Genomic DNA, 55,323 nt, shown 5'->3' with positions numbered 1-55,323 from the left:
ACTTATAAACGTCCGCATCAGCAGTATTTAGCCAGAACTGGTAAAAGGCATAAGGGCTTGTACGTTTCGGGTCCAGCCAAATAGTGCCGCTCTCAGTTTTACCAAACTTGGTGCCATCCGCCTTGGTCACCAGAGGCAATGTCAGACCGAATACCTTACCGCGATGCTGGCGGCGGGTCAGGTCGACACCACCGGTAATATTGCCCCACTGGTCGGAACCACCAATCTGCAAGGTGCAATCGTGCAGCTTATACAGCTCGGAAAAGTCCATCGATTGGAGCAACATGTAGGAAAACTCAGTAAAGGAAATACCTTCACCTTCACGCTGGATACGCTGCTTAACGGACTCTTTGTTAACCATATTGTTAACAGAGAAATGCTTGCCGACATCGCGCAGGAAATCGAGCACATTGAGGTCGCGAGTCCAGTCAAGGTTATTGGCGACAATGGCACTATTTTCCCCACAATCGAAATTGATAAATTGGGAAACCTGGCTTTTCAGCTTGTCTACCCAACCCGCAACAATATCGGGGGTATTCAAACTGCGCTCCTGAGCCTTAAAAGAAGGGTCACCAATCAGCCCCGTGGCACCGCCAACCAGTGCAATTGGTTTATGCCCTGCCGCCTGAAACCTCTTCAAGGTCAGCAACGGTACTAGACTGCCTATATGAAGGGAGTCTGCAGTGGGATCAAAACCGCAATACAGGGTTCGACTCTCCGACAAATGCTGCGTCAGTTCGCCGTCACCAGTCGCTTGATTAATTAATCCGCGACGGTCCAAGTCTTCAAGCAGTGTCATGTCGACCCCAGCCATGCTTTCCCCTCATATATAGGCTTGAAATTAGCGCCACCAAGCGGCGGCAAAATGCGCTGCAACATTACCGAAGTTTGCGGCAAATACAAGCTGCAGCAGCCCAGTACCCGCACTAAAAACAAAATTCATGAGGAACCAAACCGTGCAAAGACGTGTCAATTATCTCGTGAACCAAGGCGGCTTTTTTGCTATAAAGCCCCTCCAATGCCTGTTTTTTAGACACTCAGTTTTTCAAGCGCAAATAACAACGACCGCCAGTACCATCCGCTAACGCCATGCAAAACCATCGTAAATCGAGTACAGGCCTCCGTATTGGCGGCTTACCCAAGCATTTTCCCCGCGTTCATGCGCTGACCGCTGGCATCGCAGCCTTTGTCCTTATGCTGGCCGTTCTGATTCCTTCACCGGAGATTTCCTCCAAACGTACATCGCTACCCGTCAAACTTTCAGAGGTCACAAGCGGCGACAGCACTGAAGCCAAACCTGCACTCACTTATACGCCGGCGGAGACCCCACTGCTTAACGTCAGTGTTGAGGCAGTCAAGTCGTTGAGTCTTGAAGTACGTAACGGGGATACTCTGTCAGACCTATTTCAACGTGCAAAAATCAGCGCCAAAGAGATGTACCAGCTTCTGGGTAGCGGCAAAGAGGCAAAACAGCTGGCACGTCTAACTCCGGGTGAAGAGCTGACCTTTCAAACAAATAATGATGGCCAGCTGCAGTCCCTTAAATTGCAGCGGGACCGACTCAATCAAATTGAGTTTACCCGCACAAATGCAGATAAGTTTGAACACGCACTGATAACTCGTGAGCCCGACAGCCACCCGGCTTACCGACAGGCCCAGATCGATAGCTCCCTATTCCTGGCCGGTAGCGATGCTGGGCTGAGTGACAGCCTGATAATGGAGATGGCGGATGTATTCAGCTCCGATATCGACTTTGCCCTAGATATTCGCAAGGGCGACAACTTTAGTGTGATGTTCGAAGAGTTGTTCCTGGATGGGGAGAAAATTGGCAACGGTCCTATCTTGGCGGTCAGTTTTACCAACCAGGGAAGAACTTTTAGCGCTGTACGCTATGTGGATAACAGTGGTGATGCCAATTACTACACGCCTGAAGGCAAAAGTATGCGCAAGGCATTTATCCGCACACCGCTGGACATAGTCCGCATCAGCTCTCACTTCAACCCGAGCCGCCTGCACCCTGTATTCAAGTCACGCCGACCTCATAATGGCACCGACTATGCCGCTCCAAGAGGCACCCCCGTTTACTCTACTGGCGATGGTCGGGTTATCGCGTCCGGCTATAGCAAACCCAACGGCAACTACGTATTTATCCAGCACGGCGAACGGTATGTAACCCGCTATCTCCACCTGACCAAGCGCAAAGTCAAAAAGGGCCAGCGCGTTAAGCAGCGCCAGGTTATTGGCACTGTGGGGTCTACCGGTTATGCCACTGGCCCGCACTTGCACTACGAATTCCTGGTGGATGGCAGACACCGCAACCCCGCCACCATTGTGCGCAAATTGCCCAAGGCAAAGTCGGTACCGACTTCTGAGATGATCCGTTTTAAAAACCAGACCCAGCCACTTCTGGCGAAACTAGAAAACTTCCAGGGGCCGGCTCTGGCTCAACTGGATGAAGAAAGCCCCTAACAAGCGCCAACGAATATGCCCGATCTGTTTATCGGCCTGATGTCCGGCACCAGCGTTGACTCCATTGACGCGGTGCTGGTCGATTTTGGCGATGAAGAAAAAATTAACACCCGCATCCTGGCTGCGCTAGCCCACCCGATTCACAGCGGCCTCCGCGAAGCTATTCTCAGCCTCTGCGCCCCTGGCCCTTCAGAGTTGGATCGCGCCGGACAGTTAGACCGGCAACTGGGACAGGTTTTTGCCGAGGCCACCAATACCCTGCTAGCCCGAGCCGGTGTTGAGGGTCAGTCTGTTACCGCCATTGGCAGTCACGGCCAAACCGTACGCCACCGCCCCCCAGGCACAGTGACTTCTCCTTTTACTTTGCAACTCGGTGACCCCAACACCATCTCAGCACTGACGGGCATCTGCACCGTTGCGGATTTCCGTCGCCGGGATATCGCTCTCGGTGGTCAAGGAGCGCCTTTAATGCCGGCGTTTCACCAGGCCGCCTTCAAAACTGATGGAAGCCGTGCTGTGGTCAATATTGGGGGGATGGCCAATATCACTGAGCTGACGGCAGATGACCAGGTTTACGGCTATGACACAGGTCCAGGTAATGCATTGCTCGACTACTGGGTGAACCTACACAAAAACCAGCCCTACGATAGAAATGGAGACTGGGCCGCGAGCGGTCGTGCCAATGCTGAACTTCTCAACCGCCTGCTTTCAGATCCCTATTTCTCCGCCGAGCCACCCAAGAGTACTGGCCGTGAAACTTTTAACCCCAGCTGGCTCGAACAGGCCTGCGCCGGTTTGGAAGTGGCGCCGGTAGATGTGCAGGCGACCCTGTCTGAAGTGACCGCAGCCAGTATCGCCGATGCCGTGCATAATTTTGCCGAAGGCGGCGAGTTGCTCACTTGCGGGGGCGGGGCAAAAAATAAGGACTTGGTTACACGATTACAGCGCCGCTTGCCCACCTGGTCTATTACTGACACGGGCAGTTACGGTATTGACGCAGACTGGCTCGAAGCCGTTGGATTTGCTTGGCTGGCCCGCCAGACATTGAGAGGGCTGCCCGGTAATTGCCCGGGAGTGACTGGCGCGCAGAAAGAGGCGGTGCTAGGGGCTATTTACCCGCCCTGATCAATAGGGCGGGTTAGGATTTCTCAAATAGAGAAAGAGGAACCGCAGCCACAGGTAGCGGACGCATTGGGATTTTGTACTACGAAGCGTGACCCCGAAAGGCCTTCTTCGTAATCAACATTGGCGCCAACCAGGTAGGGGTAGCTCATCGCATCCACCAAGACCTGAATGCCATCCTTTTCTATGATGGCATCATCTTCGGCAACCAATTCATCAAAGGTAAAACCGTATTGGAAACCGGAACAGCCGCCTCCGGTCACGAAAACCCTGAGTTTCAACTCCGGGTTGCCCTCCTCTTCCAACAGGCTTTTTACCTTGGCCACAGCCTTGTCTGTGACCACGAGTGGCGCGGGAGAAAAGGATACAGCTTCTGACATAAGTCTCTCTCAACTCATCGGGACATTCACCGCTCGTATAAAAGTTATAACGAGTGCAGCCCCGGGGGCGTCATCTTGCTTAAACCCAGCAATTCAGTCAAGTATTAACCGGCAGGTGGGCCGGTACAACAAAGTACCAGCGCCAGCCAATACTACCCGGACTTAAGAGGGTTCAATGACAGTTTCATCTTCGGAATAGCCGAGCATATGGGGCTCACCCGCGCTACTCAGGTCGGCACTGGATACCAGGGCACCGTTTACCTGGGCACCTTTCAGCATCTCGATCAGCTTATAGTGTACATTGCCTTCTACCATGGCCTTGGAAGCCAGTTCCAGGTGGCGCGCAGCAAACACATCCCCTTTCACATTGCCATTGATCACTACCTGAGGCACACGAATTTCACCCTCAATGATGCCGCCATCCACAATTTGCAGGCGCGCATCACTATCACTGTGAGCGGTAACATTGCCACGCACCTTACCTTCGATGACCAGGTTGCCACGGAAGTGGATATCACCGCTGATCTCAGTCTGACGAGCGATCAAAGTCGTGTGGTTACTACCGGTATTGGCCATAGTTATCTGTTTCTCTTTTTTTCTTAACATAATCCCCAAAACCTCGTGCCTTTGGCACCTATGCTAACTTTCCTGTACTAACCAACCGTAGCGCTGCTCAATATTAAAGCCCTTGCGCCCAGAAGATTTAAGTGACAACTCCACACCTTCGGGCACAAATCCCTCCGGCAAGCGCAGCTCTCCCTCGATATTCTGAAAATATTTAAAACGCAGCTGAATCGACTCACTATCCACCTGCTCCGACAGTTCCTTCAGAGGGTAACTCTTCGGTTCCCCATCCTGACGGCCCACTACGGTAAATGTGGCCGTGCCTTTTACAACATCCCGACGCGCTGCGGACTGTTTGATCTGTAACTTGTACTGGTAACTTTTTGGATCGCCGGTCTGCGAGAGGATAAAGCGTCCAATGGACACCCCCTCACCCCCATCTTCAGGGGCCATGACGCCGCGATAGAAAGAAATTTCCTGCTTTAGCTCTGCGATCTGGCTCTCTTTTTGCACCAGTTCCGCACGTACCGACTCACTCGCCTGCTCACCGATAGTCAGCGACTGCTCTGCAGTGGCAACCCTCATTCGCAGGGATTCATTCTCACTCTGGAGCGCGGTGACACTATCGAGTACTTGAGTATGCTCCAGTGTCTTGCGATCGAGGCTCTGGCGCAGCTGATACTGTCCGGCAAAATAGGACCCGGCCGAGGTCACTAATACCAAAAAAACGACCCCCACTACGGCAATGACACCAGAGAAGGGTTTATGAGGCACCACTTTCATGCGGTACTGCTTGCTGCCTTTAACTTTGAGCACCATGAAATCTGCTAAGTCTTATCCGGGATTTATCGATTGTCGGGAAACACCCGATTCTAAGGCAGCAGTGCCGGGCTATCCAGGCCCAACGTCTCAGTTAAGCCAAACATAATATTCATATTCTGGATTGCCTGGGCGGACGCGCCTTTGGCCAGGTTATCAATGGCCGATAATACCAGTACCGTATCCCGCTCCTGGGGTTGCAATACCGAGATGCGGCACATATTGGTCCCTCTTACCGTACGAGTCTGAGGGTGGCTGCCCGCCGGCATCACATCTACAAAAGGCTCATTTTTATAGCGGTTTTCAAAGATCTGTTGAAGCTCATCCGCATCAACTTTCCCCGCTGACCGGGCAAATAAAGTAGCGTGGATACCGCGAATCATGGGAAGTAAATGCGGTACAAAAGTCACCTGCGCGGGAGAGGATTCAGTGGCCTGCACTCGACGAAGCCCCTGTTCAATCTCGGGTAAATGACGGTGCCCGGCGGCAGAATATGCGCGGAAGTTGTCGCTATTCTCAGCCATAATCAAGTCGGTCTTACCCTGTCGCCCCGCACCACTGATACCACTGGCCGCACTGGCGATCAGCTCACCAGGTTCTACCAGGCCCTTTTCCAAAAGCGGTATCCATCCCAATTGAATCGCGGTGGGATAACAGCCCGGGCAGGCTATCAACTGCGCATTGGCAATCTGTTCCCGATTAACTTCTGGCAAACCATAAACAGCACTTTGAGCTAATTCCGGAGCGGCGTGGGCCTGACCGTACCACTGCTCCCAGGTAGGTATATCTTTCAAACGGAAATCGGCGGACAAATCGATCACTCGAACTCCGCGCTCAATAAGTGCCGGTACCTGGGCCTGGGCAACGCCATGAGGTGTAGCGAAGAATACAACGTCACAATCCGCCAGCTGTTCGAGATCGGGGCTACAGAAAGACAGCTGCGAGTGCCCTCTCAGGCTAGGGAAAAGCTCGGCAACCGGGGTACCATTCAACGAACGGGAGGTGATTGCGGTAACTTCCGCTTGTGGATGTGTTGAGAGAAGCCGAAGTAATTCCACCCCTGTATAGCCGGTGCCCCCGACAATCGCTACTTTTATCACCTTGCTAAAATCTCCGGTATATCCGCCAACTGAGACGATAATCGTAAAACCAGACAGGCACTCTACCACAAGCCCCAGCATTTTAAGGATGTGCGGTGTCACAGCCCCCAAGGAACTCGCTAAAAAAGTCATTTTCGCGTTATTTAGTTAGGCCTGGCAGCCTCGAAAATATACGCTTACAGCTTTCCTCCAAAGACGCGCTGGCGCCTTTGCTGGGGATGGCCCTGATCACCGGCATCCTGGCTGGAGGGGTAACTGTACTTTTTCGGCTGGCGATGGAGTGGCCGACCACGCTGTTTTTATCAATCCCACAAAATTACGAATCCCTTCCCCCTTTCTGGCGCTTCGCATTGCCAGTCATCGGCTCTCTGGTAGTGGGATGTATCTATTTATTTCTAAATCCCAGACGCCGCCAGGTGGGAGTGGTCCATGTCCTGGACCGGCTCTACAATCACCAGGGGCAAATGCCAATGCAAAATGCCCTGCTACAGTTTTTTGCCGGCGCAATAATTTTAATTAGCGGCCACTCGGTGGGGCGGGAAGGCCCAGCTGTACACTTGGGAGCCGCCAGTGGCAGCTGGTTAGCTAGGGCGCTGAAGCTCCCCAATAATTCCGGTCGCAACCTACTGGGGTGTGGTGTAGCCGCAGCAATTGCGGCCTCCTTTAATACCCCGCTGGCGGGCGTGGTATTCGCGATGGAAGTCGTGATGCTGGAATATACTGTGGCAGGTTTTTTACCGATAATTCTCGCGGCTGTTGCCGGTAGCGCCATCACCCAGCTGACTTTCGGTAGCCAACCGGACTTTAATGTACCCGCGATTCAACTCAATTCCCTTGCCGAGCTGCCACTACTTTTTGTGTGCGCACTGGTTATTGGGGTTCTCGCCGGATTATTTATCCGCTCCCAGCGTATTTTAATTCCCCAGCAGCGTTACTCCCCACTTCTTCGATTTCTCTTGGTTGGCCTTGTTACTGGCACCTTGGGTATCTGGGTACCGGAAATCCTGGGCGGTGGATATGACACTTTGCAGATGGCAATGCTGGGAGAGTTGGGGGTAGCGACACTCATTGCTATTGTCGCCGCGAAATTAGTTGCAACCGCTTTGGGGGCAGGGCTCGGAATTCCCGGTGGGGTAATAGGCCCCAGCCTGATTATCGGTGCCTGTATCGGTGGTATTGCCGGTGGCCTGGCTAACTTGTGGCTGGGTGAGCACACCGCGAGCCCTGGCTTTTATGCCATGGTGGGTATGGCGGCAATGATGGCTGCGATGCTCAATGCGCCTCTAGCTGCGCTACTCGCTATCTTGGAACTTACCTATAACCCACATATTTTATTCCCTGGAATGATGATGATCGTGGTGGCCACACTAGTAAGCCGCCAACTCTTTTCCACTATCGGTCTCTATCACGAAACGCTGCGAGCCCTGAATAAAGCGGGAATGCCAAGTTGGCGACAGCAAATGCTGAGCAGTGTCGGAGTTGCCAGCGAAATGAATCAGAGCTTTGTTGTGACCCCTAGGGAAATTACCCGCGCTGCAGCAACAGAATTAATTAATCAACATCCCGAGTGGATTCTTATCGATTTACCCAAGGAGCCGGCACCGCAACTACTGCGTGCAGCAGACTTGGCAACTTTTCTTCGCGGTGGTGCGAAAGAGGCAGCCGAGAGCGAAAAACAGGCTTCCTCCGCATCAGATAAATTACTAGACCCGGGAGAAATGATCGATTTATTGAGACTACCCGGAGAACGCAAACAGCTGGCGTCCCTAAGCTGGCGAGCGACAATGCTGGAGGCCTCGCAAAAGCTGGAGAGAAGTGGCGCGGATGGCCTATATGTCTGCCGTCATAAAAGCGGTTCGCTGGACAATCGCACGGCGGGCATTATTCTGCCGCTACAAATTAACAACTTTTACCGGAAGTAATTTTTCTTCCCGTTTCTTTTAAGGGGACTTTCAATGCTGTGGATCAAGGCTTTTCACATTATTGCGATGGTGTGCTGGTTTGCCGCACTTTTTTATCTGCCACGACTGTTTGTCTACCATGTCGATGCCACTGATGCCGTTAGCCGCGACCGTTTCTGTATTATGGAACGCCGTCTTTATCGCGGTATTGCCATTCCTTCCATGCTGGCTACCGTTGCCCTGGGCATCTGGCTCTACAGCTTGAACCCGGCCTACTACACCTCCGCCGGCTGGATGCACGCAAAACTGACTTTTGTTGTTCTCCTCCTAGGCTATCACCATATCTGTGGCGCCTATGTTCGCAAGTTTGCCCGGGGAACCGTTACCCGCAGCCGCCGCTACTTCCTAATATTTAATGAGTTCCCAGCAGTTGCACTTGTCGCCATCGTCATTTTGGTTGTCGTAAAGCCATTTTAATTTGGCGCGTATTCATTCCTTGTCAAAGGCGCTCAGCAACTAGAATTAGGCGCACAGCTAATGGCCGTCATGTAGAGCACTTATGGATACACCTCAGCCCGTTATTCTGACCGTTACTCACCACGACCCCAGCGGCAGCGCCGGAATTGCCGCAGATACTGAGACAGCGGTCAGTCTCGGCTGCCATGCGGCCTCGGCAGTTACCGCCATCAGCGTGTGTAATACCGGTGAATTGCTGGGTGTCGCCCCAGTCGACGACAGCCTGCTAATTGAACAAACCCGGGCCGTTTTGGAAGACATGCCGATCGCCGCGATCAAGGTCGGCTACCTGGGCTCCGTGGAGAATGTGCGCGCGCTTCACAGCGTACTCCACGACTACCCGGATATTCCCGTCGTTATCGACCCCGATGCCACACTGGCCGACAAAGAGAGCGTGCTCGCCCCACCTTTGTGGGAGGCTATGGTGTCGCTGTTGTTGCCCAAGGCGACCATGGTGTGCCCCAACCGCAGGGAAGCTCGCGCCATGGCAGTTGAAGCCGATGTCCTCGACGCCATGGCCCAGGAAATCCTCGAATCCGGATGTCGCTACCTGTTGCTAACTGGCGTGCCCCACGAGCAACAACTACAGAATCGGCTCTACGATGAGCGCGGCCTGATGCGGGAGTTCAAGTGGGAGCGCTTGCAGCCAGCGGCCTATGGCGTCTGCGGCACCCTCGCTACTGCCATTGCCTGCCATATCGCCCACGGGCTGACCATTATCGAAGCGGTTACCCGCAGTCAGCAGTACGCCTGGAGTGCGATCAAAGACAGCCGGCGCCTGGGCATGGGAAGACCGATCCCCAACCGGCTGTTCTGGTGCGAACGCTAAACCTGGAGCTGCTGACACAAATTTCGCCCCTGCCCCGATCAGCCTCACCGTTCCCGTGGCGGTGAGATCTTCTGTCTACACAGTCTGTGACCGGTCGTCGCCAATCTACACATTGTCCTCAGGCGCCACCCCCGCGATAATGCTCCCCAGGCCCTTTATGCAGAACCTGAATTAAGTTTATGAGTAAATCCGAGCAGCTTTTCGCAGAAGCACAGCAGTATATTCCCGGCGGCGTTAACTCTCCGGTACGGGCTTTTCGCGCAGTCGGCGGTACCCCGGTGTTTATCCGCCGTGCCGAGGGCGCCTACCTCTACGATGCAGACGAGAAACGCTACATCGACTACGTACAGTCCTGGGGCCCCATGGTGCTGGGCCACGCACACCCGGAAGTCATTGAAGCCGTGGTGGAACAGGCCCAATCGGGACTGAGCTTCGGTGCACCAACCGAACTGGAAACCGAACTGGCCGAAGAACTCTGCCGCCTGTGGCCGAACATGGACCTGGTGCGCTTCGTCAATTCCGGTACCGAAGCCACCATGAGCGCGATTCGCCTGGCCCGTGGATTTACCGGGCGCGACAAGATTGTGAAGTTCGAGGGCTGCTACCACGGCCACTCCGACTCCCTGCTGGTTAAGGCCGGCTCCGGGGCCCTGACCATGGGTGTACCCTCTTCTCCCGGCGTTCCCGTCGCCCTGGCAGATCACACCATCACCTTGAGCTACAACGATGCTGATAGTGTGCGCAGCTGCTTCGAAGAGCTGGGCGATCAAATCGCCTGTATCATCGTCGAGCCTGTTGCCGGCAATATGAACTGCATTCCGCCGGTACCCGGCTTCCTGGAAACCCTGCGCGAAGTTTGCGACCAACACGGTGCCCTATTGGTTCTCGATGAGGTGATGACCGGCTTCCGGGTGAGCTTGACCGGGGCCCAGGGCTTCTACGGTATCGAAGCGGATATCACCACCCTCGGCAAAGTCATCGGCGGCGGTATGCCCGTTGGCGCCTTTGGCGGTAAACGCGAGATCATGGAACAAATCGCACCCTTGGGTCCGGTTTACCAGGCGGGCACCCTGTCCGGTAACCCTGTAGCTATGGTCGCGGGCTTGGAAACCCTGCGTTTGGTGGAAGAACCCGCCTTCTACGAGCCTTTAATTGCCAAAACTGACCGTTTGGTGGAGGGCATCCTGGCGGCTGGTAAAGCCGCAGGTATCCCAATCACCGCCAATAAGGCCGGCACCATGTTCGGATTCTTCTTCACCGAAGAACCTAAAGTAACTAACTATCAACAGGTAATGGCCTGCGATAACGAGCGCTTTAACCGTTTCTTCCACGGCATGCTGGAAGAAGGTGTCTACCTGGCACCGGCCTCCTATGAGGCAGGGTTTATGTCCGCAGCTCATACCGATGAGGATATTGAGGCCACAATCACTGCCGCTGAACGCGTCTTCGCCCGCCTCGGCTAATTGCCCGCCTCTCTCCAGCACCCGCAGCCTGCGGGTGCTGCTTCTATACACGTTTTACTTTACCCCCTCCAATAAAGCCCCAGTCGCTTCACCGCAAAGTTATTGCGCTGAAAAAAGCTAACAGCTAAAAATGTATACAAAATATAAAAGGTATACATTTTGAAAAGCTCAACGTTTTCAGATACCAGCTTGTCCGCCATCAGCGCAGGCTTTGTCGCCGTGCTGGTGGGAGTAGCCAGTTCCGCCGCCATAGTCTTTGAAGCCGCGCGTGCAGCTGGCGCAAGTGAAGCAATGATCACCTCCTGGATTGGCGCCCTGGGCCTGGGAATGGGCATTACCTGTATTGCCTTCTCTTGGTATTACCGCGCCCCGGTAATCACTGCCTGGTCGACTCCAGGTGCTGCACTTTTGGCCACCAGTTTAAGTGGCATCCCCATTGCAGAGGCGATTGGTGCTTTTGCGTTTAGCGCCCTGTTAACTCTTCTCGTGGGCTTGTCCGGAGCCTTTGAGCGGGTAGCGCGAATGGTGCCGGCACCGATTGCCAGCGCTATGCTCGCAGGCATACTGCTGCAATTTGGTCTCTCAGTATTTACTTCTCTGCAGGCACAACCGCTATTGGTCGGCATCATGTTACTGACCTATCTAGTCGGGCGCCGTTGGGCGCCTCGCTATGCCATTATTTTGGTACTAGCGGCTGGAGTGGTGACTTGCTGGAAGTTGCAACTCATTGCATCGGCCCAGATCGGCTGGCAAGCGGCACACCCTGTTTGGGTAACGCCAGAATTCCGCCTCTCCACTTTAATTGGCATTGGCCTTCCTCTTTTTATCGTCACTATGACCTCTCAGAACCTGCCCGGAGCGGCAACCCTGGCCGCCAGTGGCTACAGTAGAGTGCCTATATCTCCTGTTATTAGTGGCACCGGCCTCACCTCTTTATTGCTGACACCGTTTGGTGGCTTTGCATTTAATCTGGCGGCTATTACCGCTGCTATTTGCACCGGCCCGGAAGCCCATCCCAACCCCGACAAACGCTATACCGCCGGCATTGCCGCCGGTATTTTTTATCTGCTGGTGGGCCTCTGCGGCGCTAGCGTTGTGGCATTATTCAGTGCCTTTCCCCAGGCACTGATTGCTGGCCTCGCCGGCTTGGCACTGATTGGCGTCATTGGTAGCAGCCTGGCTGGAGCAACAGCCGAGGCCGACAGTCGCGAAGCCGGAATTATCACTTTTCTGATCAGTGCTTCCGGTATCAGCCTCTTTGGCATTAGCTCTGCCTTTTGGGGGCTGCTGGGAGGGCTGGTGTGTTACTGGTTTTTCAAGCGCAGGAATTAATAAACATCGATGGGCCTCTACGAAAAAATTAAGTCGGACTTGCAGCATGGGCGCTTCGCCGCCGGCCAGGTGCTAAAGCAAGCCGAACTGGCAAAGCTTTACGCCGTAAGCCGTATTCCGGTTAGGGACGCTCTACAAAGATTGAAAAATGAGGGCTGGTTAACCGGACACGGAAAACGCGGCGTCGCAGTGCCGCAGTTTGACCCTATTGAAGTGGAAGACCTCTACCTGATGCGCATGCGCTTGGAACCGCTACTGCAATCCCTGGCACTGGAAAGCCTTAATGGAGAGATTCTGGGGCGGGCCAGAGATATTCTGGAATCCATGCAAGCCAAACCTGAACTCTCCGCCGAACAGATCGGAAAAATGAATTGGGAGTTCCATGCCTGTATTTACCGGGCAGCTGCAAGACCCACGCTATTTAGTACCGTCGAGCAACTGCACCGGCAATGTGAGCGCTATATCGGTTACCAATCCCACGGTCTGAATTACCAGGACACCAGTCAGGACGAGCACTTTGCAATACTCAATGCACTCCAAGAGGGAAACGGGGACCAAGCCGCCGCACTGCTGGCAAAACATATAGAAGCCGCCGGCAAACTATTGGTAAGGCACTTACATCAGCCCCATTTTTAAACCGCTTTCCCTCAGCAATCGAAAATCACCCACTGCGGCAATTTGATATGATGGCTGCCAATTGCGGCTGCGGGGTTTCTGCGGCCCTATGGATAGCCGGAGTAATTTCCCGATGAGCCAAAGTTTCGGCCGTGGTGCCTACCCCAACACTCGCCTGCGTCGCCTGCGTGCAAAGGATTTTTCCCGTCGACTGGTGCGGGAAACCCAGTTGAGCAGTGACGACTTGATCCTGCCACTGTTTGTTATTGAGGGGCGTAACGAAACCCAAAAAGTAGCCTCAATGCCGGGTGTTGAACGCCTGAGCGTGGACTTGTTGGCCAAGAAAGCGAAGACAGTTCGAGAGTTGGGAATCCCCGCCATAGCCCTGTTTCCAGTAGTCGACCCGTCGGCAAAGTCCGATTGCGCCAGTGCCGCCCACGACGCCGATGGCTTGGCACAAAGGGCTGTTCGCGAGCTGAAAAATGCGGTACCGGAATTGGGAGTTATCACCGATGTAGCCCTGGACCCCTTTACCAGCCACGGCCAGGACGGGCTGATGGACCACAGCGGTTATATCGTCAACGACGAAACCGTTGAGGTATTGGTACAGCAGGCCCTGTCACACGCTGCAGCCGGTGCCGATATGGTGGCCCCCTCGGATATGATGGATGGCCGTATCGGAGCCATTCGCGATGCTCTCGAAGGCGCGGGCCACAGCAATACCCTGATTATGTCCTACGCCGCTAAATATGCCTCCGCTTACTACGGCCCTTTCCGCGATGCAGTGGGCTCTGCCGGGAACTTGAAAGGTGGCAATAAAGCGAGCTACCAAATGGACCCCGCCAATACCGATGAGGCATTGCACGAGTGCGCCCTGGATCTGGAAGAGGGCGCGGATATGGTGATGGTGAAACCCGGTATGCCCTACCTGGATATAGTGCGTCGGGTAAAAGAAGAATTGCGGGTTCCCACTTTCGCCTATCAGGTAAGTGGGGAGTATGCGATGCACTGCGCCGCCTTTGAAAATGGCTGGCTGAAGCGAGAGGCGGTTATTCTGGAGTCCTTACTGGCCTTTAAGCGCGCCGGTGCCGACGGCATCCTCACCTATTTCGCCGAAGAAGCCGCACAGTTGCTGCAAGACTGATAGCCGGCGATAAAGCGCGCGATTCAATCGCGCGCTACCTTCCCTAGGGCCACTGATCTTCCAGGTCAGGCCCCACCGGCTGGGCTTCCTCTACCGGTACGCTGTGAGCCCTCCCGCCAAAAGTATTATCTCTTGGCAGCTCCAGGGGCTCCTCTTCATAATCGGAGCCATACTCGGGATCTACACCAAACTCTTCCGCATCGTCACCTCGAAGTTGCTCCTGCAATTGTTGGCGGCGCTGATCGCGCATCTGCTGCTCACTGGTATCCACCCCCCAACCGGGACTCATCTCCTCTCTGGGAGCCGCTTCGTCGCGACCATTGCCAAATAGATTGCGGAACCAGCGCCAGCGATTCTGCCCCCGACATTCCGGCGCCGGTTGCAGCTGGCTTTCGTAGGAGAAAGGAATCTCATAACCACCGCGACAGTAATCCGGGTCCATAAACTGCCCCCGGGAGTTCACTGACTTAAGCTCCACTCCTCGGGGCATCTCTGCAGGTCCGTGTTGATGGGGCAGCTTGCGCATAATCTCTGTCCAGATCGGCAGTGCGCCGGTGGAGCCAGTTAAGCGTGTGCGCTCATTGTCGTCGCGCCCGAGCCAGACTACGGCGGTTACTTCCGGGGAGAAGCCCGCAAACCAACTATCGCGGTTATTGTTGGTGGTTCCGGTTTTCCCGGCAAAGGCGATGCTACTTGGCAAGCGCTTGGCGGAGCGGCGTCCGGTACCCTCACGCATGGCCTGCTCCAGCCCCCAGCGCAACAGGTAAGCTGGAACGGGGTCGACACCGCGATTAGCCTTGCGGCGGAAGTGTTGTACGCGGCCGCCCTGGGCATCGGAAACCGCCAGCAGTGTGCGCGGCTGTACTGTCTCACCATTGTTCGCAATGGTCTGGTACATACCGGCAACTTCGAACGGGGTCATCTCCACAGCACCAAGCAACATCGCCGGCACTCGGGGGAGCCTGGATTCAACACCCAGGCGGCGAATCGTCTGGCGCACATTCTGCAGGCCGAGATCCAATCCCAAATGGGCCGTCGCCAGGTTATAGGACTTGGCCAGAGCGATATAAAGCGGTATCTGTCCATGAGCACGCTTATCGAAGTTCTGCGGCATCCATACATCGCCATCCGCCTCTTCAATTCTCACCGGGGCATCATCGATCAGGGTGGCCAGGTTGTACTCTTCCGGTCGCTCTAGGGCAGTGAGAAACACAGCCGGCTTAATCAGGGAGCCCACCTGGCGGCGGGCTTCCAGCGCCCGGTTGAAGCCTGGGTAGTCCGGGTTCCGATCTCCCACCATGGCCAGCACATTGCCGTTGCGATTATCCAACAATACTGTCGCGGCCTGGAGTGAATTGGCTTTGATCCCTCGGTCTTTCTCCAGCTGGCTAACGCCCTGACTGATGGACTCCTCCGCCAACTTCTGCACCGAAGGGGCCAAGGTGGTGTAAACCCGTAAACCCGAAGTGCGCAATTCCTCATAGGAGTAGTAGGGACGCAATTCAATCAACAGCCGCTCAGTAAAGGCCGGGTAAGGATTCTGTGCACCGACACCACCCTTGACCACCCCCAGAGGCTTGGCGGAATACTTCTGGAACTCCTCCTGGGTAATCAGCCCCTGCTCCAGCATCAATTCCAGCACGGTATTGCGCCTTTGCAGTGCTCTCTCAGGGTTGCGCCAAGGATTGTAGTAAGACGCACCTTTCGCCAGCCCCACCAACAGCGCTACCTGATGGGGTTCCAAGGTGTCCAGGGGCTGCTGGAAATAGAATTCAGAGGCCAACCCAAAGCCATAAATACCTCTGGCACCCTGCTGACCCAACCATACTTCGTTGATGTATTCCTGCAGGATATAGCGCTTGTCGTAGTGCACCTCCATCAGGATGGCCATCAGGGCCTCGTTGAATTTACGCCTCAGGCTGGGCTTATGGTCAAAAAAGATATTTTTGACCAACTGCTGAGTAATTGTGGAGCCACCCTGTACCAATCGTCCGGCTTTTGCGTTGGCCACCATGGCCCGGGCAATACCGCGAGGGGAAACACCAAAGTGATTGAGGAAGTCCTGGTCCTCAACAGCAATCAGGGTATTGGCTACCAAGGGAGGAATATCATCGAAACGCACTGGATTGCGGTCATCGCCTCCCCCTAGTAGAGAACCGATATTAGCTGCGTCCAGGCGGAATTCTGCCAAGCTTCGGCCATTGTCATCACGCAGGCCGCTAATTTGATCATTGCGCAGACGGAAGGAGACCACTGCAGCAGGCTGGCGGCCATTGGCATGGATAAAGTCCCGGCGCCAGACCTTGTAATTCATTCCGTCCTGAACCCAGGAGCCGGGCTCACTCAGAGTGCCCTGCTTGCGGTAATTCAAGGCAGTAAATTCGGACTCCAACTCATCCGGATGCATTGCCATACCCTCGCGCAGCACCAGCGGGCGAGCGTAGACTCGGGCGGGGAGTTGGTATTGACGGCTATCCAGTCGCTCGCGCAGTTGCACATCCAGGTAAGCCATATACGCTGCCAGCGCCAGGGAGCCCACCAGGGCTAAAAGCACTAGCAGCTTGAGCCAGCGATATCGTCGTTTGGGCTTTGACGCTCTGACGCGCCGGCGTTTCGTTGATGCCATATGAGGATTCAGTCCCGCTGCCAACTCAGTACATCAAGCGACTCATGAGACCTAACCAGCCCCAATCGAAGAGTCGAAGGCAGGGTACCAGCAGGTGGCAGCTCCGCTGGTATCTTGCTGCCAGTGCCTTCAGCACTGGCGGGCCCACTCAATTAGCGGGCTAAAATCCAGGCTTGGCAGTATCTATTACCTGGCCGTTTACGTGAAGGTGCTATTTACATCTGTGCGAGGATTGACCGCAGCAACCGCCTATAAGTTCACCAAGATGTAACAAGCGCCTATGTAAGGGTTTGCTGTCGCCAGCCCTCCCCAATGCCTTGCACTTGGCAAAATCACGTCCATAATGCGGCGGAAATGTAGACAATAAGCCCGAATAGGAATGATATGCAGCAATACGATCTCTACGGCATAGGTGCCGCCCTACTCGATACAGAAATCGAAGTGTCGGACCAGGATTTGAGCAGCCTTGGCGTGGAAAAGGGAATCATGACCCTGGTAGATGACGCCCGTCAGCAACAGCTGGTAGACGACCTTCAAAACCATATGGTCACTGCCAAATTGGCCTGCGGCGGCTCCGGTGCCAATACGGTCATTGCTGCCAGCTATTTCGGTCTCCGCACCTTCTATTCGTGCAAAGTTGCCGCTGACGAGAATGGTGATTTCTACAGAAACAACCTTAACAGCGCCGGGGTCGACTACCCCGAAACACTGAAGCAAGCTGATGAGGGCACTACCGGCAAATGCCTGGTGCTTATCACCCCGGATGCCGAACGCAGTATGAACACCTATCTGGGAATGAGTGAACAGCTCTCAGTCGCTGAGCTGGATAGCGATGCACTGTCCGCCTCCAAGTGGGCCTATATCGAAGGCTACCTAGTTTCCTCTGAAACGGGCCGTGCCGCAGCGATCAAGCTTCGCGAAGAAGCCGAAGCCCACGGAGTTAAAACCGCTCTCAGCCTGTCTGACCCGGCTATGGTTCAGTTCTTCGGCGAAGGGCTGCGGGAAATGATTGGCGGCGGTGTGGATATGCTGTTCTGCAACCGGGATGAGGCTCTGGGCTTTACCGGTACCGACTCTGTGGAGGGCGCCGTTGAAGCGCTGCGCGATTACTGCCGCAGTTTCGCGATTACCCTGGGCGCCGATGGCGCATTGCTATGGGACGGCAACGACGTTCACCGCATAGAGAGCCCCGAAGTCCGCGCCATCGATACCAACGGCGCAGGCGATATGTTTGCCGGTGCTTTCCTCTACGGTATCAACCGCGAAATGAGTTTTACCGAAGCCGGCGAACTCGCTTGCCGCGCTGCCGCCCAGGTAGTGAGCCAATACGGCCCGCGACTAGAGGCCGAGCAGCACTCCGAATTACTCGCACCGGTTGTTTAATAGCAATTGCCTAATAGCAGTTATCTATAGACACATGATTTCCAGGGGGCCCTAAGGCTTGGGCCCTCTGGAATGGTGGAGCATCCCCGGGTAGCTATCCAGCTCCGGCAGCCCCGTCGCTGCGGAAATACCGAACCCCTGGGCATAGTCCACTCCCATCTGGCTCAACTTTTCCATTAACTCCGGGCTCTCTACATACTCGGCGATAGTGCTGATACCCATTCTCTTCGCCAAGTGATCAATAGTGCTCACCATTGCGCTATCAATTTCATCCTCAAGCATATTCCGCACAAAGCTTCCGTCGATTTTAAGAAAATCTACCGGCAGCTGACGCAGATAAGCCAGGGAGGAAACACCGCGACCAAAGTCATCCAGGGCAAAGCTGCAACCGGCGGCTCTCAGCTTGTGGATAAATATCAGGGCTCGTTCAAGATTATTGATGGCGCTGGTTTCTGTAATTTCAAATTGAACCCGCGAGGGCGTTACACCGGCATCGGACAGAGACTGCAACACAAAATCAGCAAAGGTCTCATCCCCCAGGCTGATGCCGGAAATATTGACCGCATAATTAATTCCGCCCATCCCCAGGCGCTGCTCCTGGGCCATATAGTCAAAGACCCGGCGAATTACCCAACGGTCCACTTCCTCGATCAAGCCGTAGCGCTCTGCGGCTGGCAAAAACAGCCCCGGTGAAATCACTCCACCATCACGGCCGCGCATCCGCACCAGGATTTCATAGTGGTGGACATTGCGGTCCCCCTTTAGTGAAACCACTGGCTGCCGGTACAACATCAGGCGGTCTTCCCGCAAAGCCGCGTGAATTTCCGCAACCCAGGTGGTCTCGCGACGCTTCTCTAATACCTTGCGGGAGTCGCCAAATAGCTTAACGCGATTTCTGCCCTGCTCCCGGGCACTGCAACAGGCATCATTGGCCGACGCCAGTAACTGACTGGCACTGGGGGTAAAGTGATCGACACCAACAACACCAATCGACACCGCGACCCGGTTGTCATTCCCCTCCCAGAAAAAACTGAAGTTCTGTACAGAGTCGCGCAGCCGAGCCACCACACGACCACCCTCTTCCAGGGTGCAGTCGCGCAGTAGTATCGCAAACTCATCACTGCCCACTCGGGCAAATAGATCATCGCTGGAGAGGCAGCGCTTGATTAACTCCACCAACTGAACCAACAACTGGTCCCCGGCAACAAAGCCCAGGGTGTCGTTAATAACTTTGAATTGATAAACATCCAGGTAGAGCAATACATGGTGCTGGCGTTTATCGATACAGAGGCTGAGTTGGCTTTGCAGCTCACTCTCAAAGAATTGTCGGTTGGGCAGTCGGGTTAAGGCGTCGTGGCTGCTCTGCCACATAAGGCGGGTGGAAACCCGGCGCGCGGCAGAGGTATCCCGCAGCACCAAAACATAATTTTTTAGCACCCCCATATCCCAAAGAGCCATTACCTGCACGGTCACTTCAAGCGGGACATGCTCTTCCCCTGGGCGCTCAATACAGGCATTAAACTCTCTGGTTCTAGGTACTTCACCCAGGTCACTGGATGCCGGCAGTATCGGCTCTATCGCATCGCCCCGGTTATTGCACAGGCGCAAACCTTCGCTGAGTGGCTGGCCGGGCAGCAGTCCAACCAGGTCCCCAGTCATTTCGTTGACCAGGGGGTTGGTGTAAACCACCGTGCCGGCAGCATCGGTGACAATGACACCATCGGCAACTTCACCGAGAGCCGCCTCCGCCGCCTGTAAACTGATCTGCTCACAGGGGCGCAGCCCCTCTTCCAACTGGGCGAGGGGGCCGAGGTAACTTGCCGCCTCTGGATTAAACAGCGTCACGGGAAAACTCACTCAAAACACAACAGAGCAAAGCGCAAACCTTTCCCAGTAGCGGGGAGGTGCCTTGCGACAGGCCATAACCGAAAAAGGTTACCGACATCATCGCCCACGATCGCCGATTTTATTCAATTATCCAGCCTCCCAGCCGAGTTTTTTCTACAAATGTATAAATTGCACATTCACAGATTGCTGCGCAAGAAATTTTTTAATTTCTCGTCTTCAAATACTCGTTGTAGAGTTGTGCTGAGCAGTCCATTCACACGGCTTTGGACTTCTTCACGGCTGGGCTTAACCAGGTTCCGATCTTTGCCGGAAGCGCTGTAAGTGCCGAAATAAGTGCGAGGACCAATTTTCACTTCCAAGTGAATTTCAGCAGAGGTGTCAATCTCGGTGGTATAAACCGTATTTGGACTGTTGTAGGTGAGTTTTACCAATTTTGCGATCACCTGAACTTCCGGCGCGCTATCGGTAATTCGGAATGACCAATTTGAAAAACCCTCACGCAATCCCGCCGCAATAGCCTCACCAGCGTCATTGCCAATACTTACCTGAGCAGTATCCGCATAAACACCCCCCAATGATCCCAAGCCGCCAGAGGGCAGTTCATTAACTCCCATCACACTCATACTAAAGCCTTCGCCTATCGCTTCAGGAGCGACCTGAACCTGAGGCTGCAGCCAAATTTGCAGCGGGCTGTGAGCACAAGCGCTGAGTAGCAGCGCACCGGCAAAAACCAATAACTTCTTCATGTTTAATTCCCCCTCACTTCAAAAAAACTGCCAATTCAGCCATGGTGATGGTGGTGGTGCTCCCCCTCATCACTCATCCGAACTATTGGCACAAGAATATCTACACTGCTGCCATCGGCAAAAAGCAGTCGCAACGGCAACTCTTCCCCCGCCTGCAAGCGCAGACCTTTAATCATTAAGTGAACTCCACCGGGAGCCATATCTACACTTGCCCCGGCGGCAATCGTCAGCTGATCCAGCGGGCGCATCCGGTTTATTCCGTTCTCCGATATTGTGGTATGCAGGTCTGCCGAAGCCTGTTCAACACCCGGCAGCTCCACACCTGTAAGTACCTGACTCGAATCACTAGTATTGTGCAGCGACACAAAGGCAGCGCTCATCGAAGGCCCGGGAGGTGTTTCCCGGGCATACCCCTCCGCCGTAATTCCTATGGAATAGGCGCCTTTAGACACAAGGAGTGCGGTGATTAAAAAGGCAAATGCCAATACTTTTTTCATGGTGCCCCTCCGCTGGGCTTAATCAGAATCAGTTTCGCCGGATTCCCGACTTTGATATCTCCACGCACCCGATACCCGGGTACAGCCTCGCGCAGTTGCTGATAAACCCAACGGCCCTCAGCATCAGTGCGCGCTACGATAATGACGCGCAGCTCCTCACTGCGAATCCTGCCCGCTACTCGCTGCAACTGTTCCACCAGCCCGGCAGACCTTGCTGCAAGTTCACCGGCTGGCAGACCTATCACCTCCCCTTGCGGTAAATCGAGCTGCGCTCTCCCCCGCTCGCGGACCAACTGTGTACGCACTTCAGCCACCAGCGGATTGGCCGGGGCCAACATCTCGGCCCGTTTCAACAGGGTATTCACCTCCCCAAAATCCCTGCGACGCAGGGCGTCCCGCGCCCGCTCAACATAGGTGACCACAATGGTTTGAATACCGGTTTCTGCCTTGCTGTTATCCGGTTGCAGTTGCAATACACGCAGGTAATAGTCGTAGGCACTGGCGCCGGCAGGCTGGGTTAGATGCCCTTTGCGTAGCGCCTGTTCCGCACGACTCAAAAAAAAGGAAATATTGTTGCGCCGAACCTGGTCTTGGGATGGCGTCTTTTTAGGAGCGGGAGGAGGGACAACCGTTTTAGGTGCGGGCTTATTGGATGAGCAGGCCCCCAGGCAAAATGCCAGTAGCAGTAAAACCCCAAGGCTGTGAAGGCGTTCAAATGACGGCAAAACAATCCCCTATTGTTGTTTTTTTGTACCACTGGCGTCGCTATACTGCTGCGGCGACTGAACCCCCGTCTGGTGCAGCAGTCTGAACTATGCGCCCGACTATAATGAATTTTTTCATCTATGGCTGTGATGACCAAAAGTTTCCGAAAAAATTTCCTCGTTCTGCTGACAATCCTGCTGGCCACAACCAGCATTGGAGCTGCAGCGCAGAATTCCGATAACCCTTTTGCCTCGCTGAGCAGCGCCCAGGAAAACTCTTTCCTGCCGGTCGATGAAGCTTATCAGCAAGATCTGCTCTTTGATGCCAACGGCCTCAGTGCACTCTTCCAGATTGCCCCAGAGTACTACCTCTATCGCGAAAAACTGGCGCTGTACAGAGTCGATAATGGTGAAAAAACTCCCATCCCCCTGAACCTGCCAACCGGTGAAGTCATTTGGGACGACTATTTCGAGAAAGAGACTGAGGTCTACCGAGGCCAGCTCGAATTTGCCCTGGATATCCCTGAAACCAGCGGTTCCATCCAACTGGAGCTCCACTATCAAGGCTGCGCAGATGCTGGCCTTTGCTATCCACCTCAGACCCGATACTACAGTGTGGATTTTGCCAGTCAGGATATAGAACCGCAGGACAGCGCCTTAATTACAGGCGCGCCCACTCCGCCAGCGAGTGCTGGCGGTGCCGCAGGCAGTAGCAATGTCACCTTATCACTGGCGCTGTTTCTCGCATTTGCCGGTGGCCTGATCCTGAACCTGATGCCCTGTGTCTTCCCAGTACTGTCGATTAAGTTACTGGCAGTGAGCCAGGCGGCACAAAATGCAAGCCAAAGGCACCACCACGGCTGGGCTTATACACTGGGCGTAGTTTTGAGCTTTGTGGCTATCGCCGCTGTGATGCTCGCCCTTCGCGCCGGCGGAGAGGCTGTCGGCTGGGGCTTCCAGCTTCAATCCCCCTGGTTGGTGGCAGCACTCGCCTACCTGTTTTTTATCATGGGGTTGAGTCTGTCCGGAATGACCGAACTCGGCAGTAACCTGATGGGTATTGGCGGCAACCTGAATAAACGTCAGGGGTTGTCGGGCTCTGTGGCATCCGGCGCGCTGGCAACCCTGGTGGCCAGCCCCTGTACTGCGCCGCTGATGGGCTCCGCACTGGGGTTTGCTGTTACGCAGCCCGCGCTAATTGCGCTAAGTGTTTTTGCCGCCCTTGGCGCCGGTATGGCGGCCCCCTTCCTGTTGTTGACCTATATCCCCGCTCTGGCGGAAAAGCTGCCCAAACCCGGCCCCTGGATGGATCGCCTAAAGCAGTTGTTGGCATTCCCGATGTATCTCACTGCGGTATGGCTACTGTGGGTTCTGGGCCGACAAGCCGGGGGGGATGGAGTTGCCCTGGTACTGGCTGGTGCTGTAGCCATTGCATTTGCCCTGTGGCTTTGGCCGCGTCCGCAATGGCACTGGCTGCGCGGTTCCCTGGCCCTGGCCTCCCTGGCCTTAGCGGTTTTTCTACTTCCGCAACTGAAAACCATCAATCAGTCTGAACAATTGTCCAGCAGCGATTACTGGGAGCCCTATTCGGCAGAGAGACTGGAGACTGCGCGCAGTGAGGGGCGTGCAGTTCTGGCCAATATGACGGCGGCCTGGTGCATCACCTGCCTGATGAATGAGAAAGCTGTGCTGTCGAGCACTGAGGTCAGTGATGCTTTGGAGCGCCTCAACGTGGTCGCGCTAAAAGGCGATTGGACCAACCAGGACCCGCGAATCAGTGAATTATTGGCCAAATACGGGCGTACCAGTGTGCCGCTGTATCTCCTCTATCCCGCCGATGGGGGCGACGCAAAAATACTGCCGCAAATACTTTCTCAAGATGATTTACTACAGGAATTGGAGAACGCTGTGGACTCCCCTTTGAGCACTGGGGTGACTCAGTAAAGTTTTTGGCGCCTTTGTAGCCAATAACCCAAGGTAAACAGGCCACAGCCCGGATATTTTGAACTAATTTTTTGCCCAATATCGCCGAACTGCTGCTAACTTCGATAAACTCCGAGTCTGGCATGGACAGGGAGTCACTTTTGCGGCAGACTCGGTTAATGAGTTCGGGCAGCTAGGCCGAAATTTCGAGTTTGCCCGCAAGATAGCCAATTTTAACCCTCTTTATATGGGTTTTCGGCAACTTTCTTCAGGGCGAATTATGGCTAAACTTCTTCTCCTTCACGGCCCCAACCTAAATCTTTTAGGCAGTCGCGAACCGCACATCTACGGGTCTACCACCCTGGCGGATATCAATGAAGCCGCCGAGCGCCAGTGCGACGCCGCCGGCCACGAACTGGAAGCCCTGCAGAGCAATAGTGAATCAGCCCTGCTCGAACGAATCCACCTGGCGGCGACTAGTGGGGTCGACTTTATCGTGATCAATCCCGCTGCGTTCACCCATACCAGTGTCGCCTTGCGCGACGCCCTGGCAGCCGTTGCCATCCCGTTTATTGAGCTTCATCTGTCCAATCCCCATGCCAGGGAAGCTTTCCGACACCATTCCTATCTTTCTGACCTTGCCTGCGGCGTAATCTGTGGCTTTGGCGCCAACAGCTACACCCTGGCCTTACAGGCAGCCATCCACCAATTGGATGCCACACCTGCACAACAATGAATCAAACTGCGAGTAAATAACTATGGATATCCGCAAAATTAAAAAATTGATTGAGCTGCTCGAAGAATCGGATATCGGCGAGCTGGAAATCAAAGAAGGCGAAGAGTCCGTGCGCATCAGTCGCGGCGTCAGCAGCGCAGCCCAACCCGTTGCACCGATTTACAGCGCGCCTCCCGCACCGGTTGCCGCCCCCGCTGCTCCGGCGCCCAGCGCTCCTGCTGCCCCAGCTGAAAAAGAGTCCAAGCCGGCTATCAGCGGACACGCGGTAAAATCCCCGATGGTAGGCACCTATTACGCTGCCCCCAGCCCTGGCGCCGAGGCCTTCGTGAAAGTGGGCCAGCAGGTCAAAGTTGGCGATGTTGTGTGCATCGTCGAAGCGATGAAAATGATGAACCAGATCGAAGCCGACAAGGCCGGTACCATTGAGTCGATCCTGCTGGAGGACGGCCAACCGGTTGAGTTTGACCAGCCCCTCGTGACCATCGTCTGAGTGGGGTAAGTCACAATGTTCGACAAAATCCTAATCGCCAATCGCGGCGAAATCGCATTGCGGATTTTGCGCGCCTGTAAAGAGATGGGCATCGCCACTGTGGCGGTGCACTCTTTGGTAGACCGCAATCTCAAGCATGTACGCCTGGCCGACGAATCTGTATGTATCGGCCCCAACCCATCCCCGCAGAGCTACCTAAATGTGCCGGCCCTGATCTCCGCCATGGAAATCACCGACGCAGTAGCCGTGCACCCCGGCTATGGCTTTCTCGCAGAGAACGCGGACTTCGCCGAACAGGTGCAAAAGAGCGGCTTCACCTTTATCGGCCCTGATCCAGATGTGATCCGCCTGATGGGTGACAAGGTGTCTGCAATTGCCGCCATGAAAAAGGCTGGCGTTCCCACCGTTCCAGGCTCTGACGGCCCGCTGCCCGATAATAGCGAGCGCTGCATGGAGATCGGCCGCAGCATCGGTTATCCGGTCATCATTAAAGCTGCCGCCGGTGGCGGTGGTCGCGGCATGCGTGTGGTGGAAAAGGAAGAGGAGCTGGTGAACGCCATTGCCGTGACCAAGTCCGAAGCCCAAGCGGCCTTCGGTGACGGCACCGTCTACATGGAAAAATTCCTGCAGAATCCCCGCCATGTTGAGATCCAGGTAATGGCCGATGGCCAGGGCAACGCCATCCATCTCGGCGATCGCGACTGCTCCTTGCAGCGCCGCCATCAAAAGGTTTTGGAAGAAGCCCCAGCTCCGGGTATTCCCGATAAGGTGCGCGAGCAGGTACATGAGTCCTGTGTACAGGCCTGTATCGATATCGGCTATCGCGGCGCGGGTACTTTTGAATTCCTGTATGAAAATGAGCGCTTCTACTTTATCGAAATGAACACCCGTATCCAGGTGGAGCACCCCGTTACCGAAATGGTAACCGGCGTCGACCTGATCAAGGAGCAAATTCGGGTTTGTGCCGGTGAGAAGCTATCCCTGAAGCAGGAAGATATCGTAATCAATGGTCACGCCTTTGAGTGCCGTATCAATGCCGAAGATCCGCAGACCTTCTTCCCCAGCCCCGGCAAGGTAAACAACTTCCATATGCCTGGCGGCTTGGGTGTGCGGGTCGACTCCCATCTCTACTCCGGATACTCGGTACCCCCCAACTACGATTCCATGATCGCCAAGCTGATCACCCATGCGGAAGATCGTGAAACCGCGTTGGCGCGTATGCGTGTAGCTCTGTCGGAACTGGTAGTGGACGGTATCAAAACCAATATTCCCCTACAGGAAGAGTTGGTACGAGATGAAAACTTTGCCAAGGGTGGGGTCAATATCCACTACCTGGAGAAGAAGTTAGGTCTTTAAGCGCTCGCCAGCCGGGGCAAAGTTAGCGAGAATTGCGGCAAACATAACGACACTGAACCTTGCCAAGGATGGCGTGGCAACCGTCGTTATCTGAGTGCGGCCCAGCCGCAACAATGCCGTAAACATCGCTATAACAATTCCGGAATAATTATGCCCTGGCTACAACTCCGCGTGGACACAGACCGTGATCACGCGGAAAAAATCGAAGATGCACTGCTTTTTGCCGGTGCCGTATCTGTCACCCTGCAAGACAACGCTGACCAACCGATCCTTGAGCCCGGACTCGGAGAGGTGCCCCTATGGGAGCAAACACGGGTCACCGGGTTGTTCGATGCGGAAGTGGACACCTCGGTTACCGAGGCAAAAGCAGCTTCCTTCCTATGCGAAATGTTGCCCAATGCCCGCTGGGAGCAACTTGAGGACAAGGATTGGGAGCGGGAGTGGATGACCCACTACAAACCCATCCAATGCGGCCCCAATTTATGGGTCTGCCCCAGCTGGTGTGAGCCACCACAGCCGGACGCCGTGAACCTGCTGCTCGATCCGGGCCTTGCCTTCGGCACTGGCACGCACCCAACTACTTTCCTATGTCTGCAATGGTTGGCGCAGCAGGAGCTTGCAGGTAAGAGTGCCATCGACTTCGGTTGCGGCTCGGGTATTCTGGGGATTAGCGCACTTCTACTGGGAGCAGAGCGAGTTCTCGGCACCGATATCGATCCCCAGGCATTGCTCGCCAGCCGCGACAATGCCCAGCGCAACGGCATAGACCCCGAGCGCTTCCCGGTCTACCTGCCAGAACAAATGCCGAGCGTAGCCGCCGATGTTATGTTGGCCAATATCCTCGCCGGTCCCCTGGTAGAACTCGCCCCTCAACTGATACAGCTCACTCAATTGGGCGGAAAAATCTGTCTGTCCGGCATCCTCAGTTCCCAGGCAGAGCAGGTGAAAAATGCTTACAGTGAATGGATTGAGTTCGATCCTGACGGCGAACACGAGGGATGGGTCAGACTGACAGGCAAGCGGGTGCGCTAAATGCGCTCCCCAGCACTACGCGGGACCCCTTTGGGCTGATAAACTTGGCTGCTAAATAAACTGCGCTCTAGTCGAATGTCTCAACTGGTAACCCGCTGCCCTCATTGCAGCACATCATTTCATATTAATGACCAGCAACTGCGCGCTGCCCGTGGAGCCGTTCGCTGTGGGTCTTGCCTGCAGGTGTTTCGCGCAGATGAAAATATCGTTTTCTCAGAAAGTGATAGCGAGAGTCGCAATGATTTGGAGGCTTTGCTGGAAGACGATGACTTCCTGATCCACGACGATATCGAGCTCGACGAGGACGAACCCGCCACCCCGCCATCTCCACCAGCTGTAGATCAAACTGCCGGTCGGGAGAGTGCAACCAATGAGGGGGCACCTGACAGCGCACCCAAATCTGAACCAAAAGAATATAGTGCAGCAGCGCAGGAATTAATTGGTGACGCCTTTGGCGACCATGAGTGGCAGGAGCTGGAAACATCTCACACCGAAGAGGAAGCGGAACCCGAAGAGGACCTGGATAAAATCCTCAAGCCAGACTGGGAAGAACTTCCTGATTTTGATTCTGACCCTTCGCCCGAGTACAACGGCCAACCTGAAGTACCGGAGTTTGAAACTTCTAGCTCCCTCGCTGAGGAATCGTCTTGGGACAACAATGAGCCTGCAGTATCAACCGAGTCTGTAGATACACCTCCCCCCACTGAGGAAAGCCGCCAGGAGCCTTACTTCGGTGGCGAATCTACCACTGCTGAAGAGCCGCAGCGGGAGCAATTGATCTCAGCCATCCAGCCCGCGCCTGTGGAGATGTCGTGGGGAGTCCCCAAAAAGAAACGCACAACCTCTCCCTGGCTATGGCGTGCATTGATTCCCCTATCGATCCTCGGCATAGTGATTCAGGTTGCATACTTCCAGTTCGATAGCCTCAGCCGCAAACAGCCCTGGCGCGACTTCTATGCTGCCGCCTGCCCACTATTCGGCTGCACCTTACCTCAACTAAAAGATACCCGGGCGATCCAGGCCACAAACTTAATGGTGCGTACCCACCCGCAGCTGCAGGGCGCCCTGGTAGTGGATGCAGTGCTGCTAAATACCGCCCCCTACGCGCAACCCTTCCCCAACCTGTTGCTGAACTTCAGCGACCTGAAGGACAAGGCTGTGGCCAGTCGCCGGTTTACCCCGAACGAGTACCTACAGGGGGAGTTGGCCGGACGCAAACTAATGCCCCAGGACAGCCCCATTCATATCGCGATTGAGGTGGTTGACCCCGGTGCAGAAGCGGTAAACTACGAGTTGAACATCACTCACTGAGCGCACACAAGCACCCCGGCCAAGTTTTTAGCAAAGGGGATTTGGCGCCATAAACAACCAAACCTGCGCATTCAGCAGGCTAAATGGACAGTGTTCGATCAAATTGCCCGCTTTTTCGCTTTGCCATTAACGGGCCAGCCGCTATCATAGGCGGCTGTTTTGCCGGGGCACAGATTGCCCTTCCTACAGCCCAAATGGAGCTACCGTGTCTACTGCCATTGGCCCCTATATTATCGACAACCCGGTAATTCTGGCGCCCATGGCCGGTGTCACCGACCGCCCCTTCCGCCAGCTGTGCCGAGAACTCGGCGCCGGATTGGTGGTTTCGGAGATGGTGACCTCGGACACTCGCCTGTGGAACAGCCGCAAGTCCCGCTTGCGCCTGGATCACGGTGGCGAAGCGGCGCCCATATCGGTGCAGATCGCCGGCGGTGATCCTGAGATGATGGCGGAAGCCGCTCGGGAGAATGCTCGTCGCGGCGCGCAAATCATCGATATTAATATGGGTTGCCCGGCAAAAAAGGTGTGTAAGAAAGCAGCGGGCTCCGCCCTGCTGCGGGATGAAAAGCTGGTAGCGGATATTCTTCAAGCCGTGGTCCAGTCTGTTTCCGTCCCGGTGACGCTAAAGATCCGCACCGGCTGGTGCCCGGATTCCCGCAATGGCGTCACTGTAGCCAAAATGGCCGAGGATTCCGGGATCGCTGCACTGGCGGTTCACGGTCGCACTCGCGCCTGTGGCTACCACGGACAGGCTGAATTCGATACCATTGCCGAAATTGTATCCAGGGTAAAAATCCCGGTTTTTGCCAATGGCGACATCTGCAGTGCTGAGAGAGCCCGAGAGGTGCTCGATTACACTGGCGCATCGGCGGTCATGATTGGCCGTGCAGCACAGGGACGACCATGGATTTTTCGGGAAATAGCCCACTATCTCGCCACTGGCGAGCGGCTACCCGAACCGACATTGGATGAAGTCAGGAATATTTTGCTCGCCCATTTGGGCGAACTACACCGATTCTACGGTGAAGTGATGGGGGTCCGTATCGCTCGCAAACATGTGAGCTGGTACTTGAAGACGCTCGCGGATAGCGAGTCCTTCCGCAAGACCTTTTTCCAAATAGAGAGTGCAGAAGTACAACATGCCAGCGTTCACGAGTGGTTTGAACGCCGAATAACGAGAGGGGCACAAGCGGCATGAATAACGAAGTATTGATTCCGGATACTGGCAATGAAGAAGTATCCTCCAGGGGACAGACTCAACTGGCACAGCCACAGCAGCAGTCCCTGCGCGATGCCGTCGAGCACGCAATGGAGAACTACTTCCGCCACCTGGATGGCCAGATGGTAACCGATGTCTACGACATGGTGCTGTCGGAGATCGAAGCGCCCATGCTCGAAGTGGTGATGAAATACACCCGTCACAACCAGACCCGCGCCGCGCAATTACTGGGTCTCAACCGTGGCACCCTGCGCAAGAAGCTGAAGCGCTACGGCCTGCTGTAAGCTTCCCACCGAGCGAAATTTTGAAGGGGGATGAGGTAACTCATCCCCCTTCGCTATTTTCCCGGCAGCGTTTTTGTTGCCACAGTGGACAACCGCTAAAACCCTTTAAACATCCTTTTCGAAAACCAGTTGGATCAAGTGCAATGACAGACAAGGTTTCCATCCGCCGCGCTCTAATTAGTGTCTCTGACAAGAGTGGCATTGTAGAGTTCGCTCAACAGCTCTCCGCAATGGGGGTTGAGATTCTTTCCACCGGCGGAACCCACCGCCAGCTCAAGGAAGCGGGTATTCCCGTGGTAGAAGTTTCCGACTACACCGGCTTCCCCGAAATGATGGACGGCCGTGTCAAAACTCTGCACCCGAAAGTACACGGTGGCATTCTGGGGCGCCGTGGTACCGATGATGCCATCATGGGCGAGCACGGTATCACCCCGATCGATATGGTGGTGGTTAACCTCTACCCCTTCGCTCAAACCGTTGCCAAGCCCGACTGTTCCCTAGAAGATGCTATCGAGAATATCGATATCGGCGGCCCCACCATGGTTCGCGCTGCCGCCAAGAACCACAAAGATGTCACTATCGTGGTCAATGCCAGCGATTACGGCAACATCATCGAAGAAATGAGAGATAACGATGGCACTTTGAGCCACGCCAGCCGCTTTGACCTTGCGGTAAAAGCCTTTGAGCACACGGCGGGCTATGACGGCGCTATTGCCAATTACCTGGGCGCCATTAAAGGCGAAGAAAAGCAGCTGTTCCCGCGCACCTACAACAGCCAATTCATCAAGAAACTGGATCTGCGCTACGGTGAGAACCCGCACCAGAAATCCGCTTTCTATACCGAAGCCAACCCAGCTGAGGCCAGCATTTCCACTGCTACCCAGCTGCAGGGTAAAGAGCTGTCCTATAACAATATCGCCGATACCGATGCCGCGCTGGAGTGCGTCAAGTCCTTCGAGCAACCCGCTTGCGTGATCGTTAAACACGCCAATCCCTGTGGTGTGGCAATTGCTGAAGATATTCATAAGGCCTACGACCTGGCCTTCGCGACCGACAGCGAATCCGCCTTTGGCGGTATCATCGCCTTCAACCGGGAACTCGATGGCGCCACTGCCCGCGCTATCGTCGAGCGACAGTTTGTTGAAGTCATCATCGCACCGTCAGTCTCCGAAGAGGCCAAACAGGCCGTTGCCGAGAAGAAGAACCTGCGCCTGCTGGTATGCGGCCAGTGGAGCAGCGAGCGCACCCCGGCGCTGGACTACAAGCGCGTTAATGGCGGCCTGCTGGTTCAGGACCGCGACGACGGCCTGATCACCGCTGCCGACCTGAAAGTGGTCTCCAAGCGCCAGCCCACTGAAGAGGAAATCCGCGATCTGCTGTTTACCTGGAAAGTGGCCAAGTTCGTAAAATCTAATGCCATCGTATACGGCAAAGACGGTCGCACTGTGGGCGTAGGCGCAGGCCAGATGAGCCGCGTAAACTCCGCGCGTATCGCCGCGATCAAGGCCGAGCACGCCGGCCTCGCTGTTGCAGGGTCCGTTATGGCTTCCGATGCCTTCTTCCCCTTCCGCGACGGCATCGATAATGCTGCCGCTGTAGGAATCCAGGCGGTCATCCAGCCCGGCGGCTCCATGCGCGATGAAGAAGTGATCGCCGCAACGGACGAGCACAATATGGCCATGGTATTTACCGGTATGCGCCACTTCCGCCACTAAGATTGTACGCCCGCAAATGCTTACTGCTACGGGCTATGATCAACGGGCTGGGAAGTATCGATACTTCCCAGCCCGCACAAATCATTGGAATCCAGGGGCGAGACTCAGGCCCCAGAATCAATTCCACGTTAAACTAGCACACCTATAACCTGTGCAATGGACCGGATCGGTCGACTTAGGGGGATTTAAGAATGAACGTATTGGTTATCGGATCAGGTGGCCGCGAGCACGCTCTGGCGTGGAAAGCAGCGCAAAACCCAAATGTCGGCACCGTCTATGTTGCCCCAGGCAACGCCGGCACTACCCGCGAACCCAAGCTGGAAAATATCGCGATCGGTGTGGATAACTTCGCCGCCCTGGCAGATTTCGCCGAAGAAAATGGCGTAGAACTAACTATTGTCGGCCCGGAAGCACCGCTGGTAGAGGGCGTTGTCGATTTCTTTAATGCCCGTGGCCTCGCCATTTTTGGCCCCAGCAAAGGCGCCTCCCAACTGGAGGGCTCCAAAGCCTTTACCAAGGACTTTCTCGAGCGCCACAGAATCCCCACCGCTGCCTACCGCAATTTCACCGAAGTGGAGCCGGCGGTTGCCTACATTCGCGAGCGCGGCGCGCCCATCGTGGTTAAAGCCGACGGCTTGGCTGCGGGCAAGGGTGTAATCGTTGCCGAAACCGAAGAGCAGGCTGAGCTCGCTGTACGCGATATGCTGTCTGGAAACGCCTTTGGTGAAGCCGGCTGCCGCGTGGTTATCGAGGAGTTCCTCCAGGGTGAGGAAGCGAGCTTTATCGTGATGGTGGATGGTGAAAATATCCTGCCGATGGCCACCAGCCAGGATCACAAGCGCGTTGGCGATGGCGATACCGGCCCCAATACGGGCGGTATGGGTGCCTACTCCCCGGCACCGGTGGTGACCGACACCATTTACCAGCGCATTGTGCAAGAGGTAATCGAACCCACCGTTAAAGGCCTGGCCTCTGAGGGTACGCCCTACACCGGTTTCCTTTACGCCGGCCTGATGATCGACAGCGACGGTACTCCGAAGGTTATCGAGTACAACTGCCGCTTTGGCGATCCGGAAACCCAGCCAATTATGATTCGTCTGAAGTCGGACCTGGTCGACCTGTGCATGGCTGCTCTGGACAAGAAGCTGGACACTGTCACTGCTGAGTGGGACCCCCGCCCGGCCCTGGGTGTGGTACTTGCCGCGCACGGCTATCCCGGCAGCTACCGCAAGGGCGACGCCATCAGCGGCCTGGACAAAGCAGACGGTGACAACGCCAAGGTCTTCCACGCCGGTACCGCACTGGATGGTGAGCGCGTAGTCACCAATGGTGGCCGGGTGTTGTGCGCCACAGCATTAGGGGATACCGTCGCTGAAGCTCAGGAAAATGCCTATGAATCAGCTCGGGCTATCTACTGGGACGGTGTGTTCTTCCGGAAAGATATCGGCTACCGCGCTGTCGAAAGAGAAAAGGTTTCTGCAGAGCAGCAGGACTAACAGCTGGCATCGGCGGCCGCTCATCAGCGGTCGCCTTCCACAGGGAGCAGAATACTATGAGTAAACGCAGCCTCAGCGGACTCGACCGCCTGTTAATTCAAGCGGATCGGGCTCTGCGCACCCTGAGTCCCGGCGAACCCTGCCACGGCCGGGCATCCCCGGCCAAGGGTGAAGCCGAGACAGACCTCACCGACAGCGAACGCAAACACGCCGCTGGCCTTATGCGGGTCAACCATAGCGGTGAAGTCTGCGCCCAGGCGCTCTACCAGGGCCAGGCCCTGACCGCCAAGCTGCCCGAGGTGCGGGGGGAAATGGAGCGCGCTGCCGATGAGGAGATCGACCATCTGGCCTGGTGTGAACAGCGCTTGAAGGAATTGGACAGCCGCCCCAGCCTACTCAACCCACTGTGGTACGGCATGTCCTTTGGGCTCGGCGCCGCCGCCGGGAAAATCAGCGACCGAATCAGCCTCGGTTTTGTGGCCGCTACGGAAGACCAGGTGTGTAAACATCTTGAGAGCCACCTCGAAAAGCTTCCCGCCGACGACAAGAGAAGCCGTGCGGTAGTGGAACAGATGTTAATTGACGAAGACGAGCACGCCCACGCCGCACTGGCCGCCGGTGGTGCCCGCTTCCCCGCTCCGGTAAAAGGAGTGATGTCTCTGGTATCCAAAGTAATGACTTCAGCCAGTTATAAAATCTGACCGTTACTCTTCACTCACTAAAACGACTTGGATTTTAGGGAGGTTACGCCCAGTATCCTCCCTCCCTTCCCAGCTAATTTCTCTTCAAGCTTCTTCAACGCTGTAGCTGTGCACAATCTCGACACCCGCATTGCGCAACATGATGGAGCCTGAGCAGTATTTCTCTGCGGAGAGTTCCACTGCACGGGCAACATGGGATTCCTTCAATCCGCGACCGCGCACTACAAACTTCATTTCAATTCGCTCAAACGGCGATGGGGTTGTATCCGGGCGTACACCTTCCAGTTCACAATGACAGGAAATAATGTCTTGTCTCGCCTTCTGTAAAATACTCACCACATCGTAAGCCGCGCAGCCACCGACGCCCAGCAAAATCATTTCCATCGGGCGCACACCATTATTTGTGCGGCCGCCTTCCATCACTACCGAATTACCACTGCCGGCTTCACCGACAAAGGTTAAATCATTTACCCAGGTTACTTTCCCCTGCATCACTCCACTCCCATTAAAACTTCAGCGGCGAAGCTTAGCATATTGGCGAAGTCTATCCCGGCACCTGTATGTTTCCGGTATAGTGTCTGGTACGCCTCCGCGCGAAAGCCGAATGACGCATGATCAAATGCTTTTTCTATGAACGCATCGTGGTTTATGAAGTCCAAGCGACCCAGTGCCATAGTGTCACAGGTCACACTGCGGAACTTTGCCGCGGTCAGCCCCTGTTGGGGATTTTGTTTTCGCGCGATAATTCAATAGTGCTCAGCTGCTAAAGCCGGGATAGAGCACAAGACAAAAAATGAGGAATAAATCCGTGACGGTTGCTATCGAAGACCCCATGACTATCGGCAATATTGAAGACTTTCTGGCCCACTGCCACCGGCGTCGCTACCCGGCCAAGAGCACAATTATCTATGCTGGCGACCGCTGTGAATCCCTTTATTTCATTATGCGCGGTTCCGTTACAGTTCTGATTGAGGACGATGAAGGCCGCGAGATGATCGTTGCCTACCTCAACGACGGAGACTTTTTCGGTGAGATGGGCCTGTTCGATCAGGACACCCGCAGTGCCTGGGTCCGCACCAAAACCGAGTGTGAGGTGGCAGAAATCTCCTACACCAAGTTCCAGGAACTCACTCGCCAGCACCCAGAGTTTCTTTTTGCCCTGGCCACCCAAATGGCAGGCCGCCTGCGCAACACCACGCGCAAAGTTGGCGATCTCGCCTTCCTGGATGTCACCGGGCGTGTCGCTCGCACCCTGCTCGATCTCTGCAATGAGCCGGATGCAATGACTCACCCTGAAGGCATGCAAATAAAAATCACCCGCCAGGAAATTGGCCGTATTGTCGGCTGCTCCCGGGAAATGGTGGGCCGCGTATTAAAAACCCTGGAAGAACAGGGCCTGGTTTCCGTTAAAGGTAAAACCATGGTGGTGTACGGTACTCGCTAGTAACCGAATAAATACACCGCATAAAAAAAGGGCGATTTTTTATATCGCCCTTTTTTATTATTACTACTGGAGTAAGCGGTCAGTTAAACATTTCCATCAATTTCCTGCCCGGCTCCTCCTCCCGCATAAAGGCCTCTCCCACCAGGAAAGCATTGACGTTATGACCACGCATAGCCGCAACATCGTCTGTGGTATGAATACCGCTTTCCGTGACCACAAGACGGTCTTCGGGGATCATGTCCAGTAACTTAAAGGTATTTTCCAGCTGCACATCGAAAGTGTGCAGATTGCGATTATTGATGCCGATTAAGCGGTTAGGTAATGCCAGAGCCCTCTCCAACTCCTTGTGGTTATGCACTTCCACCAAGACATCCAAACCCAACTCCAAAGCGAGCCCGTTGAGATCCGCCATCTGTGGATCTTCCAGGCAGGCTGCAATCAGCAAAATACAGTCGGCTCCAATCGCGCGAGCTTCATAGATTTGGTAGGGATCAACGGTAAAGTCCTTGCGCAGCACCGGTAGGCGTACGGCATCCCGGGCCTGCTGCAAGTAATTATCTGCGCCCTGAAAAAAGTCCACATCGGTTAGTACTGACAGACAAGCCGCGCCACCTTTTTCATAGCTGGTAGCAATTTCTGCAGGAAGGAAATCCTCGCGAATCACGCCTTTACTGGGAGAGGCTTTTTTAATTTCGGCAATTACTGCAGCCTCACCAGTGGAAATCTTGCGATCCACTGCATCGACAAAGCCTCTCGCCGGTTCCTGATCCCTGGCGCGAAGGCGAACTTCGTCGGTGGAGCACTCAGCCTTGCGCTCGGCAACCTCTTGCCACTTGCGCTCGACAATTGTTTTTAAAATGGTCGGTGTACTCACGATTGAATTTCCTCTGGGCGAAACGCACTGGTAAACGCGGCAAGATCGTTAATTTTCTCTCCGGCGAGACCACTGTCGATAGCATCTTGTGCCATAGCGACACCTTGCTCTGCAGAGTGCGCAACGCCGCTGACATAAATTGCCAGGCCTGCGTTAAGCGCAATAATATCCGCGGCTTTTTGCCCCGCCTCAGTATTGCGCTTACCCAGCGCATCGCGAATCAGGGCAAGGGAGTCCTCGGAACCAGAAACACTAAGATCAGAGAGGTCACGGCGCTGCAAGCCAAAGTCTTCAGGCTTGAGGGTATATTCCTGCAAGGCACCATCCTTTAATTCCACAGCAAAGGTATCCGCAGCAATACTGGCTTCATCGAGCCCATCATCACTATGTAAAACCAGCACATGCTCTGAACCGAGCTTTTGCAGAACCTCAGCCAACAGGCGACAGTAGCGCTTGTCATACACACCAATTACTTTGCGCTTTACCCCCGCCGGATTTGTCATCGGCCCGAGTAAATTGAAGATGGTACGCAATCCCAGCGCCTTGCGCGATGGGCCAACGTGGCGCATCGCATTGTGAAAGCTGGGCGCAAACATAAAGCCAATACCGATAGTCTCTACGCATCGCGCCATCTGCGAGGGACTCAATTCCAAAAATACGCCGGCGTGCTCAAGCAGGTCCGCAGAACCACTACTAGACGTCACCGAGCGATTGCCATGCTTGGCTACCTTAGCTCCGGCGGCAGCTGCCACAAAGCTGCTCGCACTGGACACGTTAAACAGGTTGGCGCCATCACCGCCGGTGCCGACAATATCAACCGTGTTTTCCAGATCGAGCTCAACCTTTACCGCCAGCTCACGCATGGTTTCCACAGCGCCGACAATTTCATCGACTGTTTCCCCGCGAATGCGCAGTGCGATAAGGAGTGCGCCTATCTGAGACTCCAGCGCTTCGCCACACATAATCTGGCCCACGGTTTCGCGCATTTCTTCACGAGTAAGGTGTTCGCCATCCACCAGTTTGGCAATGGCCTGTTGAATATTCATTTTTCCCCCTTTGCCCCGCTCTGGTTATTGATTCTGGCGGGGCCTGCCCGCCGCGCACTTATTCTTCCGGCCCTCAAGACTCGATAAAGTTTCTCAACATATCGTGACCGTGCATGGTGAGAATCGACTCAGGATGAAATTGCACCCCTTCTACCGCTAATTCTCTGTGCTTCACGCCCATGATCTCGTCAATTTCACCATCCTCTGTCTCCGTCCAGGCGGTGATCTCCAGGCATTCCGGTAAACTGCTTTTCTCCACTACCAGTGAGTGATAGCGAGTCGCCTCAAACGGGTTGGACAAACCGTGGAACACCCCCAAATTGTTGTGCACTATAGGAGATGTTTTGCCATGCATAACCTGCCGGGCACGAACTACCCTGCCACCGAAGACCTGTCCAATACTCTGGTGCCCCAAACAAATACCCAAAATAGGGATACTGCCGGCAAAGCGGCGAATGGTATCGAGAGAAATACCCGCCTCATTGGGGGTACAGGGACCCGGCGAAATTACAATTTTCTCTGGCGCCATTGCCTCGATTTCTTCCAGGGTAATTTCGTCGTTGCGTTTTACCACCACTTTTGCACCCAGCTCTTCCAGGTACTGCACTACATTCCAGGTAAAGGAGTCGTAGTTATCGATCATTAAAATCATTGTGCGGCCCCCTTAGCCTCTGGTTGATAAGTGGATTCTTCCATTCTTTTTTGCAGGCGTGCGAGAGAGGCCTGGGTTGCGCGGAGTTCGCGCAGGATTTCGGTCTGGCTTGGAGGCAGACACATTTCATCCATTCGTCGCAATTTGGCCTCTTCCAGGTTATTCAAGACTACACCGATAAAGAGGTTAATCATTACGAACGCCCCCATGACCACAAAGCTGACGAAGTAAAGCCAGGCCCAAGGCATCGAATCCATCGCTGTATACATAATATCCGTCCAGTCCTCAAAGGTGACTATGCGGAATAAACTCAAAAATGCGATGGGTAAAGTGCGCCAGTGAGTTGGATCAATATCGTGAAATAGGAAATAGCCCGCTACACCATAGATATAGAAAATGATGCTCATCAACAAAGCAATGTGCATCATACTTGGCAAACTGCGCAAAAGCGTGTCCACCAGTGTGCGGAGTTCCGGGAATGCAGACACCAGCCGCAAAACCCTTAATACCCGCACCAAGCGCGCCAGGGTAGCTAGCGGCCCTGTAGCAGGAATCAAACTCAGTGCAATAATAGTAAAATCAAAGCAATTCCAACCACTGGCAAAGTAACGCCAGGGACGGGCCCCATGGGCAAAAATTTTAACCAGCGCCTCAATAACAAATGAGGCGAGAATCAGTTGATTAATAGCGCCCAGCAGCGTACCAAAGCGCTCCGTCACCCAAGTGGAAGTCTCCAACCCAACAGCGACGGCATTGAGCAGAATCATTCCGATAATAATTTGGTTAAATAACGGCGCTGCGACGACTCGCTCGCAGCGTTCAGCCAGGGTCAACTTTTGAGAAATACTAACTTCGCTCATCTTGCTCGATCTTTAAAGGGTCACTACTCTTGGCCAGCGCCATACCGGCAGCGCGGAAAAGCGCTCGGGCCTTATTCATTGTTTCATTCCACTCTGACTGTGGATCGGAGTCCGCCACCAGGCCAGCTCCCGCCTGCACATATAGTCGGCCATCCTTGATAACTGCTGTACGAATGGCGATAGCGGTATCCATATTGCCATTCCAAGCCAGGTAGCCAACCGCCCCACCGTAAATGCCACGCTTTTCTGGCTCCAGCTCATCGATAATTTCCATAGCGCGTATCTTGGGGGCGCCCGACAGGGTACCGGCCGGCAGTGCCGCGCGCAGAGCATCCATTGCGGTGAGGCCCGGCTTTAACCGGCCGACAACATTGGAGGTGATATGCATCACGTGGGAATAGCGCTCGACAAACATTTGGTCGGTGACTTTAACACTGCCAGTATCAGCCACCCTGCCGATATCATTGCGCCCCAGGTCAATCAGCATCAGATGTTCGGCGAGTTCTTTGGGATCTGCCAACAGCTCTTCCTCCAGGGCAAGATCCTCCTCCTCAGTGGCTCCCCGATGGCGGGTTCCCGCCAGAGGTCGCACAGTCATTTCTCCCTCTTCTAAATGCACCAAAATTTCTGGGCTGGAGCCCACTACATGGTGGTCACCCAGATCGAGGAAATACATATACGGCGAAGGGTTCAAACTGCGTAGAGCACGGTAAAAATTGAGTGGCGGCGCATCGAAAGGCGCAGACAGGCGCTGGGAGGGCACCACCTGCATCACATCACCGGCAAGCACATACTCTTTAACCCGGTCTACTGCGCGCTTAAAGTTGTCCTCGCCAAAGTGGGATTGGAATTCGCTCTCATCAATGCCGCGTCCATGCAAATCGAGGGGCACAGTATCCGGCAGCGGTTGTGCTAACTGGCCAACCAATTGGTCCAGGCGCTGCTGGGCTTTTTCATAGGCTGCTTCTTCAGCGGTATTTGCGTGGACAATCAGAATTACCGCACCGGCAAGATTGTCAAAAACCACCAATTCATCACTGACCATCAACAGGATGTCCGGGTTACCCAGGGTATCCGGCGGAGTACCGGCGGCCAGACGCGGTTCGATGTAGCGCACGCAGTCATAGCCAAAATAGCCCACTAACCCGCCATTAAAACGGGGCAGATCCGCTAATTCAGGCACCTGATAGCGCTGCTGAAACTGTTCAACAAACTCCAGAGGGTCGGCGGCGCTGTGGCTCTCTACAACCTCACCATCAGTTTCCACGGTGATGTCAGCGCCCTTAACCCTGAGCAGAGTCCGCGCAGGTAAACCAATAATGGAATAGCGTCCCCATTTCTCCCCGCCCTGAACCGATTCCAGCAAATAGCTGTAACGGCCTCCGGCCAGTTTCAAATAGGTGGACAGTGGCGTTTCAATATCCGCCAGTACACGCCTTACCAGGGGGATACGGTTATAACCCTCAGACGCAAGTTGAGCGTATTCAGTAGGGGTCATGGAGACTCCGATCAATTTTTCATTCTTTATGATTGGCGCCAGAGTATAAGCAGCGCCCACGGGAAAGGTGCCTCAATCGCCAAACTCGATTGGGCCTCAGCAGGTCAGTGGCGCCATCGCCAACTGTTTGTCAGGGAGAAAGAGTGGTTCACGGAAATTCCCTCAGTGCAGGCGCACAAGTTAACAAATCCCGTCTATGGCGGGCAAGAGATTGCCCGCCAGTTTTGTAAATTAAGCCAAACTCTTACGCATGGCTGCAATCACTTCAGCGTAGTCCGGGGTATTGAATATGGCAGACCCAGCGACAAAGGTATCTGCTCCAGCTGCAGCAATTTCGGCAATATTGTCACGATTCACACCACCGTCGATCTCAAGGCGAATATCAAACCCAGACTCATCAATCAACTTGCGGGCTTCTTTTAACTTGGTCAGGGTATTGGGGATAAACTTCTGCCCACCAAAGCCCGGGTTCACCGACATCAGCAGGATCATATCCAGCTTATCCATTACATACTTGGCCGCATCGAGGCCACTGGCTGGATTGAACACCAGCCCAGCTTTACAGCCGAGACTGCGGATCAATTGTAGGGAGCGGTCCGGGTGACGAGAGGCTTCTGGGTGGAACGTAATATAGGTAGCTCCGGCATCGGCGAACATGCGAATCATTTCATCCACCGGCTCCACCATCAGGTGCACATCAATCGGAGCCTCAACACCGTGTTTGCGCAGGGCCTGGCATACCATAGGGCCAATCGTGAGATTTGGCACATAGTGATTGTCCATCACATCAAAATGCACCCAGTCCGCTCCGGCTGCCAACACATTGTCCACTTCCTCACCCAAACGTGCGAAATCTGCGGAGAGAATAGAGGGGGCGATCTTGTAATCTGACATCAAAATATCCTTTGGTAACTCAACTTTCGCCAGTCAGTCGGCGATCTAAATTTTCCAGGCGCTCGGGGGTTCCCACATCGCACCAGTCCCCCTCATAGAGTTCAGCTTGTAGCTTATCCTCATTAAAGGTGAACACTTCCCCAAGCCCAAAGCATTCGCGACGCTTAGGGTATTCAGTTAGGGTTTCAGCTCGCAGCCAGCTAATACCCGCAAAGGTATAGCGGGGCTTGGCTGTACCCGACAGCAAGCCACCTTCTATGCCAAAATCTCCATCGGGGTTATGGGGAGGATTAGGGACCATCAAAAGACGCCCAGGGCAAGACTCCGGCAGCGGCCTCTCGATCCATTGCGACAGATCATAGTCACACCAGACATCACCATTAACCACCAAAAACGATGAATCGCCGATCAGTGGCAGTGCCTTGAGAATCCCGCCGGCAGTTTCCAGTGGCTCCTCCTCATGCTCCACAGAATAATGAATATCCAACCCCCAGCGGGAACCAGAACCAAGCTGTTGACGAATTTTGGGTCCTAAGTAGCCCAGGTTAATCACGACCTTTTGCACACCAATAGCTGCCAAGCGCTCAATTGCATATTCAATCAGGGGCTTACCGGCAATCGGTAACAGAGGCTTTGGAGTTTGGTCAGTCAGTGGGCGCATACGGCGCCCAAAACCTGCTGCCAATACCATGGCAGTCAAAGGGGAATTCTCTTTGGGTTTGCTCATTAAATTAATCTGTACAGTTTTCGTACGGCCTACTTCGGCTAGTCACCGGCACAGCGGTAATCACTGTACCAGGGCAAAGGCTCTATCTGCGGCAGTAGGGTGCCGCTGAACCAATCAGTAAACGGCTCCAGCTCTGGGTAGCGCTCAGCGGTTTCCAAAACATAGCGAATCACCAGCGGCAGGTGCTGCAAGTATCCCTGCTTTCCATCACGCAGACTGAGGCGCGGGAACAGACCCAGCACTTTAATATGACGCTGTAGCCCCATCCAGTCGAACCAACGAAGATAAAGTTGTGGGTCCACAGGTTGCATAACACCCGCCGCTTCTGCGGTCGCGACGTAAGCCAGCACCCAGCGCTCTACCCGCTCGCGGGGCCAACGGATATAGCAATCTTTGAGCAGAGACACCAGATCGTAGGTGGCGGGCCCCCACACTGCGTCTTGAAAATCGACAATCCCCGGCCTTTCCCCGTCACGGATCATCAGGTTGCGACTGTGGTAATCCCGGTGAACAATAGTGTGAGGCTGTTCCTCCGCACTGTTAAGCAACAATTCAAAGGTTTGCTCCAGCAGCTTTTCTTCCCGCTCTGAAAGCTGGTAGCCAAGTAGCTCTCGCACCAGCCACTCAGGCATAACCTGCATTTCCTTAAGAAGTAGTTCCCGACTATAAGCTGGGAATAATTGTTCCTCAAAAGGGATTTGCTGCAGGCACAAAAGTTCACTCATTACCTCTGCGTAGAGTCCCTCAACACTGTCGCTGTTGAGCACGCTATATAACTGGGTATCCCCCAAATCTTCCAGCAGCAGGTACCCCTCCGCGGTGTCTGCAGCAATCACCATCGGAGTATGGGTACCGTTGCGGCGCAAGTAATCAGCCAGAGCCACAAAGCGGGCGGGGTTAGTCAATTGGGGAGGAGTATCTACCGCTATCAGTGACGGCTCGGTTAGAGTGCGAAAATAACGGCGAAATCCAGCATCTCCCGCCAGGCTCGATAAATCAGCCGGAGCCTCCATACCCAGGGCCACGCCAACCCACTCACTCAAGGCATTGCGTCTGGGATCGGAGTCGATCTCGCACCCTTGCTCAACTTCACTGCTCGATCTTAGGCTCATCTTATATTCCAACTGTTTCTAGCTGCATTTTAACCCCGAGCCTCTCTGCGTCCAGAGACGCCATCACTATTTATTGGTGCCCCTACTTTGCCTCAGCTAAAAAAAGAACACGAGTTCCAGGTAATTTGCGTTTCAAAGCTGAGCCTCTAGCTGTAACATTACGACTTCAGTACGGCTATTAACCACATCTACATTCAAGTAGAATCGGACGATGATTTTGCGCGCCCCGGCTCGAAAGCTGTCGCACGTATCCATCGATAAAGAAACACTAAAAGATAGCTGGAACATATCGTTTGATGCTTGAAGTCTCCCGGTGGCGTCGCCTCGCTCTGGCGATTGCTAATAACTCCCAAGCCCGCTCCATCGCTCTCGGCCTGATCGCTGCTCAACCTCTGTGGGCGCAAGCCAATCAGGGCGAGCCGTATCCTGATCCCGACTACAACCCCTATTTGTACTTGGACTGGTTGCCCCGCTCTGAGCTAACCCCGGAGGAGTTAGCCAATCTACCGGCGGTGTGCTCTGGTGCCTTTGTAGCCCCTCCGCGCAACTATCCCGGTTCTGATCTGCCCCCTGGGGAGGCTCCACTGAGAGCCACTGCTGAGAAATCCCAGTGGCTGGAAGATGGTTCAGCCGAGCTGAGCGGGAATGTACATATTACCCAGGGTTACCGGCAGCTCTTTGCCGACCAGGTCAAACTGAATCGCCCAGAAAATATCGCCACTTTAGATGGCGCCATTGAGCTTCGGGAACCCGGTTTACTGATCCGTGGTTCCTCCGCCGAAGTCCATACCGAAAGCGAAGCGGCCTCTATTGAGGATGCTACCTATGTGGTGCATGATGCTTTTATTCATGGGGATGCCGAGCTAGTTGCACGTCAAACCAGTGGTGAGCTAACCCTGACAGAGGGCACATATACCCGCTGTGAGCCCGGGCGTGAGTTCTGGCAACTCACGGGCCGCGAGATCAATATTGATGAAGTAGAAAGCCAGGGGACTGCGCGGGATGTGCGCCTGAAGATTCTGGATGTACCTGTCTTATACCTGCCGTATTTCCGCTTTCCAGTGGGCGATGCGCGCATGTCCGGCTTCCTGTTTCCCACACTCAGCAACAGCGACAAGAATGGCTGGGACCTCGCCATTCCCTACTACTGGAATATTGCCCCGCAGATGGACGCCACCATTTCCCCGCGTTACATCCAATATCGCGGAGCGGGATTAGAGGTTGAGTTCAGGCACCTGGCAGAAATGTTTAGTACTGAAATCCGTCTAGCCGATCTCCCCAACGACGATGGCGGCAATAATGACCTTGCCCAGGACCTGATTGATGAGGGTTTCCCTGAGGACCTGGTTCTCCCCTATAAAGGCGAAGACCGCTGGCTGATCAGTTTGGAGCAGCAAGGGGGGTACAGCGGCAGTGTCTGGCGTACCGATATCGACTATACCAAGGTCAGCGATCCAGATTATTTCCGCGATTTGAGTACGGCCAACCTAGACATCAATGCGGAAACCCGTGTTAGCCAGAAAGTTCAGGGGCTACTGCGCAGCGAGCACTGGCGAGCAACACTGCGTACCCAGGACTATCAAGTACTGGAAAATGACGCCTTCGATACCTTTGCCCAATACCCCCGTTTGGATATAGACGGGGATTACCGCTGGGATGACTGGCTGTTGACTATGCAGAACGAAGTCACCAGCTGGGATCACAGTGACACACAAACCATAAGGTTTATTGAAGACACCGATGACCCCGACAGTGTCACTACTCGGACACGAGACTTTATCACTGCAGATCGGCTGCGCCTCGACTATGAATTCTACTGGGATAAAGAGTGGCTCTGGGGATATTTTAAGCCGGGAATAGCTGGTCGCTATCTCACTTACAGCGTGAGTGACCTGTTTCTACCCGAGGATGCCGACGATACCCCCGATGCGGCTGCAGCCCAGTTTATTCTGGATACTGGGCTCTACTTTGAGCGCGATAGCCACCTATTTAACCGCGACTTTATCCAGACACTGGAACCTCGGTTATTTACCCTGATTAGCAGCAATGCCGATCAAAGTGATTTCTTTGATATCAGCGGTCGTGCTAACGAAGTCGATCCTGAAATTAGGATAGACCCTGACAGTAACAACCTACTGTACGACACCTCACTTTACACTTTCAGTTACGACCAGTTATTCCGGGATAGCCGCTTTACTGGAAATGACCGGATCGACGATGCAGATAGACTTGCCCTAGGCCTGACAACTCGCTTTCTAGATCCAGTCAGTGGCCGGGACCTCTTCTCAGCCAGTGTCGGACAGGTCTACTACTCCAGTGACAGGCAAATTGGCCGCACTGCTTACATTGAGGATACCCAACGGTCAGAACTGGCTGCACGAATCGAAAGTCGCCCTTTCGAATCCCTGCGTTTGGGGACTGAGCTGGTCTATGAAGATAGTGAGCACAATATTAATCGCGGTAATTTCAGCCTGCGCTATCTTGACGACGACTACCGCATCTTTAATTTCAGCTATTACTACGAGCGTCCAGACTCAACGGATGACGAGGATGAGGACGAAGATGAAGATGAAACCGTGAGTCAACTAAATGCCTCAACAGTCCTCCCACTTGGTACTCATACCTCACTCATGGCTGGTGCCAGCTATGATCTTACTTTAAATCGGGAACTGGAATACCTGGCAGGAATCGAATATGACGACTGCTGCTACCGTACCCGACTGGTGTGGCGACGCACACTGGACAATGATCTCGCAGGGGTTGTATCTGCTGAAGACCTTGAGTACGACGAAGGTATTTATCTCGAAGTCGAACTCAAAGGATTAGCAGGCTTTGGTTCAACCGTGACAGAAATGCTGACCCAGGGGATTGCCAACTTTGATCAGAGAGAAGAGCTGAAACAGTGATGAGAATAATTAAGAAATTCGTACCGAAACTGGGCCTGGCACCCGTACTGGCAGCTGGCGCTCTGATCGCCGCCACTGCTACGGCACAAGTCAGAAACCTTGACCGGGTAGTTGCTGTTGTTGATGACGATGTTGTAATGGCCAGTGAACTGACCCAGCGCATGAATACCATCGCCAGCCAAATCCAAGCACAGCAGGTGCAGGCTCCTCCAGTGGATGTTTTGCGCCGCCAGGTTCTCGAACAACTCATTATCGAGCGTTTGCAACTGCAGATGGCCTCTCGCGCAGGTGTTACCGTTTCTGAATCGGAGTTGGACCAAGCTATCGCCCGTGTCCAACAAAATGCCGGAGTCAGCCCCGAAGAATTCCGCCAGCGGCTGCTCGCTGACGGTATGAGCATGAAGAGCTTTCGTCAGCAGATTCGCCAAGAGCTGATGATTCGCCGGGTCGAGCAAGGCAGCGTTAACCGCCGGATCCAGATTACCGATCAAGATATCGATAACTTCCTACGCTCCAAGGAGGGGGAGTTTTGGAAGTCCCCTCAATTTGAGCTAGGCCATATTCTGATCCCCGTAAGTTCCAGTGCCCCCAGCAGCGAAGTTACCCAGGCACGGGAAAAGGCTGAAGACCTAGCTCAGCAGGCCAAAGACGGCGCTGACTTCCGCCGCCTGGCGATCGCAAACTCTGCCGGCCAAAATGCACTTACCGGCGGTGACCTAGGTTGGCGCAAAACCGTCGAGCTTCCCACTCTTTTTGCCGATGCCCTTACCGACTTAAAAGCCGGTGATGTTACCGAGCCTTTCCGCAGTGATGCCGGCTTTCACCTGTTAAAGATTCACGCGCAGAAAGGCGCCAGCGAGCAGTTGGTGGAACAGACAAAAGTTCGCCATATCCTGCTTAAGCCATCCGCTATTCTTACCGATGACCAAGCTTACAATAAGCTGATTGAGCTGCGTGAAGAGGCCATGGCCAGCGATAACTTTAGCGAACTCGCGCGCGAGAACTCAGAGGATATAGGTTCTATGCTATCCGGTGGCGATCTTGGCTGGTCTATGCCCGGACAGTTTGTGCCAGAGTTTACCCAGGCTATGGATGCAACTGAGATTGGCAGCATTAGCCTGCCTTTCCGCAGCCAGTTCGGCTGGCATATCCTGCAGGTTGAAGATCGGCGCAAACAGGATATGACCGACAAATATATCCGCAATCAGGCAGCCAATTTGCTGCGCAACCGCCGCTATGAAGAAGAACTGCAAAACTGGCGCCGTGAGATTCGCGACCAGGCATACGTTGAGATCAAATTGCCGGACTCTGAGACCACCGAGGACTCAGGTAACCAATAGTAAGCCGCTTTTTCAGCGGGAAAGACCGGGCCCTGTGCCCGGTTTTTTTTTGTAGCTACAGGAAAGTTATATAGCAATGGCTCCTAAAATTGCCTTCACCCCCGGAGAACCTGCAGGTATTGGCCCTGAGCTGGCTGTGAAGATTGCACAAGAGAGTTCTCCAGCACAGATTGTCGCAATTGCTGATCCCCTACTACTGACAGAGACCGCTGCGGCATTGGGGTTGCCTCTTCAGCTCCTTCCTCTGTCCACAGCAGGCACAGAGGGGACACCTGCCGGTGCTCTCTACATACTACCGGTCTCCATACCCGAGCCTGCTAAACCCGGCTTACTGAATGCAGTCAATGCACCCTATGTATTGGAAACTCTTACAGTTGCGGCAGAGGGTTGCCTGGCCGGCCAGTTTGATGCCGTGGTTACAGGGCCCGTACACAAAGGCATTATCAATGATGCCGGTACTCCATTTAGCGGCCATACAGAGTTCTTTGCTGAAAATGCCGGTGTTGAGCGTGTCGTTATGATGCTAGCAGCAGAGGACCTTCGAGTTGCTCTAGTGACAACTCACCTGCCCCTCAAAGAGGTGAGCGCTGCTATCACCCCCCCGCTTCTAGAGCAGATTATTACCATCCTCGACGCCAGTTTGCGGGAACATTTCTGCATCTCCAATCCCCGTATTAGCGTTTGCGGCCTCAACCCCCATGCTGGAGAAGGGGGACACTTAGGCCATGAGGAAATAGAAATAATTGAACCCACACTCGAACACTTGCGCCACCAAGGTATATCACTGAAAGGTCCACTTCCCGCAGACACTCTTTTTACCCCGCCGCATTTGTCGGAATGTGACGCCGTTTTAGCTATGTATCACGATCAGGGGCTTCCAGTGTTAAAATTCAAGGGTTTTGGCCACGCCGTCAATATCACTTTGGGGCTACCCTTTATCCGCACTTCAGTAGACCACGGCACAGCTCTCAATATCGCGGGCACAGGCATTGCAGACTGCGGCAGCCTCAAAGCCGCACTGTCTCAGGCTGTGGCGATAGCTAAATTGCGCAGTTCCTAACCAGTGCCTAAAACTTGCTTGAAGAAAGTGTAAACCATGCCCTCACCACGTGAGCGCAGTGAAAGGCCCTAAAGGGTATCCAACTGAAATGCTCACTAGCACCCCAAGGCTTAACCGCAAAATTAATCATCCAGGTTACAGATATATCAATGGATAACTTCTTTCAACACAAAGCCCGCAAACGCTTTGGACAAAACTTTCTCGTCGATGAAAATATTATCGAGCGCATTGTTCGTGCGGTAGGCCCTAAAGAGTCAGATACGCTAGTGGAAATTGGCCCGGGCCAAGGGGCAATTACAGAATTACTACTAAAACGGTGCCCATCTCTAACCGCTGTCGAACTGGATCGCGACCTGATTCCGATGCTGGAATTTAAATTCAGGGAATACCCGGAATTTAGCATCATTGAAAAGGACGCATTAAAATTTGACTTTGGCACCTTTGCTGGAGATAAGCAGCTACGCATTGTCGGTAACCTTCCATATAACATATCCACACCATTACTGTTCCATCTGCTCAGTTTTCGCGGGCAAGTCCAGGATATGCATTTTATGCTTCAGAAAGAGGTGGTAGATCGGCTCAGCGCTACGCCTTCGACTAAATCTTATGGGCGACTTAGCGTGATGGTTCAATATTACTGTCGCGTACAGGGCCTATTCCCTGTCCCTCCGCAGTCCTTCCGGCCCGCCCCCAAAGTGGATTCTGCCATCGTGAGATTGGTTCCCCACAGCACTCTGCCATTTACCGCAAAAGATGAAGGATTATTGGAAAGAATCGTCAATATAGCCTTCCAGCAGCGCCGTAAGACCCTGCGCAATGCTTTAAAACCCCTATTCCCGGATCTCGACCCCGAGCTGCTACCCATTGATGCCGGCCGCAGAGCAGAAACCTTAAGCGTCGAGGACTTTGTTAAGCTGGCCGACTACTGTACAAACTTGCAACAACAATAATTATTTTTCACATTATTGGGGGGAACCTTGGCAACTTACGCCATCGGAGATATTCAAGGATGCTTTGCAGCTTTTCAAAGCCTTCTCAAGAAAATCAATTTTAGTGCTGACCGTGACAAACTCTGGCTTGCCGGAGACTTGGTTCACCGGGGTGAGGATAGCCTGAGCACCCTTCGCTATCTCTATGAGCACCGCCAGCAGGTTACAGCAGTGTTGGGCAACCATGATCTCCATTTACTAGCGATCGCCCATGGCGCTAAATCTCTGTCTGAAAAAGAGCACGACCTTGCCAAGGTTTTAAAAGCAAAAGATTCTGATAAGTTACTGGAGTGGCTACAAAGCCTACCCCTTCTAGTACATAAGAAGGGGTACACCATGGTGCATGCGGGTATCCCCCCCATTTGGAGCGTTACTAAAGCGCAAAAGCTCGCCACTGAAGTGCATAAGGCCCTCGCCGACGAAGCTATGGCAAAGGCATTTTTTTATGGCATGTACGGTAATGAGCCACACTGTTGGGATGATCATTTGATCGGCATCGAACGCCTGCGGTCCATTACCAATTACTTCACAAGAATGCGATTTTGTAAGGCTGATGGCACTCTGGATCTAATCAATAAAAAGGGGGTCCAGGCCTCTCACGGTGAATACCAGCCATGGTTTAGCTTTCCCAATCGAAAAACCAGAAATGACAAGATTATTTTTGGGCATTGGGCTGCCCTGGAAGGCCGTGCAGATACTGAGAATATCTATGCCCTAGACACAGGTTGCGTTTGGGGAGGATACCTGACTGCAATGCGATTAAGTGATGAAGAATTTTTTTGTACAGACTGTAGCTTATAAAAATCACTTCGCCCTGAAGCCTAAAAGAAGAATTTAAACCGACCGAATCTAAAAAAATAAACTGACAGTTATCACCTGGGAGTGTAACTGTCAGTTTACCTAGCTTGAATAACCTTATAAGCCATGGGTTAATTGATCCAAAGCAACTCCTACACTCGACGGTTTCCCATCAAGTAAAAGCTCAATAGAGTTAACAAGTTCCGCTGCTCCTTCCCTCTGGCTGAGAAGCATCAAGAAAGTATCAGCGCCTTTTTCTCCGCCGCCCTCGACCTCTTGACGAAAACTGCTCCATATCGAAAAAATATTTGACGAATCAGCATTTTCACTTTGCAGAAACAGGTCAATTGCTCGATGTATGAGCAGGCCACAGCTATAATACAGATCAAACCTACCCCGGTTAGCAGCCTCAACCAAAGGAATCTCTTTTACACCTTTTGTACAACTTTCCTTAAAAGCTTTAATTTTATTAGAGACATATTTTGATGACTCGGGATACAAATCTAATAAAGCCAGCACTGCTAACCAATCCGCATTCCCTTCATGTAACCACGATTCATTTGCATCACCATACAATCCTGTTTCACTACCCTGCTGGTATAAATGTGCGACCTCATGAGCAAAAAACCAAATGGTTTCATTAATAAAGTTAGGGTCGGAAAATTTCCCATCAAGTTCATTCATATTCCAATGCATAAAAACCTGATGTGGCAAGGTCCCCCCCTGCCAAGAGTTATCATCGACATTCGCATATGATGCATACAAAGCAGGCTTTGTTCCACTTAGTGCCCCAAGCTTTTGCTCAAAATAACTCATTAACCTGGGAATATCTGACTCTAAAGACAATCTCAATTTTTCCGGCAAACCGCTATCAATTACTGCTAAAACACTAGCTGTATTTATGGGTTCTTGAGTTCCAACATAAACATTCATTCCATTATCACGATCAATCCACCTGGCTGTCCGATCACTTATCTTCCCGTTAATGATCATATGCTCACCTGGAGGAGCCTGCATAGTTACTCGCCAGGTTTTTGCTTTATCATCACAGTTGTCAATACAAGCAAAAAAGCGGCCCGTGTATATCAGGCTTCCACCATCTGAATAGGGGGAGAAAGGTGCATAGTCTTTGGGAAGAGATATATAACTAGGCGTCAAATAAATTTCAATGTGTTCGAATGAACTTCTATCTTTTCTAACCAGAAACTCTTCACCATCCATAGAAACTAATTCAAATTCTGGTGACACAGGCTTCCAGCGTTTTATACGAGAGGCATCCGGGTTACGTACAAAGCTAATCCGGCTTGCCGGCCTATCCATTTGATAGGTAAGCTTCCAGAGCTTATCGCCCTGCTTCTCAATCGCGATATCCACCCCAGATATATCTTCAGCTAAAGCTGAAAAACCAGTTAAAACTAACAGTAAAAACTGAATATATTTCAATCTTAACTCCTTTTAGATTGAGAAAAATAAACAAAAATTGACCTAATTACCACTTATGCTAAGCCAATTTTTAGCAACCTTTCTGGCATCGGTGGTGTCCGAAGAGAGACGTAAATCAATCTTGGAATGAGTGCCGACAAATCAAACCTCCGATTAAAGCGATATTGAAATTCTGCCAAATAGCGCTGTGCATATTTCGGCCTAATAGCATGGTAAGTGCTACGTAGCGCACTCTTTAAATTACCAAGTACTGTATTTACCCAATAGAACTCAGGCTCTTCAACAGAAGCTCGGCCACCACCACAAACAATTTTGTCATGTACACAACCGGCCTCCTTAATGGCATTGAAGCATGGAAGACCATCTGAGATGACTGTGCTGCCACTGCAAAGGTACTTTTTACTCCAGGTTGAAATTTCACTGCTTTTGAAGCCCTTGATAATTGAGAGCTTAATACGGGTTGGGCGTCCCTCCTTGGTTGTTTCAACGGCCGCCACAAAGGGAGTTTTACCCTTGGCTCCGCGCCCGGGCTTGCATCCAGTACGCTCACCACCGAGATAGGCATCATCTAGTTCAATAAAACCGGACAGTTTGTATCGTTGGTCTCGCTCCATCATCACTTGCATGAGTTTCTGCTTCATACGCCATGCTGCGTTGTAAGAGATACCTAGATGTCGAGATAGCTCCATAGAGGAAATGCCCTTCTTATCCTGAGTAATCAGGAAAATACCGAGAAACCAGGTGGTGAGGGGGAGCTTCGTGGAGTCAAAAATTGTACGAGAGGTAATCGATGTCTGACGCCGACAATGGTTACATTGCTTAAGCTTGCGATAAGCGAGGTCGCAATGCTTGTCATGCCCGCAGTGAGGACAACTAAAGCCATTGGGCCAACGCCACTGCGACAGTGCATCGAAGCACTGTTCCTCGCTGCCGTACATTTTGAGGAATTGGGTCAAACTAATACCCTTCTGAAACTGTACCTTGTTGCGAGCCATGGCGTATTCCCTTGCAGATCAACGAGATAGCTGTATTTATATACAGTTACGCATAACTTAGCAAGAGTGGTAATTAGGAAAATTGAAGTAATAAATGCTTCCATATATTGATAACTATCAATAGAGCGTTATACATACAACCAGACAGACAAATAATTCTTATTCTTCGCTAATCAGAAACGTTCAAGTCAATCAACAGGATTGTATCTATCGGTAGTATAATGGCCCCTTAACGCAGGTACTGTTGATATAATTTTATTTAGAACATGAAAGAAACTCATTGCCTGCAATATCCGCATGGAGCTGCGCAAGCAATGAGCATTATCAGGTTGATAGAAAAACCTAACCCTCTGTGAGGCAAAAAATAGGATCAAATTTCCTTAACTTAATTTTGCCTAATCTGCACTGTACCCTTTAGGATTTTTATACTGCCAACGCCAGGTATCTTTCACCATACGTACTAAATCATACTCAGCTTTCCACCCCAGCTCTGTTTCAGCCAGCTCTGGATCTGCGTAACACTCTGCAATATCTCCGGGTCTCCGCGGAGCAATGTTATAGGGAATTTCCTTCCCGCTGACACTCTCGAAAGCACGAACGACTTGTAAAACAGAACTGCCCTGTCCCGTCCCCAGATTATGGGTATAACAACCCTCAGAAATTTCTTCTTTACAAATTAAGTTTAGCGCCGCCAAGTGTCCGCGAGCCAGATCAACTACATGTATATAATCTCGAACTCCAGTACCATCGACGGTATCATAATCACCACCAAAAACCTGTAGCTGCTCCAATCTACCTACTGCCACTTGGGAAACATAGGGTAGTAAGTTATTGGGGATACCACTGGGATCTTCACCAATAGTCCCACTTTCATGGGCTCCAATCGGATTGAAGTAACGCAACAAGCTCACTTTCCACCGGCTGTTCGGCGCAGCACAAAGATCGCGCAACATGTTTTCCACAATCAACTTACTTGAGCCGTAGGGGTTGGTTGCGCCAGTAGGGAAATCTTCTTTAATTGGTACTGTTTCAGGATCACCATAGACTGTTGCCGACGAACTGAAGATCAGGCGATGAACCCCAAACTCCTCCATCACCTCACATAAAGTTAAGGTCCCAGCTACATTATTCTGGTAATAGCGCAGAGGCTGCACAACAGATTCACCAACTGCTTTTAACCCCGCGAAGTGAATTACGGCGTCAATCTTATGATCAGAGAATACTTTGCGTAAACCTTCCTTATCACTAATATCCAGATGGTGAAAAGGGATATCTTTGCCAGCAATTAACTCGACCCTCCGTAGGGCTTCCTCACTGCTGTTCGATAGGTTATCCACAACTACAGGCTCAAAGCCGGCAGCAAGCAACTCGATACAGGTATGACTGCCAATATATCCGGCACCTCCAGTCACCAAAATCGCCATTTATGTTCCTCAATATTTCTCTAATACCCAATATGGGCTGTAGTAAAACGTAAAACAGCCGCCCAATTCAACCTATATAAGTGACATTCCACTGTCTCATTCAAAGGGAAAGCTATGCTGGAAAAGCTGGAGAGCATTCAACACTTACTCCAGCAAAGAACAAGGTTCACAACGGCAATAACGATAGTGCTTCACGCCAAGCGTATCCCAAACACGATCTGGACTTTACAGCTCATACATCGCTCGTCACATTTGGGCAAGAGAAGCCAAGGGCGTACGACATCCTAACCAAAGCAGGAAACTGAGCTAAATCCAGTAGGCTACAGGGAGGTAGACACCATGACAATTTTCAATCACTACTTGGAAAGATACGAATCTATCCAAGACGAGGAACTCAGTATTCAGGAATACCTGGAGCTGTGTAAGACAGACCGCAGTGCCTATGCGTCACCAGCCGAGAGGATGCTGATGGCCATCGGCGAGGCCGAACTGGTAGACACCTCACGGGACCCGCGCCTGTCACGTATTTTCTGTAATAAGGTTATTAAGCGATACAAGGCCTTCAGTGAATTCTATGGTATGGAGGAAGCCATAGAGCAAATTGTCTCTTTCTTCCGACATGCCGCACAGGGTCTGGAAGAGAAGAAGCAAATCCTGTACTTGCTAGGTCCTGTTGGCGGCGGAAAGTCATCCCTTGCAGAGCGGCTAAAAGCCTTGATGGAGCAGGTGCCCATCTATGCAATTAAGGGATCGCCAGTATTTGAATCTCCCTTGAGCCTTTTCTCTCCTACTGAGGATGGCCGCATCCTTGAAGAGGACTACGGCATTGCACGTCGATACGTCAACACTATTATGTCTCCCTGGTCTGTTAAGCGATTGCATGAATTTAAAGGGGACATCAGTAAATTCCGTGTCGTAAAAATTCGTCCATCTATTCTCG

Annotated in this window: 51 protein-coding genes (2 of these 51 only partly in view); 28 read left to right on the top strand and 23 right to left on the bottom strand. The window is 53.3% G+C overall.

All coding sequences use genetic code 11. The features are described from left to right. Positions 1 to 814, bottom strand: partial view of a tyrosine--tRNA ligase gene (tyrS, locus tag ACJJIQ_RS22785; RefSeq protein WP_445363116.1) — the 5' portion only. Its footprint begins 491 nt before the window's first position; 814 of the gene's 1,305 nt are visible here — the first part of the coding sequence; its start codon is at positions 812 to 814; the stop codon falls past the left edge of the window. A gap of 275 nt (positions 815 to 1,089) precedes the next feature. Here tyrS and ACJJIQ_RS22780 point away from each other — a divergent pair, with 275 nt between their 5' ends. Beyond that, positions 1,090 to 2,469 (top strand): OapA family protein, encoded by a 1,380-nt coding sequence (locus tag ACJJIQ_RS22780; protein ID WP_444892708.1) that lies wholly within the window; start codon positions 1,090 to 1,092, stop codon positions 2,467 to 2,469. A 15-nt stretch (positions 2,470 to 2,484) separates the two neighbouring features. Beyond that, complete coding sequence (locus ACJJIQ_RS22775) at positions 2,485 to 3,594, top strand: anhydro-N-acetylmuramic acid kinase (protein ID WP_445363115.1); 1,110 nt, start codon at positions 2,485 to 2,487, stop codon at positions 3,592 to 3,594. A 23-nt stretch (positions 3,595 to 3,617) separates the two neighbouring features. Here ACJJIQ_RS22775 and erpA read toward each other — a convergent pair whose 3' ends face one another. The 4 genes from erpA to argC form a co-directional block, all read right to left on the bottom strand. Continuing rightward, positions 3,618 to 3,971 (bottom strand): iron-sulfur cluster insertion protein ErpA, encoded by a 354-nt coding sequence (gene erpA / locus ACJJIQ_RS22770; protein ID WP_108731633.1) that lies wholly within the window; start codon positions 3,969 to 3,971, stop codon positions 3,618 to 3,620. 162 nt (positions 3,972 to 4,133) lie between these two features. Further along, positions 4,134 to 4,577 (bottom strand): bactofilin family protein, encoded by a 444-nt coding sequence (locus ACJJIQ_RS22765; protein WP_445363114.1) that lies wholly within the window; start codon positions 4,575 to 4,577, stop codon positions 4,134 to 4,136. 33 nt (positions 4,578 to 4,610) lie between these two features. After that, positions 4,611 to 5,354, bottom strand: a complete 744-nt coding sequence (locus ACJJIQ_RS22760) for a DUF6776 family protein (protein WP_445363113.1) — start codon at positions 5,352 to 5,354, stop codon at positions 4,611 to 4,613. A gap of 53 nt (positions 5,355 to 5,407) precedes the next feature. Continuing rightward, positions 5,408 to 6,454, bottom strand: a complete 1,047-nt coding sequence (gene argC / locus ACJJIQ_RS22755) for an N-acetyl-gamma-glutamyl-phosphate reductase (protein WP_444913416.1) — start codon at positions 6,452 to 6,454, stop codon at positions 5,408 to 5,410. A 95-nt stretch (positions 6,455 to 6,549) separates the two neighbouring features. Between argC and ACJJIQ_RS22750 the strand changes: the two genes are divergently transcribed. The 7 genes from ACJJIQ_RS22750 to hemB all read left to right on the top strand — a co-directional run bounded on the left by ACJJIQ_RS22750 (position 6,550) and on the right by hemB (position 14,254). Continuing rightward, positions 6,550 to 8,376 carry a chloride channel protein gene (locus tag ACJJIQ_RS22750; protein ID WP_413664270.1) on the top strand — a complete coding sequence of 609 codons (1,827 nt, stop codon included), beginning with the start codon at positions 6,550 to 6,552 and terminating at the stop codon, positions 8,374 to 8,376. Between the two features lie 33 nt (positions 8,377 to 8,409). Next, the gene (gene hemJ / locus ACJJIQ_RS22745; protein ID WP_282934420.1) at positions 8,410 to 8,832 is read left to right on the top strand and encodes a protoporphyrinogen oxidase HemJ; all 423 of its coding nucleotides are present in this window, start codon (positions 8,410 to 8,412) and stop codon (positions 8,830 to 8,832) included. 82 nt (positions 8,833 to 8,914) lie between these two features. Beyond that, positions 8,915 to 9,700: a bifunctional hydroxymethylpyrimidine kinase/phosphomethylpyrimidine kinase gene (gene thiD, locus ACJJIQ_RS22740; RefSeq protein ID WP_282934421.1), complete on the top strand. Its 786-nt coding sequence runs from the start codon at positions 8,915 to 8,917 to the stop codon at positions 9,698 to 9,700. Between the two features lie 179 nt (positions 9,701 to 9,879). Further along, entirely contained in the window at positions 9,880 to 11,163 is a 1,284-nt protein-coding gene (gene hemL / locus ACJJIQ_RS22735) for a glutamate-1-semialdehyde 2,1-aminomutase (protein ID WP_445363112.1), read from the top strand. Between the two features lie 159 nt (positions 11,164 to 11,322). Beyond that, positions 11,323 to 12,495 carry a benzoate/H(+) symporter BenE family transporter gene (locus ACJJIQ_RS22730; RefSeq protein WP_444906496.1) on the top strand — a complete coding sequence of 391 codons (1,173 nt, stop codon included), beginning with the start codon at positions 11,323 to 11,325 and terminating at the stop codon, positions 12,493 to 12,495. Positions 12,496 to 12,504: 9 nt separating this feature from the next. Further along, the gene (locus ACJJIQ_RS22725) at positions 12,505 to 13,131 is read left to right on the top strand and encodes a GntR family transcriptional regulator (RefSeq protein ID WP_444934802.1); all 627 of its coding nucleotides are present in this window, start codon (positions 12,505 to 12,507) and stop codon (positions 13,129 to 13,131) included. 112 nt (positions 13,132 to 13,243) lie between these two features. Next, positions 13,244 to 14,254: a porphobilinogen synthase gene (gene hemB / locus ACJJIQ_RS22720; protein ID WP_444940104.1), complete on the top strand. Its 1,011-nt coding sequence runs from the start codon at positions 13,244 to 13,246 to the stop codon at positions 14,252 to 14,254. 43 nt (positions 14,255 to 14,297) lie between these two features. Here the strand turns inward: hemB and mrcB are convergent, their stop codons facing one another. Further along, positions 14,298 to 16,880, bottom strand: a complete 2,583-nt coding sequence (mrcB, locus tag ACJJIQ_RS22715) for a penicillin-binding protein 1B (RefSeq protein ID WP_445363111.1) — start codon at positions 16,878 to 16,880, stop codon at positions 14,298 to 14,300. Positions 16,881 to 17,264: 384 nt separating this feature from the next. On the opposite strand from mrcB, the gene ACJJIQ_RS22710 reads away from it, so the two are divergent. Then, positions 17,265 to 18,263 (top strand): adenosine kinase, encoded by a 999-nt coding sequence (locus ACJJIQ_RS22710; protein WP_413664263.1) that lies wholly within the window; start codon positions 17,265 to 17,267, stop codon positions 18,261 to 18,263. Positions 18,264 to 18,314: 51 nt separating this feature from the next. Here ACJJIQ_RS22710 and ACJJIQ_RS22705 read toward each other — a convergent pair whose 3' ends face one another. The 4 genes from ACJJIQ_RS22705 to ACJJIQ_RS22690 all read right to left on the bottom strand — a co-directional run bounded on the left by ACJJIQ_RS22705 (position 18,315) and on the right by ACJJIQ_RS22690 (position 22,079). Continuing rightward, entirely contained in the window at positions 18,315 to 20,108 is a 1,794-nt protein-coding gene (locus ACJJIQ_RS22705; protein WP_444959263.1) for a putative bifunctional diguanylate cyclase/phosphodiesterase, read from the bottom strand. A 179-nt stretch (positions 20,109 to 20,287) separates the two neighbouring features. Next, entirely contained in the window at positions 20,288 to 20,857 is a 570-nt protein-coding gene (locus ACJJIQ_RS22700) for a YajG family lipoprotein (RefSeq protein WP_444914843.1), read from the bottom strand. Positions 20,858 to 20,892: 35 nt separating this feature from the next. Continuing rightward, complete coding sequence (locus ACJJIQ_RS22695) at positions 20,893 to 21,354, bottom strand: copper chaperone PCu(A)C (RefSeq protein ID WP_445363110.1); 462 nt, start codon at positions 21,352 to 21,354, stop codon at positions 20,893 to 20,895. Beyond that, positions 21,351 to 22,079, bottom strand: coding sequence for an N-acetylglucosaminyltransferase (locus ACJJIQ_RS22690; RefSeq protein WP_445363109.1), 729 nt, complete (start codon positions 22,077 to 22,079; stop codon positions 21,351 to 21,353). The genes ACJJIQ_RS22695 and ACJJIQ_RS22690 overlap by 4 nt, the downstream gene beginning before the upstream one ends. A 120-nt stretch (positions 22,080 to 22,199) precedes the next feature. Here ACJJIQ_RS22690 and ACJJIQ_RS22685 point away from each other — a divergent pair, with 120 nt between their 5' ends. From ACJJIQ_RS22685 to accC, 4 genes are all read left to right on the top strand, one after another. Next, the gene (locus tag ACJJIQ_RS22685) at positions 22,200 to 24,002 is read left to right on the top strand and encodes a protein-disulfide reductase DsbD family protein (RefSeq protein ID WP_445363108.1); all 1,803 of its coding nucleotides are present in this window, start codon (positions 22,200 to 22,202) and stop codon (positions 24,000 to 24,002) included. A 259-nt stretch (positions 24,003 to 24,261) separates the two neighbouring features. Beyond that, positions 24,262 to 24,717: a type II 3-dehydroquinate dehydratase gene (aroQ, locus tag ACJJIQ_RS22680; protein WP_413664258.1), complete on the top strand. Its 456-nt coding sequence runs from the start codon at positions 24,262 to 24,264 to the stop codon at positions 24,715 to 24,717. A 22-nt stretch (positions 24,718 to 24,739) separates the two neighbouring features. Next, entirely contained in the window at positions 24,740 to 25,207 is a 468-nt protein-coding gene (gene accB / locus ACJJIQ_RS22675) for an acetyl-CoA carboxylase biotin carboxyl carrier protein (RefSeq protein ID WP_282934436.1), read from the top strand. Between the two features lie 15 nt (positions 25,208 to 25,222). Then, positions 25,223 to 26,563, top strand: coding sequence for an acetyl-CoA carboxylase biotin carboxylase subunit (gene accC, locus ACJJIQ_RS22670; protein WP_445363107.1), 1,341 nt, complete (start codon positions 25,223 to 25,225; stop codon positions 26,561 to 26,563). On the opposite strand, the gene ACJJIQ_RS22665 is transcribed toward accC, so the two are convergent. Continuing rightward, positions 26,552 to 26,689 carry a hypothetical protein gene (locus tag ACJJIQ_RS22665; RefSeq protein ID WP_444934793.1) on the bottom strand — a complete coding sequence of 46 codons (138 nt, stop codon included), beginning with the start codon at positions 26,687 to 26,689 and terminating at the stop codon, positions 26,552 to 26,554. The genes accC and ACJJIQ_RS22665 overlap by 12 nt on opposite strands. Positions 26,690 to 26,713: 24 nt before the next feature. Between ACJJIQ_RS22665 and prmA the strand changes: the two genes are divergently transcribed. The 7 genes from prmA to coq7 all read left to right on the top strand — a co-directional run bounded on the left by prmA (position 26,714) and on the right by coq7 (position 34,321). Then, positions 26,714 to 27,595 carry a 50S ribosomal protein L11 methyltransferase gene (gene prmA / locus ACJJIQ_RS22660; protein ID WP_445363106.1) on the top strand — a complete coding sequence of 294 codons (882 nt, stop codon included), beginning with the start codon at positions 26,714 to 26,716 and terminating at the stop codon, positions 27,593 to 27,595. Positions 27,596 to 27,670: 75 nt separating this feature from the next. Beyond that, positions 27,671 to 28,906 carry a DUF3426 domain-containing protein gene (locus ACJJIQ_RS22655; protein ID WP_445363105.1) on the top strand — a complete coding sequence of 412 codons (1,236 nt, stop codon included), beginning with the start codon at positions 27,671 to 27,673 and terminating at the stop codon, positions 28,904 to 28,906. 259 nt (positions 28,907 to 29,165) lie between these two features. Beyond that, entirely contained in the window at positions 29,166 to 30,104 is a 939-nt protein-coding gene (dusB, locus tag ACJJIQ_RS22650) for a tRNA dihydrouridine synthase DusB (RefSeq protein ID WP_444959379.1), read from the top strand. Further along, positions 30,101 to 30,409: a DNA-binding transcriptional regulator Fis gene (gene fis, locus ACJJIQ_RS22645; protein ID WP_020411495.1), complete on the top strand. Its 309-nt coding sequence runs from the start codon at positions 30,101 to 30,103 to the stop codon at positions 30,407 to 30,409. The genes dusB and fis overlap by 4 nt, the downstream gene beginning before the upstream one ends. A 143-nt stretch (positions 30,410 to 30,552) precedes the next feature. Beyond that, entirely contained in the window at positions 30,553 to 32,124 is a 1,572-nt protein-coding gene (gene purH, locus ACJJIQ_RS22640; RefSeq protein WP_445363104.1) for a bifunctional phosphoribosylaminoimidazolecarboxamide formyltransferase/IMP cyclohydrolase, read from the top strand. A gap of 191 nt (positions 32,125 to 32,315) precedes the next feature. Beyond that, the gene (gene purD / locus ACJJIQ_RS22635) at positions 32,316 to 33,620 is read left to right on the top strand and encodes a phosphoribosylamine--glycine ligase (protein ID WP_445363103.1); all 1,305 of its coding nucleotides are present in this window, start codon (positions 32,316 to 32,318) and stop codon (positions 33,618 to 33,620) included. A 56-nt stretch (positions 33,621 to 33,676) separates the two neighbouring features. Continuing rightward, positions 33,677 to 34,321: a 2-polyprenyl-3-methyl-6-methoxy-1,4-benzoquinone monooxygenase gene (gene coq7 / locus ACJJIQ_RS22630; RefSeq protein ID WP_108731610.1), complete on the top strand. Its 645-nt coding sequence runs from the start codon at positions 33,677 to 33,679 to the stop codon at positions 34,319 to 34,321. Between the two features lie 84 nt (positions 34,322 to 34,405). Here the strand turns inward: coq7 and ACJJIQ_RS22625 are convergent, their stop codons facing one another. Further along, positions 34,406 to 34,813 (bottom strand): OsmC family protein, encoded by a 408-nt coding sequence (locus ACJJIQ_RS22625; protein ID WP_282934442.1) that lies wholly within the window; start codon positions 34,811 to 34,813, stop codon positions 34,406 to 34,408. 301 nt (positions 34,814 to 35,114) lie between these two features. Here ACJJIQ_RS22625 and crp point away from each other — a divergent pair, with 301 nt between their 5' ends. Next, positions 35,115 to 35,765 (top strand): cAMP-activated global transcriptional regulator CRP, encoded by a 651-nt coding sequence (crp, locus tag ACJJIQ_RS22620; RefSeq protein ID WP_051089460.1) that lies wholly within the window; start codon positions 35,115 to 35,117, stop codon positions 35,763 to 35,765. Positions 35,766 to 35,844: 79 nt separating this feature from the next. Here crp and trpC read toward each other — a convergent pair whose 3' ends face one another. From trpC to ACJJIQ_RS22580, 8 genes are all read right to left on the bottom strand, one after another. Then, entirely contained in the window at positions 35,845 to 36,642 is a 798-nt protein-coding gene (gene trpC, locus ACJJIQ_RS22615) for an indole-3-glycerol phosphate synthase TrpC (RefSeq protein ID WP_445364847.1), read from the bottom strand. Then, positions 36,636 to 37,685: an anthranilate phosphoribosyltransferase gene (gene trpD, locus ACJJIQ_RS22610; protein WP_445363102.1), complete on the bottom strand. Its 1,050-nt coding sequence runs from the start codon at positions 37,683 to 37,685 to the stop codon at positions 36,636 to 36,638. The genes trpC and trpD overlap by 7 nt, the downstream gene beginning before the upstream one ends. Positions 37,686 to 37,758: 73 nt before the next feature. Continuing rightward, positions 37,759 to 38,337 carry an anthranilate synthase component II gene (locus tag ACJJIQ_RS22605; RefSeq protein ID WP_282934444.1) on the bottom strand — a complete coding sequence of 193 codons (579 nt, stop codon included), beginning with the start codon at positions 38,335 to 38,337 and terminating at the stop codon, positions 37,759 to 37,761. Further along, positions 38,334 to 39,197, bottom strand: a complete 864-nt coding sequence (locus tag ACJJIQ_RS22600; RefSeq protein ID WP_444895314.1) for an ion transporter — start codon at positions 39,195 to 39,197, stop codon at positions 38,334 to 38,336. Before ACJJIQ_RS22600 ends, ACJJIQ_RS22605 begins: the two co-directional genes overlap by 4 nt. Continuing rightward, a complete protein-coding gene (gene trpE, locus ACJJIQ_RS22595; protein WP_445363101.1) occupies positions 39,184 to 40,695 on the bottom strand; it encodes an anthranilate synthase component I in 1,512 nt (503 codons plus the stop codon). Before trpE ends, ACJJIQ_RS22600 begins: the two co-directional genes overlap by 14 nt. Positions 40,696 to 40,926: 231 nt before the next feature. After that, entirely contained in the window at positions 40,927 to 41,589 is a 663-nt protein-coding gene (gene rpe, locus ACJJIQ_RS22590; RefSeq protein ID WP_444892691.1) for a ribulose-phosphate 3-epimerase, read from the bottom strand. A gap of 19 nt (positions 41,590 to 41,608) precedes the next feature. Continuing rightward, the gene (locus ACJJIQ_RS22585; protein WP_444895316.1) at positions 41,609 to 42,316 is read right to left on the bottom strand and encodes a nucleotidyltransferase family protein; all 708 of its coding nucleotides are present in this window, start codon (positions 42,314 to 42,316) and stop codon (positions 41,609 to 41,611) included. A 38-nt stretch (positions 42,317 to 42,354) separates the two neighbouring features. Next, on the bottom strand, positions 42,355 to 43,428 hold the full coding sequence (locus tag ACJJIQ_RS22580) for an aminoglycoside phosphotransferase family protein (RefSeq protein WP_445355137.1): 1,074 nt from the start codon (positions 43,426 to 43,428) through the stop codon (positions 42,355 to 42,357). A gap of 296 nt (positions 43,429 to 43,724) precedes the next feature. Here ACJJIQ_RS22580 and ACJJIQ_RS22575 point away from each other — a divergent pair, with 296 nt between their 5' ends. The 5 genes from ACJJIQ_RS22575 to ACJJIQ_RS22555 all read left to right on the top strand — a co-directional run bounded on the left by ACJJIQ_RS22575 (position 43,725) and on the right by ACJJIQ_RS22555 (position 50,524). Beyond that, positions 43,725 to 46,334: an LPS-assembly protein LptD gene (locus ACJJIQ_RS22575; RefSeq protein ID WP_445355138.1), complete on the top strand. Its 2,610-nt coding sequence runs from the start codon at positions 43,725 to 43,727 to the stop codon at positions 46,332 to 46,334. Beyond that, a complete protein-coding gene (locus ACJJIQ_RS22570; RefSeq protein WP_445356335.1) occupies positions 46,334 to 47,674 on the top strand; it encodes a peptidylprolyl isomerase in 1,341 nt (446 codons plus the stop codon). The genes ACJJIQ_RS22575 and ACJJIQ_RS22570 overlap by 1 nt, the downstream gene beginning before the upstream one ends. A 76-nt stretch (positions 47,675 to 47,750) precedes the next feature. After that, positions 47,751 to 48,734 (top strand): 4-hydroxythreonine-4-phosphate dehydrogenase PdxA, encoded by a 984-nt coding sequence (pdxA, locus tag ACJJIQ_RS22565; protein WP_445355139.1) that lies wholly within the window; start codon positions 47,751 to 47,753, stop codon positions 48,732 to 48,734. 149 nt (positions 48,735 to 48,883) lie between these two features. Beyond that, a complete protein-coding gene (gene rsmA / locus ACJJIQ_RS22560) occupies positions 48,884 to 49,684 on the top strand; it encodes a 16S rRNA (adenine(1518)-N(6)/adenine(1519)-N(6))-dimethyltransferase RsmA (protein ID WP_445355140.1) in 801 nt (266 codons plus the stop codon). A gap of 27 nt (positions 49,685 to 49,711) precedes the next feature. Then, on the top strand, positions 49,712 to 50,524 hold the full coding sequence (locus ACJJIQ_RS22555) for a symmetrical bis(5'-nucleosyl)-tetraphosphatase (protein ID WP_413664241.1): 813 nt from the start codon (positions 49,712 to 49,714) through the stop codon (positions 50,522 to 50,524). Positions 50,525 to 50,638: 114 nt separating this feature from the next. On the opposite strand, the gene ACJJIQ_RS22550 is transcribed toward ACJJIQ_RS22555, so the two are convergent. From ACJJIQ_RS22550 to galE, 3 genes are all read right to left on the bottom strand, one after another. After that, a complete protein-coding gene (locus ACJJIQ_RS22550) occupies positions 50,639 to 51,964 on the bottom strand; it encodes a M1 aminopeptidase family protein (protein ID WP_445363100.1) in 1,326 nt (441 codons plus the stop codon). Between the two features lie 53 nt (positions 51,965 to 52,017). Next, a complete protein-coding gene (locus ACJJIQ_RS22545) occupies positions 52,018 to 52,959 on the bottom strand; it encodes an IS1595 family transposase (RefSeq protein WP_445362153.1) in 942 nt (313 codons plus the stop codon). A 395-nt stretch (positions 52,960 to 53,354) separates the two neighbouring features. Further along, positions 53,355 to 54,383, bottom strand: a complete 1,029-nt coding sequence (galE, locus tag ACJJIQ_RS22540; RefSeq protein WP_445363099.1) for a UDP-glucose 4-epimerase GalE — start codon at positions 54,381 to 54,383, stop codon at positions 53,355 to 53,357. Between the two features lie 339 nt (positions 54,384 to 54,722). On the opposite strand from galE, the gene ACJJIQ_RS22535 reads away from it, so the two are divergent. After that, on the top strand, positions 54,723 to 55,323 hold the 5' end (the start) of the coding sequence (locus tag ACJJIQ_RS22535) for a PrkA family serine protein kinase (protein ID WP_413664238.1). 1,322 nt of this gene lie beyond the right edge of the window; 601 of the gene's 1,923 nt are visible here — the first part of the coding sequence; the start codon lies at positions 54,723 to 54,725; its stop codon lies beyond the right edge, outside the window.

This window comes from Microbulbifer maximicatervae (SeqCode), assembly GCF_052468295.1.
Note: the sequence above shows the minus strand (reverse complement) of the source record. Positions and strands in the feature narration are given on the sequence as shown.

Bases quoted from the DNA above. Each gene is read 5' to 3' on its own strand.
- trpD (WP_445363102.1), bottom strand. From the start codon at position 37,685: ATGAATATTCAACAGGCCATTGCCAAACTGGTGGATGGCGAACACCTT.
- mrcB (WP_445363111.1), bottom strand. From the start codon at position 16,880: ATGGCATCAACGAAACGCCGGCGCGTCAGAGCGTCAAAGCCCAAACGA.
- purH (WP_445363104.1), top strand. From the start codon at position 30,553: ATGACAGACAAGGTTTCCATCCGCCGCGCTCTAATTAGTGTCTCTGAC.
- purD (WP_445363103.1), top strand. From the start codon at position 32,316: ATGAACGTATTGGTTATCGGATCAGGTGGCCGCGAGCACGCTCTGGCG.
- rpe (WP_444892691.1), bottom strand. From the start codon at position 41,589: ATGTCAGATTACAAGATCGCCCCCTCTATTCTCTCCGCAGATTTCGCA.
- trpE (WP_445363101.1), bottom strand. From the start codon at position 40,695: ATGACCCCTACTGAATACGCTCAACTTGCGTCTGAGGGTTATAACCGT.
- hemL (WP_445363112.1), top strand. From the start codon at position 9,880: ATGAGTAAATCCGAGCAGCTTTTCGCAGAAGCACAGCAGTATATTCCC.
- crp (WP_051089460.1), top strand. From the start codon at position 35,115: ATGAGGAATAAATCCGTGACGGTTGCTATCGAAGACCCCATGACTATC.
- ACJJIQ_RS22575 (WP_445355138.1), top strand. From the start codon at position 43,725: ATGCTTGAAGTCTCCCGGTGGCGTCGCCTCGCTCTGGCGATTGCTAAT.
- erpA (WP_108731633.1), bottom strand. From the start codon at position 3,971: ATGTCAGAAGCTGTATCCTTTTCTCCCGCGCCACTCGTGGTCACAGAC.
- ACJJIQ_RS22570 (WP_445356335.1), top strand. From the start codon at position 46,334: ATGAGAATAATTAAGAAATTCGTACCGAAACTGGGCCTGGCACCCGTA.
- ACJJIQ_RS22580 (WP_445355137.1), bottom strand. From the start codon at position 43,428: ATGAGCCTAAGATCGAGCAGTGAAGTTGAGCAAGGGTGCGAGATCGAC.
- galE (WP_445363099.1), bottom strand. From the start codon at position 54,383: ATGGCGATTTTGGTGACTGGAGGTGCCGGATATATTGGCAGTCATACC.
- hemB (WP_444940104.1), top strand. From the start codon at position 13,244: ATGAGCCAAAGTTTCGGCCGTGGTGCCTACCCCAACACTCGCCTGCGT.
- ACJJIQ_RS22700 (WP_444914843.1), bottom strand. From the start codon at position 20,857: ATGAAGAAGTTATTGGTTTTTGCCGGTGCGCTGCTACTCAGCGCTTGT.
- ACJJIQ_RS22605 (WP_282934444.1), bottom strand. From the start codon at position 38,337: ATGATTTTAATGATCGATAACTACGACTCCTTTACCTGGAATGTAGTG.
- aroQ (WP_413664258.1), top strand. From the start codon at position 24,262: ATGGCTAAACTTCTTCTCCTTCACGGCCCCAACCTAAATCTTTTAGGC.
- ACJJIQ_RS22685 (WP_445363108.1), top strand. From the start codon at position 22,200: ATGGCTGTGATGACCAAAAGTTTCCGAAAAAATTTCCTCGTTCTGCTG.
- dusB (WP_444959379.1), top strand. From the start codon at position 29,166: ATGGCCGGTGTCACCGACCGCCCCTTCCGCCAGCTGTGCCGAGAACTC.
- hemJ (WP_282934420.1), top strand. From the start codon at position 8,410: ATGCTGTGGATCAAGGCTTTTCACATTATTGCGATGGTGTGCTGGTTT.
- ACJJIQ_RS22725 (WP_444934802.1), top strand. From the start codon at position 12,505: ATGGGCCTCTACGAAAAAATTAAGTCGGACTTGCAGCATGGGCGCTTC.
- ACJJIQ_RS22765 (WP_445363114.1), bottom strand. From the start codon at position 4,577: ATGTTAAGAAAAAAAGAGAAACAGATAACTATGGCCAATACCGGTAGT.
- accC (WP_445363107.1), top strand. From the start codon at position 25,223: ATGTTCGACAAAATCCTAATCGCCAATCGCGGCGAAATCGCATTGCGG.
- ACJJIQ_RS22655 (WP_445363105.1), top strand. From the start codon at position 27,671: ATGTCTCAACTGGTAACCCGCTGCCCTCATTGCAGCACATCATTTCAT.
- coq7 (WP_108731610.1), top strand. From the start codon at position 33,677: ATGAGTAAACGCAGCCTCAGCGGACTCGACCGCCTGTTAATTCAAGCG.
- ACJJIQ_RS22600 (WP_444895314.1), bottom strand. From the start codon at position 39,197: ATGAGCGAAGTTAGTATTTCTCAAAAGTTGACCCTGGCTGAACGCTGC.
- ACJJIQ_RS22710 (WP_413664263.1), top strand. From the start codon at position 17,265: ATGCAGCAATACGATCTCTACGGCATAGGTGCCGCCCTACTCGATACA.
- accB (WP_282934436.1), top strand. From the start codon at position 24,740: ATGGATATCCGCAAAATTAAAAAATTGATTGAGCTGCTCGAAGAATCG.
- ACJJIQ_RS22665 (WP_444934793.1), bottom strand. From the start codon at position 26,689: ATGTTTACGGCATTGTTGCGGCTGGGCCGCACTCAGATAACGACGGTT.
- prmA (WP_445363106.1), top strand. From the start codon at position 26,714: ATGCCCTGGCTACAACTCCGCGTGGACACAGACCGTGATCACGCGGAA.
- rsmA (WP_445355140.1), top strand. From the start codon at position 48,884: ATGGATAACTTCTTTCAACACAAAGCCCGCAAACGCTTTGGACAAAAC.
- fis (WP_020411495.1), top strand. From the start codon at position 30,101: ATGAATAACGAAGTATTGATTCCGGATACTGGCAATGAAGAAGTATCC.
- ACJJIQ_RS22780 (WP_444892708.1), top strand. From the start codon at position 1,090: ATGCAAAACCATCGTAAATCGAGTACAGGCCTCCGTATTGGCGGCTTA.
- ACJJIQ_RS22625 (WP_282934442.1), bottom strand. From the start codon at position 34,813: ATGCAGGGGAAAGTAACCTGGGTAAATGATTTAACCTTTGTCGGTGAA.
- ACJJIQ_RS22775 (WP_445363115.1), top strand. From the start codon at position 2,485: ATGCCCGATCTGTTTATCGGCCTGATGTCCGGCACCAGCGTTGACTCC.
- thiD (WP_282934421.1), top strand. From the start codon at position 8,915: ATGGATACACCTCAGCCCGTTATTCTGACCGTTACTCACCACGACCCC.
- pdxA (WP_445355139.1), top strand. From the start codon at position 47,751: ATGGCTCCTAAAATTGCCTTCACCCCCGGAGAACCTGCAGGTATTGGC.
- ACJJIQ_RS22585 (WP_444895316.1), bottom strand. From the start codon at position 42,316: ATGAGCAAACCCAAAGAGAATTCCCCTTTGACTGCCATGGTATTGGCA.
- ACJJIQ_RS22695 (WP_445363110.1), bottom strand. From the start codon at position 21,354: ATGAAAAAAGTATTGGCATTTGCCTTTTTAATCACCGCACTCCTTGTG.
- ACJJIQ_RS22760 (WP_445363113.1), bottom strand. From the start codon at position 5,354: ATGGTGCTCAAAGTTAAAGGCAGCAAGCAGTACCGCATGAAAGTGGTG.
- ACJJIQ_RS22545 (WP_445362153.1), bottom strand. From the start codon at position 52,959: ATGGCTCGCAACAAGGTACAGTTTCAGAAGGGTATTAGTTTGACCCAA.